Source organism: Streptomyces sp. NPDC090088 (genome assembly GCF_044747345.1).
Lineage (GTDB): Bacteria > Actinomycetota > Actinomycetes > Streptomycetales > Streptomycetaceae > Streptomyces.
In genome coordinates, this window is sequence record NZ_JBIVDZ010000003.1 from 705327 (window position 1) to 760020 (window position 54694).

The 54694-nt window shown below is 71.6% G+C and carries 55 protein-coding genes (2 of these 55 only partly in view); 33 read left to right on the forward strand and 22 right to left on the reverse strand.

Annotated elements, in window-relative coordinates; translation table 11 throughout:
* From ACIPSJ_RS19045 to ACIPSJ_RS19100, 12 genes are all read left to right on the forward strand, one after another.
* A protein-coding gene (locus tag ACIPSJ_RS19045) for an MFS transporter (protein ID WP_401347058.1) crosses the window boundary here: on the forward strand, nucleotides 1-950 show its 3' portion. 520 nt of this gene lie to the left of the window's left edge; the window shows 950 of its 1470 coding nt (coding positions 521-1470); its start codon lies off the left edge, out of view; the stop codon is at nucleotides 948-950.
* Between the two features lie 68 nt (nucleotides 951-1018).
* Nucleotides 1019-1432, forward strand: coding sequence for a DUF3151 domain-containing protein (locus ACIPSJ_RS19050; protein WP_401347061.1), 414 nt, complete (start codon nucleotides 1019-1021; stop codon nucleotides 1430-1432).
* A gap of 147 nt (nucleotides 1433-1579) precedes the next feature.
* A complete protein-coding gene (locus tag ACIPSJ_RS19055; protein WP_401347063.1) occupies nucleotides 1580-2422 on the forward strand; it encodes a tryptophan 2,3-dioxygenase family protein in 843 nt (280 codons plus the stop codon).
* Nucleotides 2415-3647, forward strand: a complete 1233-nt coding sequence (gene kynU / locus ACIPSJ_RS19060) for a kynureninase (protein WP_401347064.1) — start codon at nucleotides 2415-2417, stop codon at nucleotides 3645-3647. Before ACIPSJ_RS19055 ends, kynU begins: the two co-directional genes overlap by 8 nt.
* Before the next feature lie 176 nt (nucleotides 3648-3823).
* A complete protein-coding gene (locus ACIPSJ_RS19065; protein WP_401347066.1) occupies nucleotides 3824-4699 on the forward strand; it encodes an alpha/beta hydrolase in 876 nt (291 codons plus the stop codon).
* A gap of 289 nt (nucleotides 4700-4988) precedes the next feature.
* Nucleotides 4989-6026, forward strand: coding sequence for an alpha/beta hydrolase (locus ACIPSJ_RS19070; protein WP_401347067.1), 1038 nt, complete (start codon nucleotides 4989-4991; stop codon nucleotides 6024-6026).
* A 49-nt stretch (nucleotides 6027-6075) separates the two neighbouring features.
* Complete coding sequence (locus ACIPSJ_RS19075; RefSeq protein ID WP_401347442.1) at nucleotides 6076-7368, forward strand: acyltransferase; 1293 nt, start codon at nucleotides 6076-6078, stop codon at nucleotides 7366-7368.
* A complete protein-coding gene (locus tag ACIPSJ_RS19080; protein WP_401347068.1) occupies nucleotides 7361-8794 on the forward strand; it encodes a sensor histidine kinase in 1434 nt (477 codons plus the stop codon). The genes ACIPSJ_RS19075 and ACIPSJ_RS19080 overlap by 8 nt, the downstream gene beginning before the upstream one ends.
* Nucleotides 8791-9489, forward strand: coding sequence for a response regulator transcription factor (locus ACIPSJ_RS19085; protein WP_355712753.1), 699 nt, complete (start codon nucleotides 8791-8793; stop codon nucleotides 9487-9489). Before ACIPSJ_RS19080 ends, ACIPSJ_RS19085 begins: the two co-directional genes overlap by 4 nt.
* A gap of 75 nt (nucleotides 9490-9564) precedes the next feature.
* Nucleotides 9565-10929, forward strand: a complete 1365-nt coding sequence (locus ACIPSJ_RS19090; protein WP_401347070.1) for a sensor histidine kinase — start codon at nucleotides 9565-9567, stop codon at nucleotides 10927-10929.
* Nucleotides 10926-11591 carry a response regulator transcription factor gene (locus ACIPSJ_RS19095; RefSeq protein ID WP_355712749.1) on the forward strand — a complete coding sequence of 222 codons (666 nt, stop codon included), beginning with the start codon at nucleotides 10926-10928 and terminating at the stop codon, nucleotides 11589-11591. Before ACIPSJ_RS19090 ends, ACIPSJ_RS19095 begins: the two co-directional genes overlap by 4 nt.
* 240 nt (nucleotides 11592-11831) lie before the next feature.
* On the forward strand, nucleotides 11832-12632 hold the full coding sequence (locus ACIPSJ_RS19100) for an MHYT domain-containing protein (protein ID WP_401347072.1): 801 nt from the start codon (nucleotides 11832-11834) through the stop codon (nucleotides 12630-12632).
* On the opposite strand, the gene vanR-Sc is transcribed toward ACIPSJ_RS19100, so the two are convergent.
* The gene (gene vanR-Sc / locus ACIPSJ_RS19105; protein WP_359206323.1) at nucleotides 12622-13284 is read right to left on the reverse strand and encodes a VanSc-type vancomycin resistance response regulator transcription factor VanR; all 663 of its coding nucleotides are present in this window, start codon (nucleotides 13282-13284) and stop codon (nucleotides 12622-12624) included. The genes ACIPSJ_RS19100 and vanR-Sc overlap by 11 nt on opposite strands.
* A gap of 174 nt (nucleotides 13285-13458) precedes the next feature.
* Between vanR-Sc and ACIPSJ_RS19110 the strand changes: the two genes are divergently transcribed.
* Nucleotides 13459-14661, forward strand: a complete 1203-nt coding sequence (locus ACIPSJ_RS19110) for a cytochrome P450 (protein WP_401347074.1) — start codon at nucleotides 13459-13461, stop codon at nucleotides 14659-14661.
* Here ACIPSJ_RS19110 and ACIPSJ_RS19115 read toward each other — a convergent pair.
* Genes ACIPSJ_RS19115 through ACIPSJ_RS19125 form a run of 3 tightly spaced genes read right to left on the reverse strand, consistent with a single transcriptional unit; the run spans nucleotide 14651 to nucleotide 17402 of the window.
* On the reverse strand, nucleotides 14651-14869 hold the full coding sequence (locus ACIPSJ_RS19115) for a hypothetical protein (RefSeq protein ID WP_355712742.1): 219 nt from the start codon (nucleotides 14867-14869) through the stop codon (nucleotides 14651-14653). The genes ACIPSJ_RS19110 and ACIPSJ_RS19115 overlap by 11 nt on opposite strands.
* A gap of 50 nt (nucleotides 14870-14919) precedes the next feature.
* Nucleotides 14920-16497 carry an ABC transporter permease gene (locus ACIPSJ_RS19120; RefSeq protein WP_401347077.1) on the reverse strand — a complete coding sequence of 526 codons (1578 nt, stop codon included), beginning with the start codon at nucleotides 16495-16497 and terminating at the stop codon, nucleotides 14920-14922.
* A complete protein-coding gene (locus tag ACIPSJ_RS19125; RefSeq protein ID WP_359206315.1) occupies nucleotides 16494-17402 on the reverse strand; it encodes an ABC transporter ATP-binding protein in 909 nt (302 codons plus the stop codon). The genes ACIPSJ_RS19120 and ACIPSJ_RS19125 overlap by 4 nt, the downstream gene beginning before the upstream one ends.
* A gap of 83 nt (nucleotides 17403-17485) precedes the next feature.
* Here ACIPSJ_RS19125 and ACIPSJ_RS19130 point away from each other — a divergent pair, with 83 nt between their 5' ends.
* Nucleotides 17486-17980, forward strand: coding sequence for a MarR family transcriptional regulator (locus ACIPSJ_RS19130; protein WP_355712733.1), 495 nt, complete (start codon nucleotides 17486-17488; stop codon nucleotides 17978-17980).
* A 57-nt stretch (nucleotides 17981-18037) separates the two neighbouring features.
* Here the strand turns inward: ACIPSJ_RS19130 and ACIPSJ_RS19135 are convergent, their stop codons facing one another.
* Nucleotides 18038-19549, reverse strand: a complete 1512-nt coding sequence (locus ACIPSJ_RS19135) for an APC family permease (RefSeq protein ID WP_359206312.1) — start codon at nucleotides 19547-19549, stop codon at nucleotides 18038-18040.
* 150 nt (nucleotides 19550-19699) lie between these two features.
* Between ACIPSJ_RS19135 and eutB the strand changes: the two genes are divergently transcribed.
* Both eutB and eutC read left to right on the forward strand, forming a co-directional pair.
* Nucleotides 19700-21091, forward strand: coding sequence for an ethanolamine ammonia-lyase subunit EutB (gene eutB / locus ACIPSJ_RS19140; protein ID WP_401347080.1), 1392 nt, complete (start codon nucleotides 19700-19702; stop codon nucleotides 21089-21091).
* Nucleotides 21088-21840 (forward strand): ethanolamine ammonia-lyase subunit EutC, encoded by a 753-nt coding sequence (gene eutC, locus ACIPSJ_RS19145; protein ID WP_359206310.1) that lies wholly within the window; start codon nucleotides 21088-21090, stop codon nucleotides 21838-21840. Before eutB ends, eutC begins: the two co-directional genes overlap by 4 nt.
* A gap of 53 nt (nucleotides 21841-21893) precedes the next feature.
* Here eutC and ACIPSJ_RS19150 read toward each other — a convergent pair whose 3' ends face one another.
* Nucleotides 21894-22730, reverse strand: coding sequence for a diacylglycerol kinase family protein (locus ACIPSJ_RS19150; protein ID WP_401347083.1), 837 nt, complete (start codon nucleotides 22728-22730; stop codon nucleotides 21894-21896).
* Between the two features lie 198 nt (nucleotides 22731-22928).
* On the opposite strand from ACIPSJ_RS19150, the gene ACIPSJ_RS19155 reads away from it, so the two are divergent.
* The 4 genes from ACIPSJ_RS19155 to ACIPSJ_RS19170 all read left to right on the forward strand — a co-directional run bounded on the left by ACIPSJ_RS19155 (nucleotide 22929) and on the right by ACIPSJ_RS19170 (nucleotide 29558).
* Nucleotides 22929-24212 (forward strand): adenylosuccinate synthase, encoded by a 1284-nt coding sequence (locus ACIPSJ_RS19155; protein ID WP_359206306.1) that lies wholly within the window; start codon nucleotides 22929-22931, stop codon nucleotides 24210-24212.
* Nucleotides 24213-24846: 634 nt separating this feature from the next.
* Nucleotides 24847-26649, forward strand: a complete 1803-nt coding sequence (locus tag ACIPSJ_RS19160) for a bifunctional metallophosphatase/5'-nucleotidase (RefSeq protein ID WP_401347087.1) — start codon at nucleotides 24847-24849, stop codon at nucleotides 26647-26649.
* A gap of 411 nt (nucleotides 26650-27060) precedes the next feature.
* Nucleotides 27061-28182, forward strand: a complete 1122-nt coding sequence (locus tag ACIPSJ_RS19165) for a DUF3500 domain-containing protein (RefSeq protein ID WP_401347090.1) — start codon at nucleotides 27061-27063, stop codon at nucleotides 28180-28182.
* Nucleotides 28179-29558, forward strand: coding sequence for a HupE/UreJ family protein (locus tag ACIPSJ_RS19170; RefSeq protein WP_401347092.1), 1380 nt, complete (start codon nucleotides 28179-28181; stop codon nucleotides 29556-29558). The genes ACIPSJ_RS19165 and ACIPSJ_RS19170 overlap by 4 nt, the downstream gene beginning before the upstream one ends.
* Nucleotides 29559-29605: 47 nt before the next feature.
* Here the strand turns inward: ACIPSJ_RS19170 and ACIPSJ_RS19175 are convergent, their stop codons facing one another.
* Nucleotides 29606-30463 carry a LysR family transcriptional regulator gene (locus tag ACIPSJ_RS19175; RefSeq protein ID WP_401347094.1) on the reverse strand — a complete coding sequence of 286 codons (858 nt, stop codon included), beginning with the start codon at nucleotides 30461-30463 and terminating at the stop codon, nucleotides 29606-29608.
* A gap of 103 nt (nucleotides 30464-30566) precedes the next feature.
* On the opposite strand from ACIPSJ_RS19175, the gene ACIPSJ_RS19180 reads away from it, so the two are divergent.
* On the forward strand, nucleotides 30567-31292 hold the full coding sequence (locus ACIPSJ_RS19180; protein WP_401347095.1) for an SDR family oxidoreductase: 726 nt from the start codon (nucleotides 30567-30569) through the stop codon (nucleotides 31290-31292).
* A 31-nt stretch (nucleotides 31293-31323) separates the two neighbouring features.
* On the opposite strand, the gene ACIPSJ_RS19185 is transcribed toward ACIPSJ_RS19180, so the two are convergent.
* The 3 genes from ACIPSJ_RS19185 to ACIPSJ_RS19195 all read right to left on the reverse strand — a co-directional run bounded on the left by ACIPSJ_RS19185 (nucleotide 31324) and on the right by ACIPSJ_RS19195 (nucleotide 32777).
* Nucleotides 31324-31797, reverse strand: a complete 474-nt coding sequence (locus tag ACIPSJ_RS19185; protein ID WP_359206295.1) for a DUF3291 domain-containing protein — start codon at nucleotides 31795-31797, stop codon at nucleotides 31324-31326.
* A gap of 31 nt (nucleotides 31798-31828) precedes the next feature.
* Nucleotides 31829-32503, reverse strand: coding sequence for a helix-turn-helix domain-containing protein (locus ACIPSJ_RS19190; protein ID WP_359206293.1), 675 nt, complete (start codon nucleotides 32501-32503; stop codon nucleotides 31829-31831).
* Between the two features lie 67 nt (nucleotides 32504-32570).
* Nucleotides 32571-32777 (reverse strand): hypothetical protein, encoded by a 207-nt coding sequence (locus ACIPSJ_RS19195; protein ID WP_401347098.1) that lies wholly within the window; start codon nucleotides 32775-32777, stop codon nucleotides 32571-32573.
* 208 nt (nucleotides 32778-32985) lie between these two features.
* On the opposite strand from ACIPSJ_RS19195, the gene ACIPSJ_RS19200 reads away from it, so the two are divergent.
* Complete coding sequence (locus ACIPSJ_RS19200; RefSeq protein WP_401347100.1) at nucleotides 32986-33378, forward strand: hypothetical protein; 393 nt, start codon at nucleotides 32986-32988, stop codon at nucleotides 33376-33378.
* 8 nt (nucleotides 33379-33386) lie between these two features.
* On the opposite strand, the gene ACIPSJ_RS19205 is transcribed toward ACIPSJ_RS19200, so the two are convergent.
* Both ACIPSJ_RS19205 and ACIPSJ_RS19210 read right to left on the reverse strand, forming a co-directional pair.
* Nucleotides 33387-33569, reverse strand: a complete 183-nt coding sequence (locus ACIPSJ_RS19205; protein ID WP_359206287.1) for a DUF397 domain-containing protein — start codon at nucleotides 33567-33569, stop codon at nucleotides 33387-33389.
* Entirely contained in the window at nucleotides 33566-34417 is an 852-nt protein-coding gene (locus tag ACIPSJ_RS19210; protein ID WP_401347102.1) for a helix-turn-helix transcriptional regulator, read from the reverse strand. Before ACIPSJ_RS19210 ends, ACIPSJ_RS19205 begins: the two co-directional genes overlap by 4 nt.
* 115 nt (nucleotides 34418-34532) lie before the next feature.
* On the opposite strand from ACIPSJ_RS19210, the gene ACIPSJ_RS19215 reads away from it, so the two are divergent.
* The 4 genes from ACIPSJ_RS19215 (at nucleotide 34533) to ACIPSJ_RS19230 (ending at nucleotide 36215) form a co-directional block, all read left to right on the forward strand.
* The gene (locus ACIPSJ_RS19215; RefSeq protein ID WP_401347104.1) at nucleotides 34533-34940 is read left to right on the forward strand and encodes a hypothetical protein; all 408 of its coding nucleotides are present in this window, start codon (nucleotides 34533-34535) and stop codon (nucleotides 34938-34940) included.
* A 139-nt stretch (nucleotides 34941-35079) separates the two neighbouring features.
* Entirely contained in the window at nucleotides 35080-35427 is a 348-nt protein-coding gene (locus ACIPSJ_RS19220) for a hypothetical protein (protein ID WP_401347107.1), read from the forward strand.
* 75 nt (nucleotides 35428-35502) lie between these two features.
* Nucleotides 35503-35769 carry a hypothetical protein gene (locus ACIPSJ_RS19225; protein ID WP_355712673.1) on the forward strand — a complete coding sequence of 89 codons (267 nt, stop codon included), beginning with the start codon at nucleotides 35503-35505 and terminating at the stop codon, nucleotides 35767-35769.
* Entirely contained in the window at nucleotides 35766-36215 is a 450-nt protein-coding gene (locus ACIPSJ_RS19230; protein ID WP_401347109.1) for a hypothetical protein, read from the forward strand. Before ACIPSJ_RS19225 ends, ACIPSJ_RS19230 begins: the two co-directional genes overlap by 4 nt.
* Before the next feature lie 9 nt (nucleotides 36216-36224).
* On the opposite strand, the gene ACIPSJ_RS19235 is transcribed toward ACIPSJ_RS19230, so the two are convergent.
* The 4 genes from ACIPSJ_RS19235 to ACIPSJ_RS19250 all read right to left on the reverse strand — a co-directional run bounded on the left by ACIPSJ_RS19235 (nucleotide 36225) and on the right by ACIPSJ_RS19250 (nucleotide 41652).
* Nucleotides 36225-36875, reverse strand: a complete 651-nt coding sequence (locus ACIPSJ_RS19235) for a hypothetical protein (RefSeq protein WP_351956489.1) — start codon at nucleotides 36873-36875, stop codon at nucleotides 36225-36227.
* Between the two features lie 80 nt (nucleotides 36876-36955).
* Nucleotides 36956-39433: a dolichyl-phosphate beta-glucosyltransferase gene (locus ACIPSJ_RS19240; RefSeq protein WP_401347111.1), complete on the reverse strand. Its 2478-nt coding sequence runs from the start codon at nucleotides 39431-39433 to the stop codon at nucleotides 36956-36958.
* Nucleotides 39430-40131 carry a GntR family transcriptional regulator gene (locus ACIPSJ_RS19245; protein WP_355712667.1) on the reverse strand — a complete coding sequence of 234 codons (702 nt, stop codon included), beginning with the start codon at nucleotides 40129-40131 and terminating at the stop codon, nucleotides 39430-39432. The genes ACIPSJ_RS19240 and ACIPSJ_RS19245 overlap by 4 nt, the downstream gene beginning before the upstream one ends.
* A gap of 165 nt (nucleotides 40132-40296) precedes the next feature.
* Nucleotides 40297-41652 (reverse strand): aspartate aminotransferase family protein, encoded by a 1356-nt coding sequence (locus tag ACIPSJ_RS19250; protein WP_401347114.1) that lies wholly within the window; start codon nucleotides 41650-41652, stop codon nucleotides 40297-40299.
* A gap of 254 nt (nucleotides 41653-41906) precedes the next feature.
* Here ACIPSJ_RS19250 and ACIPSJ_RS19255 point away from each other — a divergent pair, with 254 nt between their 5' ends.
* Nucleotides 41907-42782 carry a helix-turn-helix domain-containing protein gene (locus ACIPSJ_RS19255; protein ID WP_401347117.1) on the forward strand — a complete coding sequence of 292 codons (876 nt, stop codon included), beginning with the start codon at nucleotides 41907-41909 and terminating at the stop codon, nucleotides 42780-42782.
* Here the strand turns inward: ACIPSJ_RS19255 and ACIPSJ_RS19260 are convergent.
* Nucleotides 42779-42982 carry a DUF397 domain-containing protein gene (locus ACIPSJ_RS19260; protein ID WP_401347120.1) on the reverse strand — a complete coding sequence of 68 codons (204 nt, stop codon included), beginning with the start codon at nucleotides 42980-42982 and terminating at the stop codon, nucleotides 42779-42781. The genes ACIPSJ_RS19255 and ACIPSJ_RS19260 overlap by 4 nt on opposite strands.
* Nucleotides 42983-43489: 507 nt before the next feature.
* Here ACIPSJ_RS19260 and ACIPSJ_RS19265 point away from each other — a divergent pair.
* The gene (locus ACIPSJ_RS19265) at nucleotides 43490-45286 is read left to right on the forward strand and encodes a serine/threonine-protein kinase (protein WP_401347123.1); all 1797 of its coding nucleotides are present in this window, start codon (nucleotides 43490-43492) and stop codon (nucleotides 45284-45286) included.
* 134 nt (nucleotides 45287-45420) lie between these two features.
* Complete coding sequence (locus ACIPSJ_RS19270) at nucleotides 45421-46950, forward strand: substrate-binding domain-containing protein (protein ID WP_401347125.1); 1530 nt, start codon at nucleotides 45421-45423, stop codon at nucleotides 46948-46950.
* A 4-nt stretch (nucleotides 46951-46954) separates the two neighbouring features.
* Here the strand turns inward: ACIPSJ_RS19270 and ACIPSJ_RS19275 are convergent, their stop codons facing one another.
* The 3 genes from ACIPSJ_RS19275 to ACIPSJ_RS19285 are packed head-to-tail and all read right to left on the reverse strand — an operon-like array spanning nucleotide 46955 to nucleotide 50143.
* Nucleotides 46955-47998, reverse strand: coding sequence for a Gfo/Idh/MocA family protein (locus tag ACIPSJ_RS19275; protein ID WP_401347128.1), 1044 nt, complete (start codon nucleotides 47996-47998; stop codon nucleotides 46955-46957).
* Between the two features lies 1 nt (nucleotide 47999).
* Entirely contained in the window at nucleotides 48000-48992 is a 993-nt protein-coding gene (locus tag ACIPSJ_RS19280; RefSeq protein ID WP_401347131.1) for a Gfo/Idh/MocA family oxidoreductase, read from the reverse strand.
* Nucleotides 48989-50143 carry a Gfo/Idh/MocA family oxidoreductase gene (locus ACIPSJ_RS19285; RefSeq protein ID WP_359206260.1) on the reverse strand — a complete coding sequence of 385 codons (1155 nt, stop codon included), beginning with the start codon at nucleotides 50141-50143 and terminating at the stop codon, nucleotides 48989-48991. The genes ACIPSJ_RS19280 and ACIPSJ_RS19285 overlap by 4 nt, the downstream gene beginning before the upstream one ends.
* Before the next feature lie 121 nt (nucleotides 50144-50264).
* Here ACIPSJ_RS19285 and ACIPSJ_RS19290 point away from each other — a divergent pair, with 121 nt between their 5' ends.
* The gene (locus ACIPSJ_RS19290; protein ID WP_401347134.1) at nucleotides 50265-51269 is read left to right on the forward strand and encodes a LacI family DNA-binding transcriptional regulator; all 1005 of its coding nucleotides are present in this window, start codon (nucleotides 50265-50267) and stop codon (nucleotides 51267-51269) included.
* 164 nt (nucleotides 51270-51433) lie between these two features.
* On the opposite strand, the gene ACIPSJ_RS19295 is transcribed toward ACIPSJ_RS19290, so the two are convergent.
* Entirely contained in the window at nucleotides 51434-52189 is a 756-nt protein-coding gene (locus tag ACIPSJ_RS19295) for an SLATT domain-containing protein (RefSeq protein WP_401347136.1), read from the reverse strand.
* Between the two features lie 270 nt (nucleotides 52190-52459).
* Between ACIPSJ_RS19295 and ACIPSJ_RS19300 the strand changes: the two genes are divergently transcribed.
* From ACIPSJ_RS19300 to ACIPSJ_RS19310, 3 genes are all read left to right on the forward strand, one after another.
* Nucleotides 52460-52804 (forward strand): YbaB/EbfC family nucleoid-associated protein, encoded by a 345-nt coding sequence (locus ACIPSJ_RS19300; protein ID WP_359206253.1) that lies wholly within the window; start codon nucleotides 52460-52462, stop codon nucleotides 52802-52804.
* A 127-nt stretch (nucleotides 52805-52931) separates the two neighbouring features.
* Nucleotides 52932-53531 (forward strand): recombination mediator RecR, encoded by a 600-nt coding sequence (gene recR, locus ACIPSJ_RS19305; RefSeq protein ID WP_359206251.1) that lies wholly within the window; start codon nucleotides 52932-52934, stop codon nucleotides 53529-53531.
* The gene (locus tag ACIPSJ_RS19310) at nucleotides 53524-54186 is read left to right on the forward strand and encodes a DUF5063 domain-containing protein (protein ID WP_401347140.1); all 663 of its coding nucleotides are present in this window, start codon (nucleotides 53524-53526) and stop codon (nucleotides 54184-54186) included. Before recR ends, ACIPSJ_RS19310 begins: the two co-directional genes overlap by 8 nt.
* On the opposite strand, the gene ACIPSJ_RS19315 is transcribed toward ACIPSJ_RS19310, so the two are convergent.
* Nucleotides 54179-54694: the 3' portion of a response regulator gene (locus ACIPSJ_RS19315; RefSeq protein WP_401347141.1), read on the reverse strand. 120 nt of this gene lie beyond the right edge of the window; 516 of the gene's 636 nt are visible here — the last part of the coding sequence; its start codon lies beyond the right edge, outside the window; it ends in the stop codon at nucleotides 54179-54181. The genes ACIPSJ_RS19310 and ACIPSJ_RS19315 overlap by 8 nt on opposite strands.

Below are 54694 nucleotides of genomic sequence, written 5' to 3' on the forward strand. Positions count from 1 at the left end.
TCCCGCTGGCCCTGCTCTGCGTCCCGGTCGCCCTGCGCCACGTCCCCGAGTCCTCTGGGGGCACCTCCCGCTCGGAGAGTGGGGGAGAACGCAGCCACGGCCGCTTCGACGTCCTCGGCGCGGTCCTCGGCGCCCTCTCCCTCGGCCTGGTGACGTACGCGCTGATCGAGGCCGGGACCCTGGCGCTGCTGGCCGTGGCGGGCGTCGCGGCCGGCGTGGCCTTCGTGTACGTCGAGAAGCGCCGCCAGGACCCGATGCTCCCGCTCGACATCTTCGCCTCCCGCCAGTTCACGGCGCTCAACGTGGTCACCCTCTGCGTGTACGGGGCGTTCGGCGGCTACTTCTTCCTCACGGCGCTGCAACTCCAGGTCGTCGCGGGCTACTCGGCGCTGGCCGCCGGCACCGCCCTGCTCCCCACCACCGCCCTGATGCTGCTCTTCTCGGCCCGCTCGGCCGCCCTCGCCGACCGCATCGGCCCCCGGATCCCCCTCACCGTCGGCCCCCTGCTCTGCGCCACCGCGATGCTGCTGATGCTGCGGGTGGGCAAGGACGCCAACTACCTGACGGACGTCCTCCCGGCGGTCCTGGTCCAGGGCCTTGGCATGGTCGTCCTGGTGGCCCCCCTCACCGCCTCCGTCCTCGCCTCCGTGGACACCGCCCGGGCCGGCATCGCCAGCGGCATCAACAACGCGGCGGCCCGCGCGGCGAGCCTGATCGCGGTCGCGGCCCTGCCGCTGCTCGCCGGCATGGGTCCCGAGGCCTACCGCTCCGCCGACGCCTTCGACGCCGCGTTCGACCGCGCGATGCCGATCTGCGCCGGGGTACTGGTCGTCGGCGCCGCCCTGGCCTTCGCCCTGGTACGCCGCCCCACCCCCGGCTGCGTCCGCCCCGAGTGCCGCCACCACGGCAACGTCACGACACCCCCACTGGAGGCGGAGGGCCGCACCTAGGGGCATAGCCGGAGCCGCAGAGGTCCCGGGTCCGTGGCCGCGGGCCGGGGTGCGCCAGACTGGAACCCATGAGCATTCACGAGAACCTCCTCGGCGGCCCGCCCCCGACCAAGCTCCCCGACGAACCCGCCCCCCGCGAGCTCCTCGCGCAGGGCACCGCCCCCGCGGACGTCGCCGCCAAGTACCCCACCTCCTCGCTCGCCTGGGCCCAGCTCGCCGACGACGCGTTCGAGCGCGGCTCGGTCGTCGAGTCGTACGCCTACGCCCGTACGGGCTACCACCGCGGACTGGACGCGCTGCGCCGCAACGGCTGGAAGGGCCACGGCCCCGTCCCCTGGGAGCACGAGCCCAACCGCGGCTTCCTGCGCGCGCTGCACGCCCTCGCCCGCGCCGCCCAGGCGATCGGCGAGCAGGAGGAGTACCAGCGCTGCACGCAGTTCCTGAAGGACTCCTCGCCGGCCGCGGCCCAGACCCTGGGCTAGCCGCCCGTTCGGCTCTGTGGCCCGTCTGGCAACAGGCGGGCCTTGCCGTATCCGGGGTACGTTGCGGAAGATGCCGGTGGGGACCGGGGCCCCCGTGTCGGCATCGGCAGGGGCGGACCGCTACCCGGAGTACAACAGGAGACAGCGATGTCCCACGAGGCTCTCGCAACGAACGAGCCCGAGACCCCGCATCTCGACTTCGCCGGCACGACACCGTACGAGGACTACGTCAGGGCCGACGTGCTCACCCACCTCCAGCACACCCTCTCCGACGACCCCGGAGAGATGGTCTTCCTGGTCACCACCCAGGTCATGGAGCTGTGGTTCACCGTCATCGTCCACGAGTGGGAGACCGCCGGGGCCGCGCTGCGCGCCGACGACATCCCCACCGCGATCGCGGCGCTGAAGCGTTCCACCCGCGAGCTGGAGGCGCTGAACGCCTCCTGGAAGCCGCTCGGCCAGCTCACCCCCGCCCAGTTCAACTCCTACCGGTCCGCCCTCGGCGAGGGCTCCGGCTTCCAGTCGGCGATGTACCGGCGAATGGAGTTCCTGCTCGGCGAGAAGTCCGCGTCCATGCTCGTCCCGCACCGCGGGGCACCGCGCGTGCACGCCGAACTGGAGAAGGCGCTGCAGCAGCCGAGCCTGTACGACGAGGTGGTGCGGCTGCTGGCGCGGCGGGGGTATCCGATCCCGGACGCGGTGGCGGTGGAACGTGACATCTCACTGCCCTATACACCTTCCGACGCCGTCGAGACCGCCTGGACCGCCGTCTACTCCGGCGACGGCGACACCGACCTCGCCCGCCTCGGCGAGGCGCTGACCGACGTGGGCGAACTCGTCTGGCGCTGGCGCAACGACCACCTGGTCGCCACCCGCCGCGCCATGGGCGCCAAGCCCGGCACCGGCGGCTCGGCCGGCGTCGCCTGGCTGGAGAAGCGCGCCCGCAAGAACGTGTTCCCCGAGCTGTGGACGGCGAGGTCCCATGTCTGAGCTGACCCTGAAAGCGGAGAAGCTGGACGGCGCGGACGAACTCGCCGCGCTCCGCTCCCGCTTCGTCCTCGACGACGTTGTGTACCTCGACGGCAACTCACTGGGCGCCCTGCCCGCGCACGTCCCCGGCCGGGTCGAGGACGTCGTCCGCCGGCAGTGGGGCGAGCTGCGCATCCGCTCCTGGGACGAGAGCGGCTGGTGGACGGCACCGGAGCGGATCGGCGACCGGATCGCCCCGCTGGTCGGCGCGGCGGCCGGGCAGATCGTGGTCGGCGACTCCACCAGCGTCAACGTCTTCAAGGCGCTGGTGGGCGCGGTACGGCTCGCGGGGGAGGGCCGCGACGAGATCCTCGTCGACGCGACCACCTTCCCCACCGACGGCTACATCGCCGACTCGGCGGCCCGGATGACGGGGTGCGTGCTGCGGCCGGTGACCCCGGCGGAGGTGCCCGCCGCCCTGGGCGACCGCACCGCCGCCGTCCTGCTCAACCACGTCGACTACCGCACGGGCCGGCTGCACGACCTCCCCGCCCTCACCGGCGCGGTCCGCGCGGCCGGCGCGGTCTCCGTCTGGGACCTGTGCCACAGCGCGGGCGCGCTGCCCGTCGGCCTCGACGAGCACGGCGTGGACCTGGCGGTCGGCTGCACCTACAAGTACCTGAACGGCGGCCCGGGTTCACCGGCGTACCTGTACGTCCGCAGCGGCCTGCAGGACCGCTTCGACTCCCCGCTCCCCGGCTGGAACTCGCACACGGAGCCGTTCGGGATGCGGCCGGAGTACGAACCGGCCGCGGGCGCGGTGCGCGGTCGCGTCGGCACCCCGGACATCCTCTCCATGCTGGCCCTGGAGGCGGCGCTGGAGGTCTGGGACGGGGTACGGGTGGCCGCCGTACGCGCCAAGTCCCTGGCCCTGACGGACTTCTTCCTGGAGTGCGTCGAGGCGTACCTGCCGGCGGGCCGCGTCGAGTGCGTGACCCCGGTGGCGCACGAGGAGCGCGGCAGCCAGATCGCACTGCGCTGCCCCGACGCCGGGGACGTGATGCGCCGGCTGATCGAGCGGGGCGTGGTCGGGGACTTCCGGCACCCCGACGTCCTCCGCTTCGGCTTCACTCCGCTCTACGTCGGTTTCGCGGACGTGGAGCGGGCGGCGCGGGTGCTGGGGGAGGTGGCGGGAGAGGCCGCGGGATCGGTCGCGCGATCGGTCGCGGGACCGGTCGTCGACTAGCGATATGACGACTTGGTGATCCTGGTGCGGGGGCCGGGACGGTACAGAACCGTTCAATCCTCACCGTGCGTGACATCCACGTGTCGCCGCACGTCACCGGCCTGATACCGTCCCGGCCAACGGCCGAATTCCCCACCTGGTCCGCCAACACAATTACGTCGCTGAGAGGTTGGAGCATGCCGGACGACGACGCAGCAGCCCGGGCCGCCGCAGAGGAGGAGTCGGCCTTCTCGCACCCGCAGGTCGAGCCCGACGCGACGGCCGCGTACGGCGACCACCCCGACCAGGTGATCGACTTCTACGCCCCGCGCGCCGACGAGCCCTCGGCCCCGCTCGTCGTGGTCCTGCACGGCGGCGCGTGGCGCGCGCCGTACGACCGCGCCCACATCACCCCCTTCGCCGACTATCTGGCCCGGCGCGGCTTCGCGGTGGCCAACGTCGAGTACCGGCGCGGCGCGAAGCTGCCCGCGCAGGGCGGTTCGGCGCCGGTCGCCGGCCGCTGGCCGGACACCTTCGACGACGTGGCCGCGGCCCTGGACGCCCTGCCGGCCCTGGCCCGCGAGGCACTGCCCCAGGCCGACCTGCGCCGTACGGTCCTCACCGGCCACTCGGCGGGCGGCCACCTGGCGCTCTGGGCGGCGGCGCGGCACGTCCTCCCGGCGGACGCCGCGTGGCGCACCTCCGGCCCGGCGCCGCTGCGCGGCGTCGTCGCCCTGGCCCCGATCGCGGACTTCGCGATGGCCGAGAAGCTGGACGTCTGCGGCAACGCCTCGCTCCAACTCCTCGGCGGCAACGACCACTTCACCGACCGCCAGCGCTACGCCGACCCCGCGCTGCTCCTCCCGACCGGCATCGCCACCACCCTGGTCCAGGGCCGCTCGGACCTGGTCGTCCCGCAGGCGGTCGCCGAGTCCTACGCGGACGCGGCGGCGAAGGCGGGCGAGGTGGTCGGCCTGACGCTGCTGGAGGACGTCGGCCACTTCCCGCTCATCGACCCCGCGGCCGACGCCTGCGCGGTGGCGGCGGAGGAGATCGCCCAGCTCGCCTGGTGACCCCGACCCCGGGATACCCGTAGTACCTGAGAGCTACCTCCCACATGAGCTCCCTGGCATGACGCGGACGACGCCCCCCGCTCCGTAACTTCCCGATCAGACAAGCCCGACAGCCGGGCGGACTGAACGGGGAGGGACGGCCGTGGGGTTCACGACGGGGGAACTGTTCCGCAGCTGCGGGCAATCGTGCCGCTGGGGCGGCACGGGTGGGCGATGGGGAGGCACCCCGCAAGCGCGGGTGAGTGAAACTCCGGACCTTGGCGCAACCGACCGAGCTGCTCAAGCGCCGGTGAGGGAAACCCGCTTCACGGACACGGACCCCGAGTTCAAAGCAGCCGTACCCCCAACCCGCCGTCGCCCGCGCAGACTCCGCCGTACCGCCCTCGCCGCCCTCCTCACCGCCGCCGTGGTCCTCCCCCTCTCCGCGGCCACCCGCCCCCAGATCCCCGCCCCACCCCCCGCCGCCCTCCCCACCCCCCTCACCCCGGCCACCCTCGCCACCGCCTACACGGCCAACCGCGAGAACGCCGCCGAAGCCGCCCGCATGGCCGCCGCCCACGGCGACCGCTCCCGCGCCGCCGCCGACCGCGCCCTCGCGTCCCCCACCCGCCACCTCCTCCACTTCGACGCCCGCGGCACCGGCCAGGCCACCGAGGTCCTCGGCGACCTGGCGCACGCCGCCCGCGTCGCCGTCCTCGTCCCCGGCTCGGACACCACCCTCGACACCTACGCCCGCTTCCACACCGCGGCGCAGTCCCTCTACCGGCGCCTCACCCACGAGGCCCCCAGGACCACCCCCACCGCGGTCGTCGCCTGGCTCGGCTACCGGACCCCCGCCACCATCAGCACCACCGTCCTCACCCCGGGCCGGGCCGACCAGGCGGCCCCGCACCTGAGCGAGTTCATCCGCGAACTCCGCACCCTCACCGCCCCCGGTCCGGCGGCGGTCTCCCTCCTCTGCCACTCCTACGGCACGGTCGTCTGCGCCCGGGCCGCGCCCGCCCTCTCCGGTCTCGGTGTCACCGACATCGCGTTCGTCGGCAGCCCCGGCACCGGCGCCGACTCGGCCGCGGCGCTGCACACCTCGGCCCGTGTCTGGGCGGCCCGCGGCGCCGGCGACTGGATCGCCGACGTCCCGCATCTGCGCCTCGGCCTCTTCGGCACCACCGTCGGCTTCGGCACCGACCCCGTCTCCCCCTCCTTCGGCGCCCGCGTCTTCGCGGCGGGCCCCGGCGGCCACAGCGACTACTTCACCCCGGGCTCGGCCTCCCTGGCCAACCTCGCCCGGATCGCCCTCGGCGAGACAACGGAGGTCACCCGTGCGTAAGCCACCGCCCCTTCACCTCGCCCACCGCGCAAGCCACTTCCCGCAGCGCATAGGCCACTTCCTCCACCGCGTACGCCAATTCCCCGACCGAGCACGGCGCCTCGCCCTCCAGCTCGACGCCACCACCCCACCCGACCGCGACCGTGCCGTCGACGCCCTGCGCGCGTTCGCCATCCTCGGTGTGGTCCTGGGCCACTGGCTGGTGACGGCGCTGGTGGCGGACGGCGGCGACCTGCGCACCAGCAGCCCCCTGCAGCACCTGTCCGGACTGGCCCCGATCTCCTGGGCGTTCCAGACCCTGGCCGTGTTCTTCCTGGTCGGCGGCCAGGTCGCCACCCGCAGCTACACGTCCGCGCAGGCGAAGGGCACCCCGTACCACCGCTGGCTGACGACCCGGCTGTCCCGTCTCTTCAAACCGGTGGCCGCCCTCCTCACCCTGTGGACGGTCGCGACCGCCGCCCTCCTCCTCTCCGGCACCGACTACGCCACCGTGCACACCCTCGCCAAACTCGCCCTGTCCCCCCTCTGGTTCCTCGTGGTGTTCGCGGCGCTGACGGCGGCGACCCCGCTGGTCTCCCGGCTCAACCCGCTGTGGCCGCTGGCCGTCGTCCTCCATGTGGACCTGCTCCGTTTCGGCTTCGGCGCCCCGCCCGGCCTCGGCTGGGTGAACCTCGCGGCGGGCTGGCTGGTGCCGTACACCCTCGGCGCCGCCTGGACCCGCGGCGAACTGGACCGCCCGCGCGCGGGCTGGGTGCTGCTCGTCGGCGGTACGGCGGCGACGGCCGGGCTCGTGGCCCTCGCGGGCTACCCGGCCTCGATGGTCGGCGTCCCGGGCGCGTCCGTCTCCAACCTCAACCCGCCCACCCTGGCCGCCGTCACCTTCGGCCTGGCCCAGTGTGGCCTCGCCCTGCTCCTGCGGGACCGGCTGCGCCGCGCGATGCGCCGCCCCCTGCTCTGGGCGGCGGTGGCCTTCGTGAACCTCTCCGCGATGACGATCTTCCTCTGGCACCAGACCGCCCTGATGGCGACCACGGCCACCGGCCTCCTGCTCGGGCACCTGCCCGGCCTCCACACACCCCCCGACCACCTCGGCTGGGTCGCGGCCCGCCTGCTCTGGCTCCCGGTGTTCGCCCTGACGCTCACCGTCTGCTGGGCGGCGTTCCACACGTACGAGCGCCCCGGCACCCGCCCCCGCCCCCGCTCGCACGTCATCCGCACCCACCGCTCCTCCGCCTCGCCCGGCTCATCCACCTCCGCCGCCTCGTCCAACTCCCCCACCTCCTCATCCAGCTCCTCCACCTCGTCCGATCGGGCGACACCGGCAGGAGTCCGTCATGTCTAGGCTGATCGCTGTGACGGGGACGGGGACGGGGACGGACACGGGGAGCCGCCGGGCGGAGTGGACCGGTCGGGTGCTGCGCTGGCTGCGGATACTCCGCGACGACCTGTGCACCACCCGCCTCGACCCGCTGCCCCCCTCCGTATGGCTGCGCTGGCTGCCGCACGGCGTGCTGTGCCTGGCGGCGTTCGGCATCACGGTCGGCGGCATCGCGCAGCTCCAGGACAACGGGCATCTGGGCCTCGGCCTCTCCTTCCTGCTCGGGCTCGCGCAGGGCAGCGCCGTGATCCTCGCGATGTGGCGGCCCGTGCCGGCGTGGTGGATGTCGACGGCGGCCACGCTGGTGGGCGCCCTCGCGCTGCACGGCCGGCTGGGCATGGTCAAGGGGGTCTTCTTCACCTGGCCCTGGACCGTGGCCGGGATCATCGCGCATCTGCTGGTCCTGTTGCTGCTCGCGCTGCGGGTCCGCGCCCGGGTGGCCGTCGAGGCGCTGGCCCTGACGGCGCTGCTCACCTGGGTTTTCGACGGTGTCTGGGGCGCACCGCCGCACCAGTCCACCTCGGTGGTCACCGTCGTCCTGTCGGCGATCGTCGTGGCGCTCGGCACGGCGCTGCGCGGCCGCCGCGAGGCGCGCGCCGAACTCGGCCGGCAGGCCTCGCTCACCGAGGAGGAGCGGGCCCGGCGCACCCTGCTGGAGGAGCGCAGCCGGATCGCCCGCGAGCTGCACGACGTGGTCGCGCACCACATGTCGGTCATCTCGATCCAGGCCCAGGTCGCTCCACACCTTGTGGACAACCCCTCGGACGAACTCCGGGAGAACCTCGACGGCATCCGGCACAACGCGCTGGAGGCGCTGACCGAACTGCGCAGAGTGCTGGGCGTGCTGCGTTCGGAGGGTTCCGACGAGGACGCGCCCGACGACACCGGCACCGGCCCGCACAGCCCGCAGCCCACCCTGGAGCGGCTGGACGCGCTGGTCGAGAACACCAGGGCGGCCGGTCTGACGGTCACCGTCCGGATCAACGGCGAGCGGCGCCCGATGCAGTCGGGCGTGGAGCTGTCGGCGTACCGGATCGTGCAGGAGGCGCTGAGCAACGTCCTGCGGCACGCGCCGGGTGCCACCGCCCATGTCGAGATCGAGTACATCCCCTACGGGCTTCTGGTGTCCGTCGCCAACTCCCGGCCGACCCGGCCCGCGCCGCCGTCGCCGGGCGCCGGGCACGGACTGCTCGGCATGCGGGAGCGGACCACGATGCTCGGCGGTTCGCTGACGGCGGGACCCGGGGCGGACGGCGGCTACCGGGTCTTCGCGGAGCTCCCGGCCGCCGGTCCCGGCGCCGGCACCACCCACGGCCGGCCCGTCTCCCCGGCCCGCATCCCCGACCCGAAGCCGGCCCATCGCCCCGACCCGAAGGACGACCGCGCATGACGAGCAGCAGCAGTGGCAGCAGCCCCATCCGGGTGGTCATCGCCGACGACCAGCAGATGGTCCGGCAGGGTTTCACCGTGCTGCTCAACGCCCAGCCCGGTATCGAGGTGGTCGGCCAGGCGGTGGACGGGCTGGACGCGGTGGTCCAGGTCGCCGAACTCACCCCGGACGTCGTCCTGATGGACATCCGCATGCCCGAACTGGGCGGTATCGAGGCCACCCGCCGCATCGTCGGGGAGCGCCCGCACATCAAGGTGCTGGTGCTGACCACCTTCGACCTCGACGAGTACGTGTACGAGGCGCTGAGGGCCGGTGCGTCAGGGTTCCTGCTCAAGGACGCGTCCGCGGACAAGCTGGCCGAGGCGGTGCGGGTGGTGGCGGCCGGGGACGCGCTGCTCGCGCCCGGGGTCACCCGGCGGCTGATCGCCCAGTTCTCGCAGCTGGACGGGGGCGGGGTGCGGGCCCCGCTGAAGTCCCGGGTCGCCGATCTGACCGAGCGCGAGACGGAGGTCCTCGCGCTGATCGCCCAGGGCCTGTCGAACGCGGAGATCGCCGAGCGGCTGGTCGTCGCCGAGCAGACCGTGAAGACGCACGTGGGCCGGATCCTGGTGAAGCTGGGCCTGCGGGACCGCACCCAGGCGGCGGTGTTCGCGTACGAGTCGGGTCTGGTCCGGCCCTCCGGCTCGGCCCCGTAGTACCTGAGAAGGATGCCGGAGGACCCTTCTCACTGGTGACGACGGCGACCCCCGCCTCCGCCTACGGTCGTGTACGTGACCGAGACGACCCACACGCAGCCGATGCCGCCGGAGCAGCCGGACGGCGCGTTCGAGCCGTACAAGCCGCGCAGCCCGGAGTTCCGGGCCGCGCTGGACGCCCTGGGCAGGCTGCGGCAGGACCTGTTCCACGACGCCTTCGCCTACCGCCCGTTGCCCCCGCTGAGCGCCGACAGCCGGTTCGTGCGCCGGTTCCCGGGCCGGCTGCGGGAGTACGCGGTCTGGGCCCCGCATCTCGTGGTGGCCGTGGCCGGCGGGGTGGCGCTGCTGGCCGCCGCCACGGACAGCCCGCGGGGGGAGTTCACGGCCCTGCTGTCCGGCCTGTTCGCGCTGGCCCCCGTCCTGCTGACGCTGGCGCGTCCCGTGGCCGCCTTCTGGCTGTCCCTCGTCGCGGCCTGGGTCGGCAACCTGCTGGGCAGCGGCTGGGGCGACTGGCCCTGGGCGTCGGGCAACTTCATCTCCCACCTGGTGGTGCTCACGGTCGTCGCCGTCCGTACCCGCCCGCGCACGGCGGCCTGGATGTGGGCGATCACCGCGCTCTACGGCTTCCTGGCCGTGTCGGCGTTCGGCGGGGGCCACTACAGCGACAACGTAGGCCCGATGACGGTCGTCTCCGCGATAGTCCTGCTGACCGTCTCCGTGCGGCAGATCCGCCGGGAGGCGGAGGAGACGGTGACCGCCCAGCAGACGGAGACCGCGCAGGAGCGTTCCAAGCGCACCCTCCTGGAGGAGCGCACGACGATCGCCCGGGAGCTGCACGATGTGGTGGCCCACCACATGTCGGTGGTGGCGATTCAGGCGGAGGCGGCCCCCTACCGCGTCGAGAACCCGCCGCCGGAGCTGGAGAAGGCGTTCGTCACCATCCGGGAGAACGCGGTGGCCGCGCTCACCGAACTGCGCCGGGTGCTGGGTGTGGTCCGCGCCGAGGACTACGAGGCCCCGGACGCCCCGCAGCCCACCCTCGCCGACCTGGACGCCCTGCTCGCCAATGTGCGGGAGGCTGGCCTGACCGTGGAGAAGGTGGTGACCGGCGCGGTCCGTGAACTCCCGCAGGGCGTGGAGCTGTCGGCGTACCGGATCGTCCAGGAGACGCTGAGCAACACCCTGCGCCACGCGCCGGGGGCGTCGGCCCGGGTGGAGATCGGCTATGTCCTCGGCGGTCTGGGCCTGCGCATAGTCAACGGCGCCCCGCCCCGGCCCGCGCTGCTCAAACCGTCGCCCGGCGCCGGTCACGGCATCACGGGGATGCGCGAGCGGGTCTCGATGCTGAACGGCGAGATGACGGCGGCCCCGACGTCCGAGGGAGGCTACGAGGTGACGGTGTTCCTTCCCGTCGCCGCCCGCACCGAAGGTGACGCATGACGATCCGGGTACTGATCGCGGACGACCAGATGATGGTGCGCGAGGGCTTCTCGGTCCTGCTGAACGCGATGCCGGACATCGAGGTGGTCGGCGAGGCGGTCAACGGCCGTGAGGCGGTGGACCGGGTGCGTGAACTGGCCCCCGATGTCGTCCTGATGGACATCCGCATGCCCGAGGTGAACGGCATCGAGGCGACCCGGGAGATCGTGGCCGCCGACAGCGCGGCGAAGGTGCTGGTGCTCACCACCTTCGACCTCGACGAGTACGTCTACCAGGCGCTGCGCGCGGGAGCCTCCGGTTTCCTCCTCAAGGACGCCTCGGCCCGCCAGCTCGCGGACGGGGTGCGGGTGGTGGCGGCGGGCGAGGCGCTCCTGGCACCCTCGGTCACCCGGCGCCTGATCACGGAGTTCTCCAAACTCTCCGGCACGCCCCGGCTGATGCCCACGGCGCACGCGGCCTACGGCGACCTCACCGACCGCGAGACGGAGGTCCTGATCCTGATCGCCCAGGGTCTCTCCAACGCGGAGATGGCCGAGCGCCTGGTGGTGGCCGAGTCGACGATCAAGACCCATGTCAGCCGGATCCTGGTGAAACTCGGCCTCAGGGACCGCACCCAGGCGGCGGTGTTCGCGTACGAGGCACGGCTGGTGACGCCCGGATAGGGCACATGCCGTCAGCACAGTCGATATTGCGATTCGGTCGCGAGCGGTACAGGTGTGGACACAGTGCGCTCAAGTTGTGTTTGAATGGTGAAGGAATCGGCCACATGGCTTGTTTCGGCCGCCCGTTAACTCCCCTTTCATTCTGCTACAGCTCCCCTTTGCCTCACCCCCGTCCCCTCGCGCCCGCTTCCCCGGCGGGCGTTGCTGTCGTCCCCGTTTCGCGTGAAGAAAGTTGCCGCGATGACTGCTGACGTGTCCGAGTTCCACTATGGCCTGATCACCCCGATAGCCGCCTATCTGATGGCGTTCCTGGGTTCCGTGCTGGCCCTGCGCTGCACGACCCGTTCGATGGACCGGCGGCGCGGCGAACGGAGGCTGGGCTGGCTCACCCTCGGGGCGGTCTCCCTCGGCTGCGGCATCTGGACGATGCACTTCATCGCGATGATCGGCTTCAGCGTCGACGGCGCCCTGGTGAGCTACGACGCCGGCCGGACGCTGCTGAGCCTCGTCGTCGCCATCGCGGTGGTCGCGGGCGGCGTCTTCCTGGTCGGCTACCGGGGTTCGGGCCCCGCCACCCTGGGCACCGCGGGCCTCCTCACCGGTCTCGGGGTGGCGGCGATGCACTACCTCGGCATGACGGCGGTGCACACCGCCGGCACCGTGCGCTACGACACCACGGTCGTCGTCCTCTCCGTGGTGATCGCCGTGGTCGCCGCGACCGCCGCGCTCTGGGCGGCGGTGTCGATCAGAACGGTGTGGGCCACCGTCGGGGCCGGCCTGGTGATGGGCGCGGCCGTGTCGACCATGCACTACACCGGGATGGCCGCGGTGAGCGTGCACGTGGTCCAGATGCAGTCGGGCGGCCAGTCCTCGACGAGCCTGCTGGCCTTCCTGCTGGTCATGCTGGCCGGCCCGGTGGCGGCCCTGGTCCTGGCGGCGGCGATCGTGATGTTCGACCCCGAGGTCGTCCTCGGCCAGGGCGACTGGCAGCAGCCCGAGAGCCACCCGCAGCCCGCGTCGAGCCGCGGCTTCATGTCCTGACGATGCGGTAGCCGACGCCCGGCACCGTGGCGATCAGCCAGGGTTCGCCGAGCCGTTTGCGCAGCGCCGAGACGGTGATGCGGACGGCGTTGGTGAACGGGTCGGCGTTCTCGTCCCAGGCGCGCTCGAGGAGTTCCTCGGCGCTGACGACTCCGCCCTCGGCGGCGACGAGGACCTCCAGCACCGCGAACTGCTTCCGGGTCAGCGCGACATAGCGGCCGTCCCGGTGGACCTCTCGGCGGAACGTGTCCAGCCGCAGACCCGCGATCTCCCGCACGGGGGGCCTGTTGTGGGCCCGCCGGCGGTCCAGCGCCCGGAGCCTGAGCGCGAGTTCCCGCAGCTCGAAGGGTTTCGTGAGGTAGTCGTCGGCACCGAGTCCGAAGCCCGAGGCCTTGTCGTCGATCCGGTCGGCCGCGGTGAGCATGAGGATCGGCATGCCGCTGCCGGAGGCCACGATGCGGGCGGCGATCTCGTCCCCCGAGGGTCCGGGGATGTCCCGGTCGAGGACGGCGATGTCGTAGGAGTTGACGCCCAGCAGTTCCAGGGCCGTGTCGCCGTCCCCCGCGATGTCGGCGGCGATCGCCTCCAGGCGCAGGCCGGTGCGGATGGCTTCTGCCAGGTAGGGCTCGTCCTCGACAATCAGCACACGCATGACGGCCAGGCTACGAGCCGGACCGTATCGCCGGCATATCGAAAACCCCATACGCGTCGGCACCCCCGCCTCGGCCTCGACCCGCCGGCCGCGCACCTCAACGCCCGCTGGCCGAGCCCCGTCCTCCTGAGACCCCCCTGGTCAGGAGGGGGACCGTCGGTCTAACGTCCGTCCATGGCAGCCTTCGACCCCTGGGACCCGGACTTCCTCGCCGACCCGTACCCCTCCTACGCCGAGCTCCGAGCCCGGGGCCGGGTGCGGTACTTCGAGCCCACGCGACAGTGGCTGGTCCCGCACCACGCCGACGTCTCGGCGCTGCTGCGGGACCGGCGCCTCGGGCGGACGTACCAGCACCGGTTCACGCACGAGGACTTCGGGCGGACCGCGCCCCCGCCGGAGCACGAGCCGTTCCACACGCTCAACGACCACGGCATGCTCGACCTCGAACCGCCGGACCACACCCGTATCCGCCGCCTGGTCTCGAAGGCCTTCACCCCGCGCACGGTCGAGCGGCTCAGGCCGTACGTCACCCGGCTCGCCGGAGAACTCGTCGACGAACTGGTCGAGAAGGGCGGCGGCGACCTGCTCACCGACGTCGCCGAACCGCTCCCGGTCGCCGTCATCGCCGAGATGCTGGGCATCCCGGAGGCGGACCGGGCGCCGCTGCGGCCCTGGTCGGCGGAGATCTGCGGGATGTACGAGCTGAACCCGTCCGAGGACACGGCGGCCAGGGCGGTGCGCGCGAGCACCGAGTTCTCCGACTACCTGCGCGGGCTGATCGCCGAGCGGCGCAGGCACCCCGGCGACGACCTGATCTCCGGGCTCATCGCCGCGCACGACGAGGACGACCGGCTCACCGAACAGGAGATGATCTCCACCGCCGTCCTGCTCCTCAACGCCGGCCACGAGGCCACCGTCAACGCCACGGTGGGCGGCTGGTACGCCCTCTTCCGCAACCCCGCCCAGCTCGCCGCCCTGCGCGCCGACCACTCCCTGATCCCCACCGCGATCGAGGAGTTGATGCGCTACGACACCCCGCTCCAGCTCTTCGAACGCTGGGTGCTCGACGAGATCGAGATCGACGGGACGACTATTCCCCGCGGCGCCGAGATCGCCATGCTCTTCGGCTCCGCCAACCACGACCCGGCCGTCTTCCAGGACCCCGACCGCCTCGACCTGACCCGCCGCGACAACCCGCACATCTCCTTCAGCGCCGGCATCCACTACTGCATCGGCGCGCCGCTCGCCCGCATCGAACTGGCCGCCTCCATGACGGCCCTGCTGGAGCGGGCACCCGCCCTGAGCCTCGCGGCGGAGCCGAAGCGGAAACCGAACTTCGTGATCCGGGGGCTGGAGGGGCTCGCCGTCACGGTCTGAGCCGATGGACCAGGGCCCAGACGGCGAGCGCGGCGGCGGTGCCGCCGAGGACGGCCAGCGGGAGTTCGGCGTAGAGGACGCTCCAGTCCGGGGCCTGTTCGAAGCGCCACAGCCGCGACCGGACGTCGACCGCCCACACGGCCAGTCCCGCGCCCGCGCCGACGGCCGCGGTCAGGCAGCCCGCCGCGGCCTGCATACGTTGTCCCATGTCGGACAGGGACGTGTGCGGGCCGCGCGGAGGTTCCCGGCGCCTGTCGGTCAGGCGGTCAGGTCCCGGCGCCGCAGCGCCGCCAGCCCCCCGGCGGTCAGCGCCACCGCCAGCCCCAGCAGGGCCGGCACCGGCCCCCACTCCATGCCGCCGCCCGGCAGCTTCGGGAGGTGGCCGAAGGGGGAGAGGTCCAGGACGAGACGGGGGGCGTCGAGGGCCGGGCCCACCCAGCCGATCAGCAGGACCGCCACGGCCACCGCCCAGGCCGCCGGGGCGAACCGGGGCGTCAGGCCGTACAGCAGGACGGCCACCCCGCCGATCACCCATACCGCGGGGAGCTGTACCAGGCAGGCGGCGAGGATCGGGCCCACCTCCCTGCCGTAGCCGACGGCGAAGCCCAGGCCCGCGAGGAGCATGATCAGGGCCGCGCCGCCGAAGGCGACGGTGAGGTGGCCGGCCGCCCAGCGCAGGCGGCTCACCGCGCAGGCCAGCAGGGGTTCGGCACGGCCCGAGGTCTCCTCGCCGTGCAGCCGCAGGACCGACGCCACCACGTACAGCGTGGCGATCAGGCCCAGCATGCCGACCATCGAGGCGAGGAACGCGTCGGTCAGCCCGCTCTGGCCGCCCATCCGCTCGAAGATCTCGCGGGCGCCCTTGTTGCCGCCGACCAGGTCGGCCGCGCCCTCCGTCAGGCCGCCGTAGACCACGCCCGCCAGGAAGAAGCCGAGCGACCAGCCGAGCACCCCGCCCCGCTGGAGCCGCCAGGCGAGCGCGGCGGCGGAGCCCAGGCGGCCGGCGGCCGGGCCGGGGCGGGCGGGGAAGAAGCTCATGCCGAGGTCCCGGCGCCCGGCCAGCGCGTAGGCCACGCCCGCCTGCATCAGCATCGCCGCGCCGAACAGCGCGAGCACCCACCAGCGTTCGGCGGCGAACGGGCGGAGGTTCTCCAGCCAGCCCAGCGGCGACAGCCACGTCCACAGGGAGGAGCCATCCGTCGTCGCCGAGTCGCCCGCCGCGCGCAGTACGAACGCCGCGCCCAGGACCCCCGAGGTCAGCCCCCGTGCCAGCCGCGCGCTCTCGGTCAGCTGCGCCACGATCGCCGCCATCGTGGCGAAGACCATGCCGACGGCGCCGAGTCCGAGCCCCAGGGCCAGCGCCCCGGCCGCGCCCTGCCCGGCCAGTCCGGCGGCGACCAGCAGGGCCAGGACCCCGTTCGCCACGGCCGCCGCCAGCAGGGCCGCCGTCAGCGACGCCCGGCGGCCCACCGCACCCGAGGCCAGCAGCTCCGCGCGGCCGGTCTCCTCCTCGTCACGGGTGTGCCGTACGACGACGAGCAGGCTGGTCACGGCCGCGAGCAGCCCGGCGTACACGCCCACCCGCCAGGCCGTCAGACCGCCGAGCGAGGTGTCGAAGAGCGGGCCGATCAGGGCGCGGAAGGAGGCGTTGGTGTCCACCTGCCGGAGCAGGTCGGCGCGTTCGGCGTCCGTGCCGTACAGGCCCTTCAGGGTGTTCGGCATGGAGAGGACCATCAGCGTGTTCACCGCGATCCACACCGGGGTGGTCACGCGGTCCCGGCGCAGGGCGAATCGGAGCAGGGTGCCGGTGCCCGCGAGGCCGGAGAGGGTGGTCATCGGGCCGCCACCTGCCCGGTCCCGTCCTCCTGGTAGTGGCGCAGGAAGAGTTCCTCCAGGGTCGGGGGCGTGGAGGTGAGGGAGCGCACGCCGGTCTCGGACAGCGAGCGGAGTACGGCGGTGAGCTGGTCGGTGTCGACCTGGAGGCGGATCCGGTGGCCCTGGACGTCGAGGTCGTGGACGCCGGGCAGGCGGGCAAGGCCGTTGGGCGGACCGGCGAGTTCGGCGGTCACGCTGGTGCGGGTGAGGTGGCGCAGGTCGGCGAGCGAACCGGACTCGACCGTGCGGCCGGCGCGGATGATGCTGACCCGGTCGCAGAGCTCCTCGACCTCGCTGAGGATGTGCGAGGAGAGCAGGACCGTACGGCCCCGGTCGCGCTCCTCCTCCACGCAGCGCTGGAAGACCTCCTCCATGAGGGGGTCGAGGCCGGAGGTCGGTTCGTCGAGGATCAGCAGGTCCACGTCGGAGGCGAAGGCGGCGACCAGGGCGACCTTCTGGCGGTTGCCCTTGCTGTAGGTGCGGCCCTTCTTGGTGGGGTCCAGCTCGAAGCGCTCGATCAGGTCGGCGCGGCGGGCGGGGTCCAGTCCTCCGCGCAGCCGGCCGTAGAGGTCGATGACCTCGCCGCCGGAGAGGTTGCGCCACAGGGTCACGTCCCCGGGGACGTAGGCGATCCGGCGGTGCACCTCCACGGCGTCCGTCCAGGGGTCGCGGCCCAGGATCTGCGCGGCGCCCGAGTCGGCCCGCAGCAGGCCGAGCAGGACCCGGATGGTCGTGGACTTGCCGGCGCCGTTGGGCCCGAGGAAGCCGTGCACCTCGCCGGCCTCGACGTCCAGGTCGAGGCCGTCCAGGGCCTGGGTGCGGCCGAAGGACTTGTGGAGCCCGGCGACCGTGATTGCCTTCGTCATGCTTCAGAACGTACGCTTTCTTCAGAAGATTGTGAAGTTAAGGAAGCGTAGAAACGAAGTGAAGCCTCGATAGGGTGGTGACCATGACTACGGATGCGGCGGGGCGCGACCAGGAGGCGGTCTCGAAGTTCGTGGAGAGCTTCGCGGCGCAGCTCGTCGAGGCCGGGATGCAGCGCATGCCGGCCCGGATCTTCGCGGCCCTGCTGTCCTCCGACTCGGGCACCCTGACCTCGGCCGAACTGGGGGAGCAGCTCCAGGTCAGCCCGGCGGCGGTGTCCGGCGGGGTGCGCTACCTCGCCCAGCAGCACATGGTCGCGCGGGAGCGGGAACCGGGCTCGCGGCGGGAGCGGTACCGGGTGCACAGCAACCAGTGGTACGAGGCCCTCACCAACCGGGAGGCCGTGATCAGGCGGTGGGAGGGCGCGCTGCGCGAGGGCGTGGCGAGTCTCGGCCCCGAGACCCCTGCGGGGCGGCGGATGGCCGAGACGCTCGCGTTCTTCGAGTTCGTGGACGGGGAGGTCGTCGAGATGATGGAACGCTGGCGGGTGCACCGCGACCGCCTCTTCGGCACGGACTGACCCCGCCTCGGGGGCGGACCGGCTCGACCCGCCCCGCCCGCCACTACCGCTCCCCGGTCACCGTTCCTTGGTCTCCTCCAGCACCGTCCGCCCCAGCAGCGCGTACCGCTCGGGGGCGCGGTGCTTGAGGTACTGGGCGTAGCCGATGCCGGTCGCCGCGACCAGGGCCACCAGCCAGGGGGTCGCCTTCAGCAGCAGCGACCCGGACTCCGCGCCCGCCGCGACGCCCATGTTGGACACCAGCAGGACGACCACGGCGAGCATCGCGACCCCGCCGATCAGCGGGGCGGTGAAGGTCTTGAACCAGTGCCGGCTCTCGGGGTGGTTCTTGCGGAAGTAGGCGAGGACCGCGAAGGAGCAGACCGCCTGCACGACCAGGATCGCCATGGTGCCGAGGATGGCGAGCAGGACGTAGAGGGCGTTGTACGGGTCCTTGCCCGCGACCCAGAACGCGGCGATCAGGACGGCGGAGATCGCCGTCTGCACCAGGCCCGCGATGTGCGGGGAGCCGTGGTCGGCGTGCGTGCGGCCGATCGTGTTCTGGAGCTTCGGCAGGACGCCCTCGCGGCCCAGCGCGTACATGTAGCGGGCGGCGCAGTTGTGGAAGGCCATGCCGCAGGCCAGCGAGCCGGTGATCATCAGCCACTGCATCACGACGACCGCCCAGTGGCCGACGTAGTGCTCGGTCGGGTTGAAGAAGAGGGCGAGCGGGTTCGCGGAGGAGGCCGCCTTCACCGCCTCCGTCTCGCCGTTGCCGATGATGGCCATCCAGGAGACGAAGACGTAGAAGACGCCGACGCCGAGGACCGAGATCATCGTCGCCTTGGGGATGATCTTCTTCGGGTCGCGGGACTCCTCGCCGTACATCGCCGTCGACTCGAAGCCGACCCACGACCAGAAGGCGAAGAAGAGGCCGAGACCGGCGGACGTGCCCTTGAAGGCGTTGACCGGGTTGACCGGCCCGAAGGTGAAGCCGTGCGGGCCGCCGCCGTGCAGGGCGACGGAGATCGCCATCGCGGCGAGGACGGTGACCTCGGTGCCGAGGAGCACGACGAGGAGCTTCTCGGCGACCGAGACCCCGAACCAGGTGCCGGTCGCGTTGATGGCGAGCATCAGGATCGCGAAGGCCCACCAGGGGATGTCGAGGCCGGTCTGGTCCTTGAGCGTGGTGTTGGCGAAGACCGAGAAGATGCCGATCAGGGCCGGTTCGAAGACGACGTACGCGAAGGTCGCGAGGAGGCCGGAGGCGAGGCCGACGGTGCGGCCGAGGCCGTAGGAGATGAAGCCGTAGAAGGCGCCGGTGGAGGTGATGTGCTTGGCCATCGACGTGAAGCCGACGGAAAAGATTGCCAGGACGACCATTGCGACCAGGTAGCTGGCCGGGGCGCCGATGCCATTGCCCGACGAGACCATGAAGGGCACGTTGCCCGTCATCGCGGTGATCGGCGCGGCCGTCGCGACGGCCATGAAGACCACGCCCAGCAGGCCGATGGCGTTGGGCTTGAGCCGGTGAACGGCCTTGTCCTCACTGGTGTTCGCCGCTGGGGCGACTCCCTCGTCCACTGCCATCGGGATGGCCCCTCTCCTGGTGATCCGGTGCGGTACTGGACGGGAACTCTGTAGTCCGAATGAGTCGGCCAAGGGTCTCGGTGCGTTAAATGTTTGTCAACCAGACCTTTAGAAATCTGGCGGCAACACGCCCCTCGTACGGTCGCCGCCATGAGCACGTACACCGCCACCCTCGGCGGCCACCGCCACCGGTTCGCCTCGCTCGCCCGGCTGCTGGCCGCCGCGAGCCCGGAACGCTCCGGCGACCGGCTGGCCGGACTCGCCGCCGCCTCCGCCCAGGAGCGGGTCGCGGCCCGCTGGGCGCTGGCCGAGGTACCGCTCACCCGGTTCCTGGCCGAGCCGGTGATCCCGTACGAGGACGACGACGTGACCCGGCTGATCGTGGACACCCATGACCCCGTCGCGTTCGCGCCGGTCGCCGGGCTGACGGTCGGAGAGTTCCGCGAGTGGCTGCTGTCGGAGGCGGCGGACCCGGCCGCGCTCGCCGCCCTCGCCCCCGGGCTCACCCCGGAGATGGCCGCGGCGGTGTCCAAGCTGATGGGCAACGCCGACCTGGTGGCCGTCGCCCGCAAGGTCCGGGTCGTCACCGCCTTCCGCTCCACCATCGGCCTGCCCGGCCGGATCGCCACCCGCCTCCAGCCCAACCACCCCACCGACGACCCGGCCGGCGTCGCCGCGGCCCTCCTCGACGGCCTGCTGCTCGGCTCCGGCGACGCCGTGATCGGCATCAACCCGGCGACCGACAGCCCCGCCGCCGTACACGCCCTGCTGGACCTCCTGGACGGCGTGATCACCCGCTACGCCATCCCCACCCAGTCCTGCGTCCTGTGCCATGTCACGACGAGCGTGGACCTCATGGAACGCGGCGCCCCGGTCGACCTGGTCTTCCAGTCCATCGCGGGCACCCAGGCCGCGAACGCGTCCTTCGGCGTGACGCTGAGCCTGCTCGACGAGGCGTACGAGGCGGTGCGCGCGCTGGACCGGGGCACGGTCGGCCGCAACGCGATGTACTTCGAGACCGGCCAGGGCAGCGCCCTGTCGGCCGGCGCGCACCACGGGGTGGACCAGCAGACCGTGGAGGCCCGCGCCTACGCCGTGGCCCGCCGCTACGACCCGCTCCTCGTCAACACCGTCGTCGGCTTCATCGGCCCGGAGTACCTCTACGACGGCCGCCAGATCCTCCGCGCCGCCCTGGAGGACCACTTCTGCGGCAAACTCCTCGGCCTGCCGATGGGCCTGGACATCTGCTACACCAACCACGCCGACGCGGACGACGACGACATCGCGACGATGCTCACCATGCTGGGCGTGGCCGGCGCCTCCTTCGTGATCTGCACCCCGGGCGGCGACGACATCATGCTCAACTACCAGTCCGCCTCCTACCACGACGCGCTCTACCTGCGCGAGGTGCTCGGCCTGCGCCCGGCGCCGGAGTTCGAGGCATGGCTCGGCACCATCGGCCTGCTGGACGAGAGCGGAGGCATCCGCGAGATCGGCGGAGCCCATCCGCTGACGGCGATCGGAAGGGAACTGGCCGCATGACGGAAGCAGCCGTGCGCACCGAGGAGCTGTGGCCGGCGCTGCGCCGCCACACGCAGGCCAGGATCGGTCTCGGCCGCTCCGGCTCCGCCCTGCCGACCCGCCACCGCCTCGAACTCCAGGCGGCGCACGCGGCGGCCCGGGACGCGGTGCACTCGCCGTTCGCACCGGAGGCGGTCGCGGCGGCGCTGACCGGGATGCCTACGGTACGGGTCCGCAGCGCGGCGGGTGACCGGCTGACCTACCTCCAGCGCCCCGACCTGGGCCGCCGCCTCGACCCCGTGGACCGGGCCCATCTCCCGGCCGGTGACTGGGACGTGGTCTTCGTGGTTGCCGACGGGCTGTCCAGCAGGGCGGTGCACGAGCACGCGGCGGCGATGGTGCGGGCGACGACGGCCCGCCTGCCCGGCTGGCGGATCGCACCGGTCGTCCTCGCCGAACAGGCCCGGGTGGCCCTCGGCGACGACATCGCGTCGGCGATGGGCGCGACGATGGCGGTCGTCCTGGTCGGCGAACGCCCCGGGATGTCCGCGGCGGACTCCCTCGGCGCGTACCTGACCCACCGGCCCGTCCCGGGGGTGACGACGGACGCCGACCGCAACTGCCTCTCCAACATCCGCCCTCCGCTGGGCCTGTCGTACGAGGCCGCGGCGGCGAAGCTGGCGGCGCTGACGGTCAGGGCGCGGGAGCTGGGCCTGACCGGGGTGGCGCTCAAGGACGAGTCGGACGGACCGGCACCGCTGGCGGGGTGAGCGGGCACCGCGGCAGGGGTGAACGGGGGCCCGGCACCGCGTCCCGCCGCCGCTCAGGACGGCGGCACGGTGAGCCCCCAGGCCCCTTCCACCACCCGCCACGTCCGCCGTCGTACCGGCCCCGCCACCGTCACGTCCGCCCGGTAGCGGAAGTCCGCCCCCGCCACCGTCACCGTCCGCCCGGCGGCCCGCACCGGGGTCGCCTCCGCGCCCACCGACAGCGGCCGCACCTCCACCTCGGCGAGGCCGTCCCGGCCGCCCGGGGTCACGGACACCCCCTCCACCGGCTGGTCCAGGTCGACCACCGTCTCGCCGTCGACCTCGATGCGCAGCCGCGCGGGCCCGGGGCGGGGCACCACCGGGGCCGGGCGGGCGGCCAGGGACCGTACGAGGTGCTGGTACGGCCGCAGCCAGCCGCGCGCCGCCACCGCTTCCGGAGCCTCGGCCAGGGCCGCCAGCGGGGGGATCCGCAGCGCGCCCAGCACCACCCCGTCGCTGTCGTCGACGAGGAGATCCCGCCGGCGTTCCACCCCGTCCAGGACCGCCCGGGCCGCCGCCACCGCGCCGGCGGGCACGCCCAGCGCGTGCGCGACGCCCAGGGTGCCGCCCACCGGGACCATGGACAGCACACATCCGGCCAGCTCCCGCTGCCGGTGCAACAGGGTCACCGCCCGCACCAGAGCGCCGTCGTCGCCCACCACCACCGGGCGCCGCGAGCCCCTGCGGGCCAGTACGCGGGCGAATTCCTCGGGGCCGTCCGGCATGCACACCTTCGTGGCCGCACCCGCGCTGAGCACGTCTTTCGCGATCCGGACGGATTCACCGTCCGTTTCCCGTGCCGCCGGATCGATGATCACGAGCAGCTGATCGGACGTCGCGAATGTCGCCACCTCGGTCGTGCCTCGCTTCCTCGGGTAGCATCACTGTGCAAGAGCCCCTTGCGCTATTGCGCCAGGGGCTTCGTCTATTCCGGGGCATCCGGGTCCGACGGTTGTGCGGCCAACGACGGCCGCGGTGGTACGCGGCGACGAACCTTACGCGTACGCCCCTGACCTTGGACATGCCCCGCCCGGAAGGGGTGTACGCGCGTGCCCGCACTTGTGCTGCTCGGTGCTCAGTGGGGTGACGAAGGCAAGGGAAAGGCGACGGACCTGCTAGGCGGATCCGTCGACTACGTAGTGCGCTACCAGGGCGGCAACAACGCCGGCCACACGGTCGTCGTCGGCGACCAGAAGTACGCGCTGCACCTGCTCCCTTCCGGAATCCTCTCGCCCACGTGTGTCCCGGTCATCGGCAACGGAGTCGTCGTCGACCCGTCGGTCCTGCTCTCCGAGCTGAGCGGTCTGAACGAGCGTGGCGTCGACACGTCCAAGCTCCTCATCAGCGGTAACGCGCACATCATCACGCCGTACAACGTGACCGTCGACAAGGTGACGGAACGCTTCCTCGGAAAGCGGAAGATCGGCACGACCGGGCGCGGTATCGGTCCCACCTACTCGGACAAGATCAACCGAGTCGGCATCCGGGTCCAGGACCTCTACGACGAGTCGATCCTGACCCAGAAGGTCGAGGCGGCCCTCGACGTCAAGAACCAGATGCTGACCAAGCTCTACAACCGGCGCGCGATCGCCGTCGAGCAGGTCGTCGAGGAGCTGCTGGGCTACGCGGAGAAGCTCGCTCCGTTCGTCGCCGACACGGTCCTGGTCCTCAACCAGGCCCTGGAGGAGGACAAGGTCGTCCTCTTCGAGGGAGGCCAGGGCACGCTGCTCGACATCGACCACGGCACGTACCCTTTCGTCACCTCCTCCAACCCGACGGCCGGCGGCGCCTGCACCGGGTCCGGTGTCGGCCCGACGAAGATCAGCCGGGTCATCGGCATCCTCAAGGCGTACACGACCCGGGTCGGCGCCGGACCGTTCCCGACCGAACTCTTCGACGCGGACGGCGAGGCGCTGCGCCGCATCGGCGGCGAGCGGGGCGTCACCACCGGCCGGGACCGCCGCTGCGGCTGGTTCGACGCGGTCATCGCCCGCTACGCGACCCGCGTGAACGGCCTGACCGACTTCTTCCTCACCAAGCTCGACGTCCTCACCGGCTGGGAGCAGATCCCGGTCTGCGTGGCGTACGAGATCGACGGCAAGCGGGTCGAGGAACTCCCGTACTCCCAGACCGACTTCCACCACGCGAAGCCGATCTACGAGAGCCTGCCGGGCTGGTCCGAGGACATCACCAAGGCCAAGTCCTTCGCGGACCTCCCGAAGAACGCCCAGAACTACGTGAAGGCGCTGGAGGACATGTCCGGCGCCCCGATCTCCGCGATCGGCGTGGGCCCGGGCCGCGACGAGACGATCGAGATCAACTCGTTCCTGTAGGCCCGACGGGGCCCAGCGGGCGCGTTTCCCGGACGGTTACGGGCCTCTGCTCCACTGGGGCCCATGCTGACTCAGCCATCCAGGGGGACGCCTGCGGGTGTGGATGCGAAAGCGCCGGCCGGTCCACCGTGCGGACCGGCCGGCGTCCCCTCCTTACGGGTGTCCGTCACCCACCGCCCGGACACGGGGGGCGCCGGCCCGCCTCACGCCGGCGACATGACCGTCAGCTGTGCCGCCGCCCACTCGGACGACCTGAACGCGGTCTGCGGCAAGCACGCGTGGACGGCCGAGCACGCGAAGGCCTTCCGCTCGACGGGCCGTCGGCGATGATGAAGGCCGCGCTCAGGGCGGCACGAAGCCGACGCAGCCCGTCCCGCGGCCCCCGGCCGCCGGAAAGCTCACGGTGGACGGCCAGTGGGGCGCCGACATCACCCGGCACCTCCAAACGGCCCTCAACGCGGGCAAGTTCTGACCGAGCGGGACTCCATGGGGCGGGCACCAGGGCATGCGCTTCCTTGACCGTCCCATGGACTGTTCCTGGTTCTCCGCAGGGAGAAGCGAGGCAACGATCTACGCGGGTAGCCCGCCGCCACCGCCCGCCTCATCCGCCTCCTCGCCCCTTCAGGAGCCCCGAATGCCCGCCCATCCGCTGAACCGCCGTGAGTTCGTGCAGAAGTCGGCCGTGACCGGCGCCGCGGTAGCCGTCGCCGGCACGCTCGGCACCGGCACCGCCGAGGCCGCCGCCAAGAAGCCCGACTGCAAGCCCCGTACCTGGTCGTTCTCCATCCTGGGCACCACCGACCTGCACAGCCACGTCTTCAACTGGGACTACTACACCAACGCGGCGCCCGTGGACTCCAAGGGCAACACGTACGGCGTCGCCCGGATCGCCACCCTGGTCAAGAAGCTGCGCAAGGAGAAGGGCGAGGACCGGGTCCTGCTCGTCGACGCGGGTGACATCATCCAGGGCACGTCCCTCGCGGCCTACTACGCGAACGTCGACCCCATCACCAAGGGCGTCAAGCACCCCATGGCGATCGCCATGAACGAGATGCGCTACGACGCCGCCGCCCTCGGCAACCACGAGTTCAACTACGGCGTGGAGCTGCTGCGCACCTTCGAGAAGCAGTGTCACTTCCCGCTGCTCGGCGCCAACGCCCTGGACGCGAAGACGCTGAAGCCCGCGTTCCCGCCCTACACCGTCAAGCGGATCAAGGTGCCCGGCGCCCCGGACATCAAGGTCGGCATCCTCGGCCTCACCAACCCGGGCATCGCCCTGTGGGACAAGGACAACGTCTCCGGCAAGCTGGTCTTCCCGGGCCTGGTCGAGCAGGCGAAGAAGTACGTGCCCCGGCTGCGCGCCCTCGGCTGTGACGTCGTCTTCCTCACCGACCACTCCGGCCTGGACGGCTCGACGTCGTGGGGCGACGAACTCCCCTACGTCGAGAACGCCTCCAACCTGGTCGCCGAGCAGGTCCCCGGCATCGACGCGATCCTCGTCGGCCACACCCACGTCGACGTCCCCACCTACACCGTGAAGAACGAGGAGACCGGCGAGGACGTCCTCCTCTCCGAGCCGTACTGCTACGGCTACCGCCTCTCCGTCTTCGACTTCGAGCTGGAGCTGGAGCGCGGCTGCTGGAAGATCACCAGCAAGACCGCCACGACCCTGAACAGCAACACGGTCGCCGAGGACGAGCGGATCACCCAGCTCCTCACCGCCGACCACGACGCGGTGGTCAAGTACGTCAACACCGCGATCGGCACCAGCACCGCGGCGATGTCGACGGCGGAGGCCTGCTGGAAGGACGTCCCCGCCATCGACTTCATCCAGCAGGTCCAGATGGACGCGGTGAAGGCGGGCCTGTCGGCGGCCGACGCCGCGCTTCCCCTCATCTCGGTCGCCGCGTGCTTCAGCCGCACCGCCACCATCCCGGCCGGTGACGTGACGATCCGCGACGTCGCGGGCCTCTACGTCTACGAGAACACCCTCTACGGCAAGAAGCTCACCGGCGCCCAGCTCAAGGACTACCTGGAGTACGCGGCCAAGTACTACCACCAGGTCCCGGCCGGCACGGCGGTGGACACCGCCACCCTCACCAACGCCAACAGCTTCTGGGACTACATGTACGACATGGCGGCGGGTGTCTCCTACGAGATCGACATCGCGGCCGCCGAGGGCTCGCGCATCAAGAACCTCAGCTACGACGGCACCGCGGTCGCCGACGACCAGGTCTTCGTCGTTGCCGTCAACAACTACCGCGCCAACGGCGGCAGCGGCTACCCGCACATCGCCGCGGCCGAGACCGCCTACAGCTCCACCAACCAGGTCCGCGACCTGATGATCGCCTACGCCACGGCGAAGGGCACGATCGACCCGGCGGCCTTCGCGGCCGTCAACTGGAAGCTGACCCAGAACGGTACGCCGGTGTTCTGACGGTCGCTTGCTGCCGTTTCGTGGCGGTCCCACCTCGTGTGGGGCCGCCATTTTTTGTTTGCGCGATAAGTGGAACCTGTCAATTTACATAGCGAATTCGGCTCGATCTGTGAAACCTGAAAACTGTGAATCCTGAAGAATTTCAGATGTAATCCCAAACGGCAATTTTATTGATACTGTCCCGGGCGTCACGGCAGGTCAACGGGTGCCTCCCGTATGGCAGATGCGCCATTTTCATGCCTTGCCTCCACCGTGCCGTAATAAGGAGTGCTCGTGAGCAGAGACAGAACTCGCCAGGTACGTAACCGACGTACTTGGCGGGGTGTGGCCGGGGCTGCCACCGCTATTGTGCTGGTCGGCGGCGGATTCGCCGTCGCCAATGCGTCGACCGACTCGGCGCAGAAAACGGCCGTGGGCGTCCAGCGTCCGGTCCACAAGGACGCCAAGGGTGTCGCGGCCGTGGTCAGCGCCGCCAACGCGTTCCTCAACACGCTGACCTCGGACCAGCAGGCGGAGACGCTGCTGGACTTCACCCAGGCGAACGCGACCGCGTGGTCGAACCTGCCGTGCGGCTCCTCCTGCCGCCCCGGCATCCAGACCGGCTCGCTCTCCGACGACCAGCTGGCCGCCCTCAAGAGCGTGCTGAAGGTCGCCCTGGGCACCGGCAAGGGCACCGGTTACGAGCACGTCCTGGAGACCCTCAAGGCCGACGACGTGCTCGCCTCCGCGCAGAGCACCAGCTCCTCGTCCGACGCCCCGACGGACGGCGCCTCCGACGCGCCCTCCGCCGACCCGTCCGCCACCGCCAGCTCGACGGCGACCGACGCCCCGACCGGCACCCCGCCCTCCGGCGGCACCGGCGGCGGCGCGGGCGGCGGCTACGGCAGCGGCATCTACTTCCTGGCGTTCCTGGGCACCCCGTCGGCGACCGGCACCTGGCAGCTGCACTTCGGCGGCCACCACCTCGCCGTCGACATCACGTACAAGGACGGCAAGGTCGCGGGCGCCAGCCCGTACTTCACCGGTGTGGAGCCGACCACCTGGACCGACGACGACGGCACCACCTACTCGCCGCTCGCGAAGTTCCGCGACGGCCTGCTGAAGCTCACCGGCAGCCTGAGCACCGAGCAGCTGGCCGAGGCCAAGCTGTCGGAGTCGTTCAGCGACGTGCTGCTCGGCCCGGGCAAGGACGGCGACTTCCCGGAGACCAAGGAAGGCATCAAGGTCAGCGAGCTGTCGCCGAAGCAGAAGAAGCTGGTTCTGGAGGCCATCCACCCCTGGGTGGCCAACGTGGACGACGCCACCGCCAAGCAGCTCATGAAGACGTACGCGCGCGAGCTGGACCAGACCTACGTCTCTTACTCCGGCGGTACCGCGCTGGACACCCAGGGCGACTACGTCCGGATCGACGGCCCGAGCGTCTGGATCGAGTTCGTCTGCCAGAACGGCGTGGTCTACCGGGACCAGGTGCACTACCACACGGTCTACCGGGACCACACCCGCGACTACGGCAGCGAGTTCTCCTTCTCATGACCGGACCGCGAAACTGGCTGACCACAGCGCTCGCACGCCTGGTGGCCGGGATCGCGATCGTGGTACCGGCGACGCTCCTGCTCGGGGCGTCGCCGGCCGCCGCGCATCCGATGCCGCACTCGGTGGTCCAGCTCGACGTGTACCAGTCGTCGGTCGCCGCCCGTCTGGAGCTGCCGGTCAGCGACTTCTCCCGGGCCAGCGGCATCGACCTCACCGGGACGACCAAGGCCCAACTGCCGTCCCGGGCCGCCGCCGTCCGTGCCTACCTGCTGAAGCACATCCACCCGACGACCGCCCAAGGCAAGGCCTGGCGGGTGAGCATCGGCGCGCTGAGCCTCAGCCGCACCCAGCAGACCTCCACCGGCCCCTACCGCGAGCTGACCGCGAGGGCCACCCTCACCCCGCCGGCCGGCGCCGACGTACGGCACTTCACCTTCGACTACGACGCGATCGTGCACCAGGTCGTCACGCACGTCATCCTCGTGACCGTCCGTCAGGACTGGGCGGGCGGACAGGTCGACGGCGAGGGCGCCACCCAGGTCGGCACCATCGAGCTCGACGTCCGGCACATGAAGGTCCCGCCGCTGAAGGTGGACCTGGGTTCGGGCAGCGCCTGGCGCGGTTTCGTCGCCATGCTCGAACTCGGCGGCAACCACATCCTCACCGGCACCGACCACCTGCTCTTCCTGCTGATCCTGCTGCTGCCCGCGCCCCTGGCCGCGACCGGAGGCCGCTGGACCGGCCTGGTCGGCGCCCGCTCCGCCCTCGTCCGCATCGGCCGGATCACCCTGGCCTTCACCGCCGGCCACTCCATCGCGCTGGCCGCCAGCGCGCTCGGCCGGCTGGAGATCCCGGACTGGCCGGTGGAGGCGTTCATCGCCGCGAGCATCCTGGTCGGCGCGGTGCACGCGATACGGCCGGTCTTCCCCGGCCGGGAAGCGGTCGTGGCCGGTGTCTTCGGCCTCGGCCACGGCATGGCGTTCTCCTTCGTGCTCGCCGAGATGCACCTGTCCACAGGCCAGTTGGTGACCAGCCTCCTGGGCTTCAACCTCGGCATCGAACTCGTCCAGCTCCTGCTGGTCGCCCTGGCCCTCCCCTCCCTCCTGGTCCTCGCCCGGCTCCGCGTCCAGCCCGCGCTCCGCCTCACCGGCGCGACCCTCACCGGCATCGCCGCCCTCGGCTGGTTCGCCGACCGCCTCGGCCTGCCCAACCCCGTGGCCAGAGCCGCCGACAGTGCCGGCTCCCACACGACAGCGCTGCTGATCACGCTGGCGCTGGCCGCGCTCGCCGCCACCGGCTGGACCCTGGCCTCCCGGCTGCCGGGCCGCGGCACCCTGGCCGTCCTGCCGGGCCGGGCACCGGAGCCGCCCGGCTAGCCGACCGCCGGTGGCGCGGCCCCGAGGGTGCACGTCCAGAAGGACGTTCAGGACGGGCAGAGCCGCGTGGCGGCCTGGACCAGCCCGGCGACCGCGCGGGAGCGGCTGTGCGGCGGCCACGCGATGACGGTCGTGACCGGCGGCGCGTCCAGCACCGGCACGGTGGTGACATCCTCGCGCAGCTGGGTCCGGGCGGACTCCGGCACCACACAGCAGGCGCGGCCCAGCGCGATCAGCTGGTACAGCTGGGCCTGATCCCGGACCTCGGGACCGGGCCCGTCCGGGTACGTACCGTCCCGGCGCCGCCAGCGCGCCAGGGGAAGGCCGGCCAGTTCGGCGACCTCGGCGGCCCGCACCGGCCCGCCGGCGGTGAGCGGATGCCCGGCCGGCAGCACCAACACCTGCTTCTCCGCGAGGAGTTCCTCGGTGTCGAAGCCGGCCGTGCTGTCGAACGGCAGATGCAGCAGCGCCACGTCGGCCCGGCCGTCGCGCAGCATGCGTTCCTGCTCGCCGACCCCGCACAGCAGCAGATCGACGGCGACCGAGTCGGGTTCGGCGGCGTAGGCGTCGAGCAGCTTCGCCAGCAGCTCGCTGGACGCGCCCGCCTTCGTGGCCAGCACCACGCCCGCCTGGCCGCTCGCCGCGAGCGCCGCCCGCCGGGTGCGCTGCTCGGCGGCGGCCACGGCGTCCAGCGCCGCCCGCGCCTCCCGCAGCAGCACCGAACCGGCCTCGGTCAGGACGACCGCCCGGCTGGTGCGTTCCAGCAGCGTCGCCCCCAGCCGGCGCTCCAGCAGACTGATCGCCCGCGACAGCGGCGGCTGCGCCATCCCGAGCCGCTCGGCCGCCCTCCCGAAGTGCAGCTCCTCGGCGACGGCCACGAAGTACCGCAGTTCCCGCGTCTCCACGCCCCCATGCTACCGACCTGACCGGGATCGATACCCGTGCGGTATCGATCCCCACCCGATCGGTGTTGGCCCCTGCGGCCCGGCCCCGGACAGGATCGGTGACATGAGCGAACAGAAGACCGCGCTGGTCACCGGCGCGAACAAGGGCATCGGATACGAGATCGCGGCCGGCCTCGGCGCGCTCGGCTGGCGCGTCGGCGTCGGGGCCCGGGACGCGGAGCGCCGCGAGGCCGCCGTGGCGAAGCTCCGGGCGGGCGGCGCCGACGCGTTCGGCGTCCCCCTCGACGTCACCGACGACGCGAGCGTGACGGCCGCGGCCCGGCTGGTCGAGGATCACGCGGGACGCCTCGACACCCTCGTCAACAACGCCGGGATCACCGGCAGCGCGGCACAGACGCCGACCACCGCCGACCTCGACACGGTACGGGCCGCCGTCGAGACCAACGTCATCGGCGTCATCCGCGTCACCAACGCGATGCTGCCGCTGCTGCGCCGCGCCGCGTCCCCCCGGATCGTCAACGTCTCCAGCAGCGTCGGCTCCCTCACCCGCCAGAGCACGCCCGGTGCCGAAGTGGGCCCGATCGCCGTCGCCTACTCGCCGTCCAAGACCTTCCTCAACGGCGTCACCGTCCAGTACGCCAGGGAACTCCACGACACGAACATCCTCATCAACCTCGCCTGCCCCGGCTACTGCGCGACCGACCTCAACGGCTTCCGAGGCCACCGCACCCCCGAACAGGGCGCCGCGACCGCGATCCGCCTCGCCACCCTGCCCGACGACGGCCCGACCGGCCGCTTCTTCGACGACGACGGGGAAGTGCCCTGGTGACTCACGCGCCGGCGTGACCGAGGAAGGCGGCTCAGGGGGTGAGGGATCCGGCGTCCTGCGGCGGGTGGATCTCACGAAAGGTGAACGCGAGCGGTCCGGGGCCGTGTGCGCGCACCATGGCGACCCGCTCCAACGCCTCCTCCAGGCTCGGGAGATGGCCCGCCGGGATCCACCACAGGGCCTGGTGCAGCTCGGTCTTGCGCCGGAACCATTCGCGGCGGCGGCTCAGTACGCGCAGATGGTCGGAGCGGTAGGCGAAGTTCCGCAGGGCTTCGACCGACTCCCAGACCGAGCAGTTGATCAGGAGCAGGTCGTCGTCCTCGTCGGGGCGGACGCCGGTCGCGTCCTCGCCCCCGTCGTCGACCATGCGCCACACGAACCCGGGGCTGCGGTCGGCGAGCGTGTTGATCTCGGGCTGGAGCGCGACGAAGTCGGCCGACTCGGGGGCGTCCAGCGGGGCGATCAGGCGCCCTACGTTGACCTGTGCGAGATGAAAGCCAGTCATGGGCCCAGCATGGCCCGGCCCATCTCTATAGTCAATGACTCTTGTTTTTAGAAAGTGCCACACAGCACCCGCCGGGACACGGATCCATCGCCGGGGCCCACTGCCCGGACGCCAGGCCCTCGATCAGTGCCAGGTTCATCCCGCAGACCAGGGCGGGGAACTCCTCGGCGAGCGTGTGGAAGGGGCAGTTGCGCAGCCGCAGCGTCCCGCCCTCCCAGAAGGGCTGGTAACCGCGGTCCCGCAACACCTCGACCAGGTCGTCGGCGCCCGCGCCCGGATCGGCCGCCCCCGCGGCCCTCGCCGCGGCCTGCAGTTCCCGGTCCAGGCCGGCGCTCTCCACCACCTCGGCGAGCAGCCTGCCCGCCGCGTCGTAGGACCGGGGCGGGACGGACACGGTGTGCTCGCCCTCGGCCCGCCGGTACACCTTCGCGGGCCGCCCCGCCCCCGGACCGGTACGCCCGGACAGCCGCCGGAAGGACACGGCCAGCAGCCCCGCCTCCACGAGCTTGTCCAGGTGGAAGGCGGCCAGCGACCGCGAAACCCCGACCGCCTCCGCCGCCGCGTCCCGCCCCACCTCACCCGGGTCGGCGGCGACATGCCGATAGAGCCGACGGCGCACGGGATCACCCAGCACGCCCAGCACCGCGAACGCGGAATCGGCGGAATCGGCGGAATCGGCGGAGTTCGCGGCATCTTCAGCGGTCATGCGGAAATTCTATGACCAATGGAGGTACTCGAAACAGTTCACCCAGGGCGCCGCACCCCGCTCGGGGTCAGGAGCCGCCGTCGCCCAGGATGGTGGTGTCCTGGCCCGAGCGCTTCCCGCCCTTCAGCAGCCCGGGGGCGACCGTACCGGCCAGCAGCGTCACCGTCGCCACCCCCCGCACCCAGCGGGGGCCGCCCCGCGCGGCCCAGAAGACGCACACGCAGCCGCCGATGACGGCGAGGAGGAGAAGGACGAGGGCGGCGAGCACGGTCATGGCGTGGTTCCTCTCGGACGGCGGATCGGCGCAGGCGTTGCTCGCCGTGTGACCTCCACGATGCCGTCCGGCCGCCGGCCGCCGCCTGAGCCCCCGTACTCATCTCTCCCGACCGGATACCCAGTTGCCGTCGGGGCGGAGCATTGCTCACCCCGGTCGAGTAGCCGTACTCAGGCGGAGACACGCGGGCGGCGCCGATATTGGCGACATGAACGTACCGCCGCCGCCCCCGTACCCGCCGTCGTACTACCCCGGGTTCCCGCCGCCGCGCCCCTCGCCGGGCGGGTCCCGCAAAGTGGTCTTCGCTGTCGTGGCGGGGCTGCTGCTCGCGGTCGCCGTCGCCGTCAACGGGCTGCTGTTCTTCGGTATGGCCTTCGCCGGTGACAGCTGCGGCACCTCGGCCGGAACGGCGCGGTTCTGCGACGACTCCGGTGTGTGGATGCTCGTGGCGATGTTCGGGCCGATGGTCACACTGGCCGCGGCGGTGGCCACGGTCGTACTCGGGGCGGAGCGGCTGCGGCGGCCGTGGACCGCCCTGGTCTTGGGCGTACTCGTCTACGCGACCGGCCCGGCGCTCGCCCTGTTCACCGTCTTCGGCTGACCGGCCGGTCACTTCGCTAGGTGCGTGAGGAAACCAGCCCAGGCGGTGGGGGAGACGGTGAGGTGGGGGCCGCAGGGGGCCGTCTTGGAGTCGCGGATGTGGATGGTGTGAGGGCAGGGGGATATTTCGAGGCAGTCGCCGCCGCTGGCGTTGCTGTAGCTCGACTTGAACCAACGCAGGGTGCTCGTCATGTCCGCTCTTCTCCCGCCAACTTCCGGATGAGGCTCAGTGAGTCGTCCGGGCTCAGTGCCTGAGCCCGGATCTTTGCATACCGATGGGCGAGGAGGGCGACCTTCGCGGGATCGCTGACCAGGAGACTTTCGTCCTGGACTTCGAGGTGGACGACGTCGTGGTGGTCCTTGGTCTTCACCAGCTTCACGTCGCCGTGAGCACCCGCATGTCCGCTCCTCAACCCCCGGTCATGTGGGATCACTTGGACACTTACATTGTCCCTCTCCGCGTCCTCCGCAAGCGACTGCAATTGGTCGCGCAGCACCTCCAGGCTCCCGAACGGACGCTGCAGAACTGACTCCTCCAGGATGAGCTCGATCATGGCCGTCGGGTCCGCCCGGTCGAACAGCGCCCGCCGTGCCACCCGGGCCTCGACCAGCTCCTCCACCTTCTCCTCCGGAAGCTTCGGGAAGCCTCCGCCGATCAGCGCCCGCGCGTAGTCCGGCGTTTGGAACAGACCGTCGACCACGAACGTCTGGTACGACGACAGCGTCACCGCCTCCTGTTCCACCAGCGCGAAGTTCTTGAACTGCGCCGGATACTTGTCCAGCAGCACGAACCTGCGGGCCTTCTCGAAGATGCCCAGCCCGCCGCCGATCGCCTCTTCCAGCTTCGCGAGCATCTTGTCGCTGGCGGGCTGCGCGCCCGTCTCCATCGCGCTGATCGCGGACCCGGTGTAGCCGATCCGCTTCCCCAACTCCTCCTGGGTCAACTCCTGTTGCTCACGGAAGGCCTTGGCCAGGGCAGCCAGGAGCTGTGCCGTGCTGCCCGCTTCCACCTTGTTCTCGGCCCGCGCCATTGCGGTCACCCCCGAACTCAACCGAACTCAACCGGTCACAACCACCGGACCCCGAATTCCCAGAGTTTGCAGCTCTTGAGTCCGAGTTATGGCGACCGTAGCCGCAGGTGCCGAAACTGATCCCATGAACACGCGAAATGACCCTTTAAACCTCGGCTGGCTCCCGGCCGCCGGCGTTCAACTCCGCAAAGCGGGCGTCCAGTTCGATGCCGTTCGCGTCGACGACGGGGAATGGGGGCGGCGGCTCGCCGACCGGCTGGCGGAGATGACCGGGGGTGACCCGGGACCGGTGATCGAGGTCGCCAGTGGGCGGCGGTGCGTGTACTTCCTCGTGCCGGCCGGGAGCACGGACCACCTGCGCTGGCCTGCGGAGGTGACCAGACTGACCGCCGTCCCGGCCCAGGTGTCGTACATCCCGGTCCCCGCGCTGGACGACATGACCTGGCCGCTGTCGTGGCGCTACCGGCCGACCTGCCCGGACCGTTTCGTGCACACGCGACTGCTGCGGACCGCGCTTCACTCGCCGGAGTGAAATGCGTCAACAAGCGGACAGAAAAAAGGGATTCCGGCTTGCGCGCGGCGCTTTGCGTGGCCCTAGAGTCACGATCAACGAGATTGCCCCCGCGGTGCGCCAACACCCGGGGGCTCGACACCTGGAGAGAAGAGCTCCGATGCGCGTTCATCGTACGGCGCCCCTGCGCGCCTTCGCAGCCCTCGCCAACTCCCTTTCCCGGGACCGGCGTCTGTCCTGGGGTGCGGTAGGCGTACTGGCGTACCTCTTGTGCCTGCCGAACGGTTGCTGGGTCACGGAGCGGATCATCGCCGAGCGGCGCCGGGAAGGGTGCATGTCGGTCGTCGCCTCCCTGCGTGAGCTGGAGGAACGGCGGTATCTGCGGCGGGTGGTGCGGCGGGACCCGGAGACGCGGCAGTACTCGACGATCTGCGAGGTATTCGAGAGGCCGTGCGAATTTCAGACGCCTGCGGGTGAATTGCAAAAAGTTCATCCGGTGGCGGCGTAGAAACCAGAGAAAGGAACGTCGGTGACTGTCACACTCGTACGCCCTGAGGTGGTATACCGCCGGTATACTGTCCTCATGGCTGACACCACGATCAAGGTCGACCCCGCTGTCCGTGACCGCCTCCAGGAGCTCGCCCGGGAGCGCGGTGTGAGCATGCGGGACCTCGTGGCGGAGCTGGCCGGGGCCACGCCCACCAAGGAAGAGCTGCGCAAGCGGTACGAGGAGACCAGGGCGTACGTCGAGGAGCACTTCCTCGGCAGGCCCTACACGGAAGAGGACGAGAAGGCCGGCGAGAAGCTGTGGGCCGACATCGAGTCCGGGCGGATCGGCGAGGTCCAGTGACGGGGGAGGAGCAGCGGTATCCGCTGCCGCGTGCCGTGATCTTCGACGACACGGCGGCCCTGGCGCTCGGCGCCGGGAACAGCATGGCCTCGCGGCTCGTCGTGGAGGCCGAGAAGGATCCCGCGCTGCGGGTCTACATCCCCGCGGTGAGTCTTGCGGCCGCCGAGCGGGAGCGGGCCGGGGTCGCGGAGCACGTCGGTGCGCTGCCGTCCGTCAACATCGAAGGGCTCGACTTCGCGGCGGCCACCGCTGTGGGCAAGCGGCTGCGGGCGGCGGCGGGCCAGTCGGAGCAGGGCAAGGACGAACCCGACTGGAGCGGCGCCCAGGTGCTGCACCTCGCCCTGCCGACCGTCGAGTGGCCGCGCGGCCGACCCGTACTGACCAGGACCCCGATGCGGTACCGGGGCACGGGCATCCGCACCATCCGCATCGTCGAGCAGAACTGACCCCGCCCGTCAGCTGAAGACGATCATCGACCCCTGGGCCAGGCTCCGGGTCGCGGCCGCGTGCAGGCCCAGCCAGACGTGGCGTTCGCGGGCGAAGGGGCTCGGGTCGTAGGGGGCGGGGACGGCCGGTTCCTCAAGGTCGGTGGGGGCGGCGGGGGGCTGCGGCGGGGCCGGGGGGTTGGCCGGGTCGATGCCGATGGAGGGGGCGACGTACTCCAGCTCGCGCAGCAGGGCGTGGGAGGAGCCCAGGGGGCCGCCGCTGGCGAGGAGTTCGTCGCTGGAGAGCGGGTTCGGGAAGTCGACCGGGACGTAGGCGCCCGCGTGGTCGTAGTGCCAGACCAGGTGGGACTGCTGGGCCGTGGACTCGAACATCTCCAGGAGCTGCTCGTAGTCGCCGCCGAGGTCGTCCACGGGGGAGACGGGCAGGCCGCAGACCTGGAGCAGGTAGGCGCGGCGCAGGAAGTGGAGCGCGTCGTAGTCGAAGCCGGCCACGGGCGCGACCTCGCCGGACAGGCCCGGCATGTACTGGTACACCGGCACCGGCGGCAGCCCGGCCTCGGCGAGCACCTTGTTGTATTGCGCGAGTTCCTCGGCGAACGGATTGTCGGGGGTGTGGCACAACACGTCGACCAGCGGTACCAGCCAGAGGTCACAGGCCAAAGAAGGCTCCTCGTATCAGCGCGTTCACGGACGGATCGGCCAGGTGGTCGGTCAGGGAAGAGTAATCGGTGCGGAGCCGGTCAGCTCCCCTCGTGCAGGTCCCATACCCAGACCCCGCCGGTCCACTTACCGGGTTTTCCGGTCAGTGCCTCGACGGCCTGCCGGAGTTTGTCGTCGTTGGGTTGCGGGGCGACCACCAGGACGCCCGCCTTCCAGTAGGCGAAGTCCTTCTTCGCCTGGGCCCGCCAGTTCTTGCCGATCACCGGGATCTTCCCGGAGTAGCGGACGTCCCGCAGCATGTCGGAGGTGAAGCGCGGGACGGCACCGTAGATCCCGGCGCGGTCCTTGCCGTAGGGGCCGTTGAAGTAGCCGCCGGGGAGCTTGAAGCCGAGACCGGCCGCGGTCTGCCAGTGCAGGGCCTCGGCGGCGCCCGGGTCGGGGAGCGGCACCGGCACGAGGGACTCGCCCCGGCCCACGTACGACTTCCACATCCCGCTGCTGATGAACGCCGGGACCGGCGCCCGGGGCGCGGACTTCAGCGGGGCGGGCAGGATCGGCAGCAGCGCGAGCGCGACGCCGAGCAGACCGAAGTAGAGGGTGCCGACACGACGGGCGGCCAGCACCTTCTCCAGGGCGAGCGCGAGCAGCAGGCCCAGCGCGGGCGCGCAGATCATCGCCACCCGGCCCTCGATCACCGACTCGAAGAGCGGGAACTTGCGGACGGCCGCCCAGGGCCCGGGGTACACCGTGTCCGTCAGCGGGATGCGGATCTCCGGGCCCATCGACAGCACCGCGGCGGCCACCGAGGTGAACGCCAGCGCCTTGACCAGCGGCCGCTGCCACAGTCGTACGACGATCGCGAAGGCCAGCAGGACCAGCGGCCAGCCGTAGAAGGCGTTCTGCTCGGTGGGGTTGAGGGAGAGTTCGTTGGCGCGGCCCGCGTCCCCGAAGAGCATCGAGCGTTCGGAGAAGGCGAGCAGGGAGAGCGGGCTGTTTCCGGCGTTGTCGCCGTGCAGCACGCTGTGGTAGCTCTGCGGGCCGCTGAACTGCCAGTAGAGGGGGAAGGCGACGAGCGGGAGGCAGACCGCGCCGGCCAGCAGCAGGCCCTTGCCGAGCGGACGCCAGGCCTCCTTCGCCACCTGCGGCCGTACGGCCGCGTAGGCGGCGGCGAACAGCACCATGCCCAGCGCGGCCAGCAGGAACGGCTCCTCGCCGAGGAACACCTGGTACGCCGCCATCACCCCGAGCACGATCCCGTCCCGCCGGACCCGCTCGCCGGTGGCGAGGCGCAGGGCGCGGTCGACGATCAGCGGGATCATGAACAGGATCACGAAGTTGGGGTGCGCGTTGGCGTGGCTGACCATCGGCGGCGCGAAGGCCGCGAGGGCAGCGCCGACGAAGGCCGCGCCCCGGTGCCGTACCACCCGCCGCACGATCAGCCAGTACCAGGCGACGGCGGTCGCGGCGAGGCCGAGGGCCATGCAGACGCTCAGCGAGACCGCCGGCCCGGCGAGCAGCGTCAGCGGGGCGAAGGGGACGGAGACGCCCAGCATGACCGTGTTGGCCATCAGGTTGACGCCGTCGGGGAAGCCCTGGAGGTCGGAGAAGAGCGGGTTGCGGAAGTGCGCGAGGTTGTCCGCGGTCACCGCGAAGAACCACTCCCACTGGTTCTGGTCCTGGAGGGAGTCGACGAGGTAGCGGTGGCCGGGGTCGAAGAAGCGGCCCGAGTAGAGGGCGACGGAGAGGGCCAGGAAGAGGACGGCGACCAGCAGGTCGGCCGGGCGCAGCCGGCGCAGCCGGAGCAGGGCCAGGTCGGCGAGGACCCTCGGGTAGGCCAGCGGGCCGACCTTCGAGCCGGGCTGGTGGCTCCAGCGGACCGGGACCTCGGCGATCGGGAGGCCGTCGCGGTGCAGGTGCTGGAGGACCTCGACGTCGATGCCCCAGCCGTCCAGCCGGGAGTCGGCGAAGGCCTCGCGGGCCTTCTCGCCGTCGAAGAGCTTGAAACCGCACTGGGTGTCCCGCAGCCCGGGCACGGCGGTCGCGCGTATCAGCAGGTTCCCGGCGCGGCCCAGCAGTTCGCGCAGCCGGTGCTGGTGGTGGGCTATCTCCGAGCCCGGCACCGCGCGCGAGCCGATCGCCGCCGCGTTGCCCTCGCTGAGCGCCTTGTCGAGCCGCTCCAGCTCCTCGATGGGCGCCGCGAGATCGGCGTCGGTGACCAGCACGCGGCTGCCGCCGGTCGCGGCGACCCCGAGCCGCAGGGCGTTGCCCTTGCCCCGGTTGCGGTCGGCGGCGACCAGCCGGACGCGCGGGTGCCCTAAGGCGGCCACCTCGCGGGTCCCGTCGGTGGAGCCGTCGTCGGAGACGATGACCTCCCACGACCCGAACCGGCTCTCGTTGTCCGTGAGATAGCGGGTCACGGCGTCGAGCGTGGGCCCGAGCCGCTCCTCCTCGTTGTACGCCGGGATGACGACGGAGAGATCGACGGGCTCCCTGCTCTCCCTGCCCTCCCCGTTCTCTCCGTTCTCGCTGTTCTCCGTGGACTCGGTGGGCGCGGTCATCCGTTCTTCTCCGCCAGTCGCTCGATCAGGGCGAGGGAGTGCGTGTTGTACGCGGCGACGATCCCCCGGGCGGCCTCGGCGTCCCGGCGGGACAGCGCGTCGACCAACTCGGTGTGCCGGGACCACAGATACCCGCGTAGATCGGGCAGCCTGCGTAGATGCCGCACCGCGCACACCCAGGACTGCACGCGCAGCCGGTGCAGGAAGTCGGCGAGGTAGGGGTTGCCGAACAGGGCCGACAGCTCGCGCCAGAAGCGGAGGTCGTAGCCGATGAGGATGGTGAGGTCACCGGCGGTCGCGGCGCGCTGCGCCTCCTCGCCGCGTCGGCGGACCCCCGCGAGGGCGGCCGCGACCCGCGGCTCCTCGGGGTCCTTGAAGGCGGGGTGGAGGCCGTCCGCGAGGGCCTGGAACATGCCGTCGGTGACCAGGCTGCGGGCCTCGATCATGCCCCGGTAGTCGCTGAGCGTGTACTCCGGGACGCGGAAGCCGCGGTGCTGGTCGGCGTCGAGGATGCCCTGCGCCGACAGGTCGACCAGCGCCTCGCGGACCGGGGTCGCCGAGACCCCGTACTGCTCGGCGATCTCCTTGACCGTGAACTCCCGGCCCGGCTGGAGCCGCCCGGCGAGCACCTCGTCACGGAGCGCGTCCGCGATCTGCTGGCGCAGGGTACTGCGGGTCACAGCGCCGTTGCCGGGCATCGTCGGGTGCCTCTCCTCACGCGTACGGGTGACGTGCTCGCTTACATGTACATCTACGAGCACGCCACCTTACGCGTTCGGGTTCCGGGTGTACTCCTTCCGTACGTTCCGTACCCGTCAGGAGCCGGCCGTGGGTCCGCTGTGCGGCCGCTGAGCGCCCCGGTGCTACACCGTGTACTCGTCGGCCACGCTCAGTGCCGCGTCCAGTGCCGCGAACCCTTCCTTGAGCTCCGCCTCGCTCACGTTGCACGGCGGCACGACATGCGTCCGGTTCATGTTCACGAACGGCCACAGGCCGTGCTGCTTCGCGGCGGCGCCGAACGCGGCCATCGGCGCGTTGGCCTCGCCGGCCGCGTTGTACGGCACCAGCGGCTCCCGGGTCTCCCGGTTCTTCACCAGGTCGAGTGCCCAGAACATGCCCGTGCCGCGCACCTCGCCGACGCTGGGGTGCCGCTCGGCGAGCGCCGCGAGCGCGGGCCCGACGACGTCCGCGCCCAGCCGCCGGGCGTTCTCGACGACCCCTTCCTCCTCCATCACGTTGATCGTCGCGACGGCGGCGGCGCAGGCCAGCGGATGCCCGGAGTAGGTCAGCCCGCCCGGGTAGGGCCGCTTGCCGAAGGTCGCGGCGATCTCCTGGCTGATGGCGACCCCGCCGAGCGGTACGTACCCGCTGTTCACGCCCTTGGCGAAGGTCATCAGGTCGGGTACGACACCGAACAGGTCGGCCGCGAACCACTCGCCGGTCCGTCCGAACCCGGCCATGACCTCGTCGAGGACGAAGACGATCCCGTACTTGTCGCAGATCTCCCGCACGCCCGCCAGATATCCGGCCGGCGGCACCATGATCCCGGCCGTCCCCGGGATGCTCTCCAGCACGATCGCCGCGATCGTCCCCGGCCCCTCGAACGCGATCGTGGTCTCCAGGTGCTCCAGCGCCCGCGCCGCCTCCTGCTCCTCCGTCTCCGCGTAGAAACGGGAGCGGTAGAGGAAGGGCGCCCAGAAGTGCACCACCCCGGCGGCGGCGCTGTCGGAGGCCCAGCGGCGGGGGTCACCGGTCAGGTTGATCGCCTGCTGCGTACCGCCGTGGTACGACCGGTACGCGGACAGCACCTTCGCCCGCCCCGTGTGCAGCCGCGCCATCCGCACCGCGTGCTCGATCGCGTCCGCGCCGCCGTTGGTGAAGAAGATCTTGTCCAGATCCCCCGGCGTCCGCTCCGCGATCAGCCGCGCCGCCTCCGACCGCGCCGCCACCGCGAACGCGGGCGCGAACGTCGTCATCCGCCCCGCCTGTTCCTGGATCGCCGCGACCACCTTCGGATGCTGGTACCCGATGTTCGTGAACACGAGCCCACTGGTGAAGTCCAGGTACCGCCTGCCGTCGTAGTCCCAGAAATACGACCCTTCGGCACCGGCCACCGCCGGCGGGTCGATCAGGTCCTGCGCGGACCACGAATGAAACACATGCGCACGATCGTCCGCCTTGACGACGGCTCCGGCCTGAGGGTGGGGCTGAGGGGTCATGGCGGGGAGCGTAGAAGCGGCGAGCGCGGTAGCGGTATCGGCGAGTTGTTCCTCGGTGGGCGGCGGGACGCGACAGATTGTCGACCGGTGGCCCCAACCGTGAGCGAGTCGCTTGTCGCGGGCGGTGTGGTACGTGATGCTCGGTCCTGGGTAGCAGTTGTGCACCAGGCCGTCTGCCTTGTGGCACGTTGCCACGGGACGCTGTTCGTCCTGTCTGGGTCGCCCTGGTGTACGCGTGCGACAGGAGGGTGCAGGTGCCGCTCACAGATCCGGCGCTTCAGCGACGCAAACTGCGGGACCAGTTGCGTCGCCTACGGGAGTCGGCCGGATTCACACAACGTGAAGTGGCCGACGAGATGGAATGGTCACTGTCGAAGCTGATCCGTATCGAAGCCGGACGGAACGGTATTTCCGTCACGGACCTGAGGGCGCTCATCAGTCATTACCGGGTCACCGACCAGGCCGTGGTGGACCGGCTGATCGCCATGGCCCGGGCGGCCAGGGAGCGTCCTTGGTGGGACCGCTACCGGGACATCGCGGATCCGGCCTTCCTGCTCTCCCTGGGGTACGAGGGAGCGGCCTCCATCATCAGGACCTTCGAGCCCATGCTCGTCCCCGGGCTCCTGCAGACCGAGGAATACGCCCTTGAGGTGCTGCAGCTGACGAGCCCGCCGGAGCAGGTGGACATGCGCGCCGAGCTGCGCTTCGAACGCCAGGAGCGGCTGCTGCGTTCCGACGGGCCGCAGCTGCACTTCATCCTGGACGAGAACGTGATCAGCCGGGCGGTGGGCGGCCCGGAGGTGATGCGCCGCCAGGTGAGACGCCTCAAGGAACTGGCCGATCACCCGCAGATCTCCTTACGGGTGCTGCCCTACGGGAAAGGCCTCTACCGCTACTTCAGGACGTCGTACGTCCTCTTCGAGTTCGAGGATCCCGAAGAGGACATCGTGCTGTACGTCGAGCGGGCGAACGGCGAGGCCATCGTCCGGGAGGGCGTGGACTGGGCCGACGACGACGCCCCCGCCCGCTTCCTGGAGACGTACTTCGACATAGAGCAACTGGCCAGCCTGGAGGGCACCCCGGCCATCCTGGACGCCGTTGTCGTGCGGTTTGGGGCACCGGAGGTCTAGCGTCGGCAGGCACGGGGTGCCGAGGGGTCGGAATTCACGAAAGAAATCCAGCAGTGCGCGGAAAAAATGAGAATGGCGCGCTGGGGATCTTTTGAGTCGCGCACACGGATGCTCCCGGAAAAGGCCACTTCCACACAGTTCCCCTGGGCACTTCTCCTGCTCCTGTGCCACTCCGGGAACTTGAGGTCTATCGCGTCCATCGGATTCCTCCAGGCGTAAAAGTGGACGATTTTCAGTACAGGTGATCATTCTGCCAAGCGGCACTCGGTAAACTCTCCATCTGCCACCTAGCACATTGCTGTATGGCGTGCCAGAATCGAATTCCGTGGGGTGTGCTTCCGGGAGGGCGTAGCCGTATGTACAGGGAGCTGTTCAAAGTGGTCACCGTGGCATTGGAAACGTGGGATAAGACGCTGCGCTTCTGTGTCATTTTTGCCGTCGTGGCTGCTGCAGGGATAGTGGCCTTCTGCATCAAGTAGGAGCAGAGGGAGACGCATTCGCGGGCGGAGGCTGCTCCGAGGGGCGCCTCCGCCTTCGCCGTGCACGGCAGGGAGCGGCTGCCCCTTGTAGACGCTTCTGTTACTTTTTCAGCGCTTTGGGCGGGCTGCGCGCTTGTTACGTAACCGTAGACACCGCGTCGCCCGGCTCGCGGAACCGTCGCATTATTCTCGGCTCGATCACAAGTGTGAGCGAGGGGCGGATCTGCCATGGAGAAGCTGGGGCCGGGGGATCCGCAGCACATCGGGGGGTACCGGCTGCTCGCGCGGCTGGGTGCGGGCGGGATGGGGCGGGTGTTTCTCGCGCGGTCGGAGCGCGGTCGTACGGTCGCCGTGAAGCTGGTGCGGGCGGAGATCGCCGCGCACGAGGAGTTCCGGGAACGCTTCCGGCAGGAGGTCCGCAACGCCCAGCGGGTCGGCGGGTTCTGGACCGCGCCCGTCCTCGACGCCGACACCGAGGCCACCGTGCCCTGGGTGGCCACCGGATATGTCGCCGGACCGAGCCTCCAGCGCGTCGTCGAGCACGATCACGGCCCGCTGCCCGAGCGGTCGGTGCACATCCTCGCCGCCGGGCTGGCGCACGCGCTCACCAACATCCACGCGGCCGGCATCGTCCACCGCGACCTCAAGCCGTCCAACGTGATGCTGACGATAGAGGGCCCCCGGGTCATCGACTTCGGGATCGCGCGGGCGCTGGAGACCCTGCCCGGCGAGGGGCTCACCCGCACCGGCTCGCTCGTCGGCTCGCCGGGCTTCATGGCCCCCGAGCAGGTGCGCGGCGACCGGATCACCCCGGCCTGCGACATCTTCTGCCTCGGCTCCGTGCTCGCCTACGCGGCCACCGGCCGGCTCCCCTTCGGCACCACCGAGGCCGGCGAGCACGCCCAGATGTTCCGCATCGTCCAGGAGGACCCCGACCTCTCCGGCCTCCCCGAAGGCATCGCCGACGTCGTCCGCGACTGCCTCCGCAAGGACCCCGCCGCCCGCCCGTCCCTCGACGCCATCCTGGCCCGCACGGGAGCGGGGGAGACCGTGTGGGAGGGCCGGTCGAAGGACCCCTGGCTGCCCGGGGCACTGGTGGCCCAACTGGGCCGACACGCGGTGGAACTGCTGGAGGTGGAGGACCCGACCTTCCACGGGGCCAAGGCGACAGATCCGGCGACCGGTCAATGGGCGCCAGGGGCAGCCAACCCAGGGGCGCGGGGAACTGCGCGACCAGCCACGAACTACCCGCACCCGACCCTCAACCCCCCGTCCCCCGAACACGCCCCCGCCCACCCGGCCTACGGCTACCCGAACCAGCCCCACCAGCACCCGCAGCCCCAGTCTCAGCCCCAGTCTCAGCAGGAGTACAACCCCTACACCGACCCGGCCGCCGCCGCCCCGCACCCCACCCGCGTCTACACCCCGCCCCCACCCCCGCCCTACGACCCCACCCCCGGCGACGGATCGGGCCGCACCCCCCGTTCCACCGCCCTCCTCGTCACTATCGCGCTGATCGTGATGCTGGCCGCCGGCGGCACCGTGTACGCGCTGATGAACAACGGCGGTGACGCGAAGGCCTCCGACAGGCCCGTCCCCTCCCGGTCGGTCACCGACCCGGCGTCCTCCGCGGAATCGACGCCGACCCGGTCGTCCTCCCCGTCGGCCTCCCCGAAGGGCACCGGCACCGTCCCCGCCGCCTTCCTCGGCACCTGGGCCACCTCGATAGACAACTCCACCGGCCACAACACCCGCGAACTGACCATCCGGCAGGGCGCGGTGGGCGACACGGTGCTCACGCTCGTCGCCGACGGGCCCGGCTACCACTGCGAGTTCACCGCGAAGCTCGCCGAGAAGCCCGGCTCCGGCGGGCCGTTGGAGATAGGGCCGTCCAAGGTCACGACCGGTGAGCCCCGCTCCTCCTGCTCCGCCGGCGAGGCCACCGAGGTGAGCCTGCTCGCGGACGGCAGGCTGAAGCGGGTGAAGAAGGACGGCGGCGAGAGCCTGACGTACAGCAAGCAGTGAACTCCGGGGCTGGGCCGGGTAGTTGAACGTTCGGCGAACAACAGTTCTGACGTCCGGAATGTCCCTTCATCGCACATCCTCCGCCCTTACGGTGGCCCCACCATTCGACTCCGGGGAGTGGCGGGGGCGCCCACATGGAGTGGCTGAGCACGGAGAACGTCGTGGCCGTCGGCACCGCGGTGCTCGGCATCGTCGCGTCGGCGGGCATCTTCTGGTACGAGCGCCGGGTCCCGCGCCGCAAACGCATCGGCTACCGCGTGCAGATGGACAACCCGATCGGCGACGACATCCGTTCGGGACGGTTCGGCAGACGTCTGGGCCTGTTCGACGAGGCCCCCGACATGGCCGACGCCACCCTCGTCCTGATCCGGATCGAGAACGACGGCTCCCAGGGCATCGGCCGCGACGACTACACCAGCCCCGAACTGCACGGTCTCACCGCGGTGTTCACCGACCGCACCATCCGGGGCGTCTCGGTCACCCAGCCGACCGACAGCGACCACCTCATGCCGCACTTCACCCCGGAGCGCGGATTCGGCTACGCGGGCAACACCCTGCGCATCCCGCGCGTCCCGCTCAACCACGGCGAGCACTTCAAACTCCTCGTGCTGCTGTCCGGCGGTGACGTGGGCCGGGAGATCAGACTCATCGGCGGCCTGCACGACGGCGAGGTCCACCCCAACCGCAGCGCCACCCCGGACGACGCCACCCCGCTGTTCAGCCGGGCCTCCCGGCTGATCACCATCATGCTGACGGTCAGTGTCCTCGCCCTCGCCACGATCATCGTGGCCCGCGACGACAACCCGCCGCCGATCGGCTGCGCCAAGGGCTCGCTGCGGGTCATCGGCTCGACCGCCTTCGCCCCGGTGATGGCGGACGCGGCGAAGAAGTACGAGAAGCAGTGCGAGGGTTCCTCGATCACCGTGGACGCGCACGGCTCCACGGCCGGGATCCGGGACCTGAGGAACGCCGGGGCCGCCGGGAAGAAGCCGGGCTCCCCGTCGGTGCTGGCCATGTCCGACGGCCCCAAGCCCACCGACATGCCCGAACTCCACGAGAACCGGGTCGCGTTGGTGGTCTTCGCGCTCGTCGTGAACGACGACGTGAAGCTGACGGACCTCTCCACCGCCGACGTACGACGGCTGTACCGGGGCGACATCACCAACTGGAGGCAGCTGGGCGGCCCGGACCTGCCGGTGCTGCTGGTCAGCCGGGACGCCAACTCCGGTACGCGGCAGGTCTTCCAGCGCCGGGTGCTGAAGCGCGGCGAGATCGCCAACTCCTCCGTCGACTGCGTGCACAAGGACGACCCGACGGCCAAGGTGATCCGCTGCGAGCTGGACTCCACCGACCAGGTGCTGTCGGAGGTGGCCCAGCTGAAGGGAGCCGTCGGCTACGCCGAGCTGTACGTGGCGGCCGGGGCGAAGGGCCTGCACACCCTCTCCCTGGACCACGAGGCCCCGTCCGTGGAGGCGATCGAGCGCGGTGTCAGCGCGTACCCGTACCGCGAGATCGAGTACGCGTACACCTACGGCCAGCCCGCCGCCGACACCCTCGCGTCCAGCTTCCTGGCGTACGTCGAGAGGGGGAACGGCCAGGACGTCATCCGCAGTCACGGGCACGTGCCCTGCGCCACCTCCGTGGGGAACAGGCTCTGCGGCTGATCCCCTACGCGGGGAACTCGATCCCGCACGCCCTGCGGATCCCGTCCAGCGTGCGGAGCGTGCCCACCGACGCCTCCAGCGGCCGGAGCGGCGACTCCCGCAGGCCCTCCGCCACGCACCGCGCCACCTCCGCCGCCTCGAAGTGCAGCCCGTCGTGGGCCGTGCGCTCCTCCGTGTACGTCAGCGTCGTACCGCCGCCGGACGGGGTCAGCAGGACGTCCCCCGGCTGGTAGAAGGGGCCCGGCAGGGTGAGCGTGGCGTGGCTGCCGGCGATCGTCGCGGTGGTGGGGGTGTCGCTGAGGACGGTGGTGTGGACGACGGCCTGGTTGCCGTCGCCGTCGCGGAGGACGGCGGAGAGCTGGCCGTTGACCCCGGCGGCCGGGTGCGGCCGGCCGGTGGCGAGGATCTCGGTGGGCTCGCCGAGGACCCAGGTGGCGAGGGAGACGGGGTAGGTGCCGAGATCGAGGAGTGGGCCGCCGGCGAGGTCGGCGCGCAGGATGCGGTGGCCGGGGGCGAAGTGCTCGCCGTGGTCGGCCAGCACGGTGTGGATCTCGCCTAGGACACCGGAGTCGAGGATCTGCCGGACCACGTCGAACCGGGGGAGGAAGAAGGTCCAGAGCGCCTCGGCGCAGAACAGGCCGCGCGCGGCCGCCAGTCGGGCCAGTTCGGCGGCCTGCGCCGCGTCCAGGGCCAGCGGCTTCTCGACCAGCGTGTGCTTGCCGGCCTCCAGCGCCAGCCGGGCGCAGGCGAGATGGGCGGTGTGCTCGGTCGCCACGTAGACGAGGTCGACGTCCGGCGCCGCGACCAGCTCCTCGTACGAGCCGTAGGAGCCGGGGATGCCGTGCCGGCCGGCGAAGTCCTCGGCGCGGCCCGCGGCGCGGGAGGCGACGGCGGTGAAGCGCTGGCGGGTGTGGCGCCGCACCGAGCCGACGAACCGCTCCGCGATCCACCCCGTACCGAGCACACCCCAGCGCAGGGCGGGCGCCGCCATGGGGTCGGGGGTGCGCGGGGCGGGGAGCGCGGCGGGGAAGGCGGGGGGCGTCGGCATCTCAGACCTCCGGGACCCGGACGGCGGTCGTACGGCCGTCGGCGTGCATGGACGCGATGACGGCCTCGGCCACCGCGGAGGCCACCAGTCCGTCGTGGGCGGTGGCCAGCGGCGCCGGCCGGCCCTCGGCGACGGCGTCGGTCCAGGCCTGCAGCTCCAGGCGGTAGGCGTCGGCGAACCGGGGCCGCCAGTCGGCCGGATAGCCGGTGGCGCGGGTCCGGGCGGTGTCGGAGACCAGCCGGGCCGGATCGGTCAGCGCCAGCGTGCCGTGCTCGCCGACGACCTCGCAGCGGACGTCGTAGCCGTAGCCGGCGTTGAGGAAGGTCTCGACGGTGGTCAGCGCGCCGTCGGCGGTGCGCAGCAGCATCAGCTGGGGGTCGCGGAGGGTCGTCGCCGCCGGGGTGGGGCGGGCCGCGTGCCAGCTCACCTCCACCACCGGGGAGTCCAGCAGCCAGGGCACGGTGTCGAACTCGTGGATCGCCGACCCGGTGACGCTGAACTCGTCGGTGGCGCCGGGCGCGGAGGTCACCCCCCGGCTCACACAGTGCACGAGGAGCGGGACCCCGGCCGCACCGGCGGCGAGGGCGGCCCTGAGGTCGGCGTACCCCGGGTCGAAGCGGCGCATGAAACCGAGCGAGACCAGGTCAGCGGCGCGGTCCTCCCGCAGGACCCGTACGCACTCCGCGGTCGTCGGCGCGAGCGGCTTCTCGCACATCACCGGCTTGCCCGCGCGGACGGCGGCGATCGCGAGGTCCGCGTGCGTGCTGTCGTGGGAGGCGATGACGACGGCGTCGACACCGGGGTCGGCGATGAGCGCGTACGGGTCGGCGCCGGACCGCGCGCCCGGCACCCCGGCGACCACCTCCGCCGCCCGCCCCGCGTCGAGGTCGGCGACGTACGCGACCTCGGCGCCGGAGACCCAGCGGTGCAGCGTGTGCACATGGTCGGCGCCCATGTTCCCGGCGCCGACGACCCCGACCCGCACGGCACTCATCCGAGGCTCACCCACGCCCCCTGCGCGGCGGAGCGGCTCATCGCGTCGAGGGCGGTGGCGCTGTGCACGGCGTCGTCGAGGGTCGCGCCGTACGCCGTGTCCTCGGCGATGGACCGGAGGAAGGCGTGGGCCTCGATCACCTTGAGGTCGTCGTAGCCCATGGCGTTGGCCGCGCCGGGCTGGAAGGCGCCGTACTCGCCGTGGCCGGGGCCGACGAAGACGGTGCTGACGGGCTGGTCCTGGTAGGAGGTGCCGCGGCTGACACCGAGCTCGCCCATCCGCCGGTAGTCCCAGAAGACCGCGCCCCGGGTGCCGTGCACCTCGAAGCCGTAGTTGTTCTGCTCGCCGACCGAGACCCGGCAGGCCTCCAGCACACCGCGCGCGCCGGAGGCGAAGCGCAGCAGGCAGTTGACGTAGTCCTCGTTCTCGACGGGGCCGAGTTCGCCGCCGGTGGCGAGGGTGTGGCCGGCGGTGGCGCCGGTGGGCCGGGCCCGCTCCGGGATGAACACGGCCGTGTCGGCGGCCAGCGACTCGATGTCACCGAGCAGGAAGCGGGCCAGGTCGACGCCGTGCGAGGCAAGGTCGCCCAGCACCCCGCCCCCGCCGCGGGCACGCTCGTAACGCCAGGTCAGGGCGCCGTCGGGGTGGGCCGCGTAGTCGCTGAAGAGGCGGATCCGGACGTGTGTGACGGTCCCCAGCTCGCCGGAGGCGATCAGCTCGCGGGCGTGGGCGACGGCGGGCGCGTTGCGGTAGTTGAAGCCGACCGTGCTCCGCACGCCGGCCGCGGCCACGGCGTCCGCGACGGCCCGGGCGTCCTCGGCCGTCAGCCCGACCGGCTTCTCGATCCAGATGTGCTTGCCGGCCTCGGCCATCGCCACACCGATCTCGCGGTGCAGGAAGTTCGGCGCGGTGATGCTGACGGCCCGGACCCGGGGGTCCTGCACGACCTCGCGCCAGTCCCGGGTGGTGGACGCGAACCCGAACTGGGCGGCGGCCTCCTCGGCCCGCCCCGGCACCTCCTCGGCGACGGCCACCAGCTCCGGCCGTACGGGCAGCTGCGGGAAGTGGTGCGGAATGCGCTGGTAGGCCTGGGTGTGCACCCGTCCCATCCAGCCGAATCCGACGACGGCGACGCCGAGCGTACTCACCATGGGCTGCCCTTCTTTGGACCGTTCCAGAGATTGCCCGCTCACGATGCGGGGCGACTTCCGCAGGTGTCAAGACATTCGGCCGTCTTTACAAAGCCGGAGGGGGTATGGAACGGTCCAGGGCATGAACGCTCCGACCATCCGTGACGTCGCCGCGCGCGCCGGGGTGTCGAAGTCGCTGGTCTCCCTGGTGCTGCGGGGCGCGGACGGGGTCCGCGAGGACAAGCGCCGGGCGGTCCTGGCGGCCGTCGAGGAACTCGGCTACCGGCCCAACGCGGCCGCCCGCAGCCTCAGCGAGCGCCGCACCCGCACGGTCGGCGTCCTCCTGAACGACCTGCGCAACCCCTGGTTCGTGGAACTCCTCGACGGGGTGAACCGGCGGCTGTCCGACAGCGGGCTGCGGATGCTGCTGGCCGACGGCCACCTGAACCGGCGCCTCGGCGAGGACCTCACCCACACGTTCACGGAGCTGCGCGTGGACGGCCTGATCGCGGTCGGCACGCTGCCGGACCCCGGGGTGCTGCGCACGGCGGCCGGCCGGATCCCCACGGTCGTGGCGGGCACCAGGGAACCCGTCCTGCCCGCCGTGGACATCGTCGCCAACGACGACGAGCTGGGCGCCCGCCTCGCCACCGAGCACCTCATCGGACTCGGCCACCGGGACATCGCGCACATCGCCGGGCAGGGCGCGGTCGGCGAACTGCGCCGGCGCAGCTTCGAGGCGACGATGCGGGCGCACGGGCTGGCCGGTTCGGCGGTGGTGGAGCAGGGCGACCTGACGGAGGAGGGCGGCTACCGGGCGACGGTCCGCCTGCTGAGCCGTCCCCGGCGTCCGACGGCGGTCTTCGCGGTCAACGACATGACCTGCGTCGGCGCGCTCTCGGCGGCCGAGGAGACGGGGCTCACCGTCCCCCGGGACCTGTCCCTGGTCGGCTACGACAACACGTACCTCTCCCGGCTGCGGCACCTGTGGCTGACGACCGTGGACAACGGGAGCGAGGAGGTGGGGCGGCGCGCCGCCCAACGGCTCCTGGAGCGGATCACGGAGCCCTCGCGGCCGGCCGAGGTGGACCTGGTGACGCCGTTCCTGGAGGTACGGGGGACGACGGGGCCGCCGTCGGGCGGGTGAGCGCCGTGTGTCGGCCGCCGCGCCGTCGTGGTCGCTCGCGCAGTTCCCCGCGCCCCTGACGGGGCGCTACAGCTGACGCGCCCCGAAACGCGCCCCAAAGGGGCGCGGGGAACTGCGCGACCAGCCACAGCGCACCCGCAGCCACCCGGCAACGCGCACCCCCCTCACCTCGGCTCAGGAGGACGTTGCCGCGGCATGTTCGGTCGTGCCCCGTTGGTGTTGCCCGGCGGCAGCGGGAAACGGCCGCTGAGATGTCCCGCGTCCGCGCGGGACCCGGCCGTCACCGTCGCCTGGATGCCCAGCGGAGCCGACCCCGTGCGGAACTCCACCATCCAGTCGGCCGTCTCGGTGCGGACCAGTTCGGTCACGTCCTCGGAGAACCGCCGCAGCACCGCCAGGCACCGCTCCGCCGCCTCGCTCGCCGTCCCCTCGGCGGGACCCAGCACCTCCCGGACGCTCTCCGAGGCCCAGTCGAACTGGAGCACCTGGAGCCGCCGCTGCACGGCCTGCGCGGTCGCCATGTCCCTCATCCAGCCGGACGTCACCCCGAAGAACCGGTCGACGCCGATGCAGGCCACCGCCGTCAGCAGCGCCAGATACCCCCAGGGCGCCACCCCGCCGATCACCCCGGTGAGATCGAGGAGCGGCAGCGCCGCCCCGAGCGTCGCGCCCACCGCCGCCCCGGACCGCAGCACCCGCGCGCCCCGCCGTTTCCACACCCGGTCCGCGAGGTACCACGCGGCGGTCTCCAGCGCCCCGCGCTCCACCCACCGGTACAGCTCGTCCAGCCGCTCGGCCGGCTCGCCCCAGTCCCCGAGCGGGAACGCCCGCCCGGTCAGATCACCCGGCCGCAGTCCGGCCGCGCCCTCGCCCCGCCCGTCCTGACGCGGTCCCTCGGGCTGCATCTCCGGCTGACCCACCCGGCACTCCCTACTGATCACAACCGGTCACGTTCCGTGACCTCGGACATGGCGTCGGTGCGACCATGGCTGCTGACGACGGGAACCCTTCCTACCGCCCAATGGGTGGCGAAGGCTCGGCTTTCGTCTCTTTTCCGCCCAGAAGTGGGCCTTGATCAGGTATAGGGCCCCCGGGATTCTCACTCGAAAGAGTGGCGGGGCGATGGCTGCGTCGACCACGTAGGCTCATCCACAACGGGACAACCGAGAATCGACACCCAGGAGCTGATCGTGATCCCCGGTGGTGGCCAGCCCAATATGCAGCAGCTGCTCCAGCAGGCCCAGAAGATGCAGCAGGACCTGGCACAGGCCCAGGAGGAGCTGGCGAACACGGAGGTCGACGGGCAGGCCGGCGGCGGCCTGGTGCGGGCCACCGTGACCGGTTCCGGCGAGCTGCGCGCGCTGAAGATCGACCCGAAGGCGGTGGACCCGGAAGACACCGAGACCCTCGCCGACCTGGTCGTCGCGGCCGTCCAGGCGGCCAACCAGAACGCCCAGACGCTCCAGCAGCAGAAGCTGGGCCCGCTGGCGCAGGGTCTGGGCGGCGGCACGGGCATCCCCGGCCTGCCGTTCTGACCCCGTCGGACCCCCGCTGATCTCGCCGTTCTGATGTTCGTCGCCCGCGCGACACCCGCACCGCCTTCCTAGGACAGGCGGCAGCCAACTACGGTACGTACCGAAAGACTCCAGGAAGGGCAGTCCGTTGTACGAAGGCGTGGTCCAGGACCTCATCGACGAGCTGGGTCGGCTTCCCGGCGTCGGTCCGAAGAGCGCGCAGCGGATCGCCTTCCACATCCTGCAGGCGGAGCCGACGGACGTACGGCGTCTCGCGCAGGCTCTTCTGGAAGTGAAGGCGAAGGTCCGCTTCTGCGCGACCTGCGGCAACGTGGCGCAGGAGGAGCTGTGCAACATCTGCCGTGACGCGCGCCGCGACCCGACGGTCATCTGTGTGGTGGAGGAGCCGAAGGACGTCGTCGCGGTCGAGCGCACCCGGGAGTTCCGCGGCCGCTACCACGTCCTCGGCGGGGCGATCAGCCCGATCGAGGGGGTCGGCCCCGACGACCTCCGCATAAGGGAGCTGCTCGCCCGCCTGGCGGACGGCACGGTCACCGAGCTGATCCTGGCCACGGACCCGAACCTGGAGGGCGAGGCCACGGCCACCTACCTCGCCCGCATGATCAAACCCATGGGCCTGAAGGTCACCCGCCTGGCCAGCGGCCTCCCGGTGGGTGGCGACCTGGAATACGCGGACGAGGTCACCCTCGGCCGCGCCTTCGAGGGGAGACGACTCCTAGATGTCTGACGCCACGCTGCACGCGACCGCGCAGAACCCCGACGACTTCGCGGTCCAGATCGCCGACCAGGTGGAGAGTTTCCTGGTGGCCGTCACGGAGGTGTCGAAGGGCGACGAGCCGGACTCGGCGGTCCCCTTCCTCCTCCTGGAGGTCTCCCAGCTCCTGCTGGCCGGCGGCCGTCTCGGCGCCCACGAGGACATCGTCCCCGACGAGCGCTACGAGCCGGACCTGGGCCCGGAGCCGGACGTCGACCAGCTCCGGGAGAACTTCGCGCGTCTCCTGGAGCCCATCGACGTCTACTCCGAGGTCTTCGACCCGTACGAGCCCCGCAAGGCGCCCGTCCCGGCCCGTCTCTCCGACGACCTCGCCGACGTCATCACCGACCTCCGCCACGGCATGGCCCACTACCGCGCGGGCCGCACCACGGAGGCCCTGTGGTGGTGGCAGTTCTCCTACTTCTCCAACTGGGGCCCCACCGCCTCCGCGGTCCTGCGCGCCCTCCAGTCCATCCTCATCCACGTCCGCCTCAACCAGCCCCTGGACGAGCTGGACGGCCTGGACACCGACCAGGACACCATGGGCGACGAGACCCTGGAGTTCGAGGCGGGCCGGGTCATGGAGCAGGAGATCGGCGGCCAGCTGGGCCTGGGGCCGGTCAAGTAGCCGTCCTCGGAAACCGGCCCACCTCTCCCAGCAGGGCGAACAGCTCCGTAGGGGACTGGGTGACGCCGTTGCCTCCGGCGGCGGCCACCTGGTCCCGGCGGGCCATCGCACCGGAGCCGCCGTAGACGAACACCGGGGTCGTGGCGTTCGCCTCGCGGATCTTCCGGATCAGCGCGAGTCCGGCGTCGGGGTTGAACCCGTCGGCCTCGGCGCGGCCCATGTCGGAGATCACGGCGTCGAAGGGCCGCTGTGCCCGCCGCAGGGCCTTCAAGCCCTCGTCCGTGGATTCGGCCTGTACGACCTCCACGCCCATCGCCTGCAACTGGGCGGCCTGGTAGGCGTTGTTGGAGGGCGCGTCATCGACCCACAGGATCCTGCGCAGGACGCGTTGCGCGGACCCCGCCGGCTCCGTCTGAGCCGTGACCTGCCGTTGCAGTTCCGCGGTGGTCTCGACGACCTGGTCCGTGAACTGCTGGACCGTCAGCTCGTTGTTGCCGACCTTGAGGCT

Coding starts and splice junctions, on each gene's coding strand:
- ACIPSJ_RS19050 (WP_401347061.1), top strand. CDS start 1,019: ATGAGCATTCACGAGAACCTCCTCGGCGGCCCGCCCCCGACCAAGCTC.
- ACIPSJ_RS19055 (WP_401347063.1), top strand. CDS start 1,580: ATGTCCCACGAGGCTCTCGCAACGAACGAGCCCGAGACCCCGCATCTC.
- kynU (WP_401347064.1), top strand. CDS start 2,415: ATGTCTGAGCTGACCCTGAAAGCGGAGAAGCTGGACGGCGCGGACGAA.
- ACIPSJ_RS19065 (WP_401347066.1), top strand. CDS start 3,824: ATGCCGGACGACGACGCAGCAGCCCGGGCCGCCGCAGAGGAGGAGTCG.
- ACIPSJ_RS19080 (WP_401347068.1), top strand. CDS start 7,361: ATGTCTAGGCTGATCGCTGTGACGGGGACGGGGACGGGGACGGACACG.
- ACIPSJ_RS19085 (WP_355712753.1), top strand. CDS start 8,791: ATGACGAGCAGCAGCAGTGGCAGCAGCCCCATCCGGGTGGTCATCGCC.
- ACIPSJ_RS19095 (WP_355712749.1), top strand. CDS start 10,926: ATGACGATCCGGGTACTGATCGCGGACGACCAGATGATGGTGCGCGAG.
- ACIPSJ_RS19100 (WP_401347072.1), top strand. CDS start 11,832: ATGACTGCTGACGTGTCCGAGTTCCACTATGGCCTGATCACCCCGATA.
- vanR-Sc (WP_359206323.1), bottom strand. CDS start 13,284: ATGCGTGTGCTGATTGTCGAGGACGAGCCCTACCTGGCAGAAGCCATC.
- ACIPSJ_RS19110 (WP_401347074.1), top strand. CDS start 13,459: ATGGCAGCCTTCGACCCCTGGGACCCGGACTTCCTCGCCGACCCGTAC.
- ACIPSJ_RS19115 (WP_355712742.1), bottom strand. CDS start 14,869: ATGGGACAACGTATGCAGGCCGCGGCGGGCTGCCTGACCGCGGCCGTC.
- ACIPSJ_RS19120 (WP_401347077.1), bottom strand. CDS start 16,497: ATGACCACCCTCTCCGGCCTCGCGGGCACCGGCACCCTGCTCCGATTC.
- ACIPSJ_RS19125 (WP_359206315.1), bottom strand. CDS start 17,402: ATGACGAAGGCAATCACGGTCGCCGGGCTCCACAAGTCCTTCGGCCGC.
- ACIPSJ_RS19130 (WP_355712733.1), top strand. CDS start 17,486: ATGACTACGGATGCGGCGGGGCGCGACCAGGAGGCGGTCTCGAAGTTC.
- ACIPSJ_RS19135 (WP_359206312.1), bottom strand. CDS start 19,549: ATGGCAGTGGACGAGGGAGTCGCCCCAGCGGCGAACACCAGTGAGGAC.
- eutB (WP_401347080.1), top strand. CDS start 19,700: ATGAGCACGTACACCGCCACCCTCGGCGGCCACCGCCACCGGTTCGCC.
- eutC (WP_359206310.1), top strand. CDS start 21,088: ATGACGGAAGCAGCCGTGCGCACCGAGGAGCTGTGGCCGGCGCTGCGC.
- ACIPSJ_RS19160 (WP_401347087.1), top strand. CDS start 24,847: ATGCCCGCCCATCCGCTGAACCGCCGTGAGTTCGTGCAGAAGTCGGCC.
- ACIPSJ_RS19170 (WP_401347092.1), top strand. CDS start 28,179: ATGACCGGACCGCGAAACTGGCTGACCACAGCGCTCGCACGCCTGGTG.
- ACIPSJ_RS19180 (WP_401347095.1), top strand. CDS start 30,567: ATGAGCGAACAGAAGACCGCGCTGGTCACCGGCGCGAACAAGGGCATC.
- ACIPSJ_RS19185 (WP_359206295.1), bottom strand. CDS start 31,797: ATGACTGGCTTTCATCTCGCACAGGTCAACGTAGGGCGCCTGATCGCC.
- ACIPSJ_RS19190 (WP_359206293.1), bottom strand. CDS start 32,503: ATGACCGCTGAAGATGCCGCGAACTCCGCCGATTCCGCCGATTCCGCC.
- ACIPSJ_RS19195 (WP_401347098.1), bottom strand. CDS start 32,777: ATGACCGTGCTCGCCGCCCTCGTCCTTCTCCTCCTCGCCGTCATCGGC.
- ACIPSJ_RS19200 (WP_401347100.1), top strand. CDS start 32,986: ATGAACGTACCGCCGCCGCCCCCGTACCCGCCGTCGTACTACCCCGGG.
- ACIPSJ_RS19205 (WP_359206287.1), bottom strand. CDS start 33,569: ATGACGAGCACCCTGCGTTGGTTCAAGTCGAGCTACAGCAACGCCAGC.
- ACIPSJ_RS19215 (WP_401347104.1), top strand. CDS start 34,533: ATGAACACGCGAAATGACCCTTTAAACCTCGGCTGGCTCCCGGCCGCC.
- ACIPSJ_RS19220 (WP_401347107.1), top strand. CDS start 35,080: ATGCGCGTTCATCGTACGGCGCCCCTGCGCGCCTTCGCAGCCCTCGCC.
- ACIPSJ_RS19225 (WP_355712673.1), top strand. CDS start 35,503: ATGGCTGACACCACGATCAAGGTCGACCCCGCTGTCCGTGACCGCCTC.
- ACIPSJ_RS19240 (WP_401347111.1), bottom strand. CDS start 39,433: ATGACCGCGCCCACCGAGTCCACGGAGAACAGCGAGAACGGAGAGAAC.
- ACIPSJ_RS19245 (WP_355712667.1), bottom strand. CDS start 40,131: ATGCCCGGCAACGGCGCTGTGACCCGCAGTACCCTGCGCCAGCAGATC.
- ACIPSJ_RS19250 (WP_401347114.1), bottom strand. CDS start 41,652: ATGACCCCTCAGCCCCACCCTCAGGCCGGAGCCGTCGTCAAGGCGGAC.
- ACIPSJ_RS19260 (WP_401347120.1), bottom strand. CDS start 42,982: ATGGACGCGATAGACCTCAAGTTCCCGGAGTGGCACAGGAGCAGGAGA.
- ACIPSJ_RS19265 (WP_401347123.1), top strand. CDS start 43,490: ATGGAGAAGCTGGGGCCGGGGGATCCGCAGCACATCGGGGGGTACCGG.
- ACIPSJ_RS19270 (WP_401347125.1), top strand. CDS start 45,421: ATGGAGTGGCTGAGCACGGAGAACGTCGTGGCCGTCGGCACCGCGGTG.
- ACIPSJ_RS19275 (WP_401347128.1), bottom strand. CDS start 47,998: ATGCCGACGCCCCCCGCCTTCCCCGCCGCGCTCCCCGCCCCGCGCACC.
- ACIPSJ_RS19280 (WP_401347131.1), bottom strand. CDS start 48,992: ATGAGTGCCGTGCGGGTCGGGGTCGTCGGCGCCGGGAACATGGGCGCC.
- ACIPSJ_RS19285 (WP_359206260.1), bottom strand. CDS start 50,143: ATGGTGAGTACGCTCGGCGTCGCCGTCGTCGGATTCGGCTGGATGGGA.
- ACIPSJ_RS19290 (WP_401347134.1), top strand. CDS start 50,265: ATGAACGCTCCGACCATCCGTGACGTCGCCGCGCGCGCCGGGGTGTCG.
- ACIPSJ_RS19310 (WP_401347140.1), top strand. CDS start 53,524: ATGTCTGACGCCACGCTGCACGCGACCGCGCAGAACCCCGACGACTTC.